Consider the following 55,410-nt stretch of genomic DNA (forward strand, 5'->3'; position numbering starts at 1 on the left):
CACCTCGTCCTCGCGCGGCGGGCAGACGGCCGCCGCCCGGGCGATTCGCCCGGCCGCACCTCGGGATCGATCCGGCCCAGCGTCAGGCCAGGTCGTACTTCGGGATGGCGTCCTGCTCGGCCGCGGCGCCCGCGACCCACTTCACCACCGCGGGGTGGCGCCAGACCGCCTCGGCGTACTCGGCCTCCGGCCCGTCCAGCGCGATGCCGTAGGTGCGGAAGCGCCCGACGACCGGGGCGAACATGACGTCGGCGATGCCGAACCCGCCGAACAGGAACTCGCCGCCCCGCGCGCCGGCGCGGAGCTCGCGCCAGATCGCGCGGACGCGGGAAACGTCGGCGAGCACGTCCTCCGCCGGCGACGCGATCGTCCGCCGGAGCCGGAGGTTCATCGGCAGGCTCGAGCGCAGCGCCTGGAAGCCCGAGTGCATCTCGGCGGACACCGCTCGCGCCACCGCCCGCGCGCCCGGCTCCGCGGGCCAGAGCCCCGCCGCGGGGAACTTCTCGGCGAGGTACTCGCAGATGGCGAGCGAGTCCCAGACGAGGAGCCCCTCGTCGCGGAGCACCGGCACGCGGCCGGCCGGCGAGATCTCGCGGATCCGCCGCGCCGTGTCGGGCCGGTCGAGCGGGACGAGCAGCTCCCGGTACGGCGCCCCCGTCAGCTCGAGCGCGAGCCAGCCCCGCATCGACCAGGACGAGTAGTTCTTGTTGCCGATGACGATCTCGAGCACGCGGTTCACCCTCGCTGGTGGGAGGCCGGGAGGATAGCAGGGCACGGGATGGTCACGGACCGCTCCCGCCGCGGCTCGCGGACCGCGAGGCGCGAAGGAGCGAGCGCGAAGGCCACGACCAGCCCGCCGGCCGGGAGCCTGAGCTCCTCGCCGGCCGCGAGGACGTGGTCCTCGAGATCGCCGGACTGCGTGACGTGGACGAGCCCCGCCTCGGCGCGCAGCACCACCCCGCGGCGGCCCGGGCGCACCCGCGTGGTCGCCTCCGCCGGAAGCTCCCGGCTCCCCGTCTCTCGAACGCTCCACCCGAACGGCCAAGCTCCGAACATGACGCCTTCCTCGCTTCCGGGGCGGATCTCCCTTCCCCGTCGAGCCTGATCTTGCTCTCCCCGACTGGCGGCGTATCTGCACGTTTGTGCACTCCGGGCGTGCACGGATGCACGGCTTTGGACAGGATGGGCTCATGTTCGCCTGGGACGACCTCCGCATCTTCCTCGCCGTGCACCGCGCGCGCAGCCACGCCGGCGCCGCGCGCGTGCTGCGCACCGCCTCCACCACCGTCGGCCGGCGCCTCTCGGCCATGGAGGCCGCCGTCGGGGCGCGCCTCTTCACGCGGACGCCGGAGGGGCTCGCGCCGAGCGCCGCCGCGCAGCGGCTCCTGCCCTACGCGGAACGCGTCGAGGCGGAGCTCCTCGAGGCGGAGCGCGCGCTCTCCGGCGCCGACTCGCGCCCGACGGGCTCGGTGCGCGTCACGACCGGCGACGGCTTCGCCTCCTTCGTCCTCGCGCCCGCGCTGCCGGCCTTCCTCGAGGCCCACCCCGGCCTCACCATCGAGATCCGGGCCGACGTCCGCGCCCTGGATCTCACCCGCGGCGAGGCGGACGTCGCGGTCCGCCTCTTCCGCCCGCGGGAGCGATCGCTCGTGGCGCGCCGCCTCGGGCTCGAGCGCTACGCCTTCTTCGCCGCGCCCGCCTACCTCGCCCGGCGCGGCACGCCGCGCCACCCGCGCGACCTCGCGCGGCACGATCTCATCCTTTATGACCAGGACTTCGACCGGATGCGCACGCAGGCCTGGGTGCGCCAGACCGCGGCCGGCGCGCGCGTCGCCGTCCGCGCCAGCACGACCACCATGATGCACGCCGCCTGCGCCGCGGGCGCTGGCATCGCGCTCCTCACGGTGAGCACGGTGCGGGACGACCCGGCGTTCGCGCCGGTGCTGCCCTCCCTCCGGCCCCCGGCGAACGAGATCTGGGCGGTGACACACCCCGAGCTGCGATCCACCGCGCGCGTGGCGACGGTGCTGCGCTGGCTCGAGGCGCTCGTCCTCGCGAGCGAGGGGCCGGCGGGGGCGGCGGAGGCGCGCGCGCTCAGCGCCGAGCCATGGCCAGACGCACGCCGAACCCGATGAGCACGAGCCCGGTGAGGCTCTCCAGGGCGCGGGTCGCCCTCGGGTGCGCGAGCGCGCCGCGCATGCGGCCGACGAACAGGGTGACGAGCGACAGCCAGATCATCCCTTCCGTGAAGTGGATGCCGGCGAGGAGGATCGACTTCGCCAGCACCGGGTCGCCCGGGCCGATGAACTGGGGCAGGAACGCGAGGTAGAAGACCGCGACCTTGGGGTTGAGGACGTTGTTGAGCATCCCCTCGACGAAGGCGCGGTGGGCGCCGACGGGCTCGAGGCCGGGCGCCGCCGCGGGGACGCCGCGCACGGCGCTCCAGATCGCCTGGAGCCCCAGGAAGACGAGGTAGGCGGCGCCGGCGAGCTTCACGAGCTCGAAGGCCCTCGCCGAGCGCACGAGGATCACGGAGAGCCCGAGCGCGGAGAGGGTCGCGTGAACGAACAGGCCGGCGCAGACGCCCAGCACCGTGAGCATGCCGGCGCGGCGCCCGCGGACGAGCGCGCTGCGGACGACGAGCAGGGTGTCGGCGCCCGGGGTGAGGGTGACGAGCGCGGCGATGCCGGTGAACGCGAGGACGCGGGCGTCGAGCATCCCTCTGCCATACACCGGCGACCTCGAGCGGGGAAACCCCGCCGCGCGCGGCGCTCGCGCCGGTTAGACTCGCCTTCTGTTTCCAGGCTTCCTACCGAGGAGCGCCCATGTCCGGCGTACCGATGACCGCAGCGATCCAGGGCCTCACCTGCCAGCTCGCCCACGGCCCTTCCGGCTCGAGCCTCACCACCGTGCCGCCCCGCGACAACGGCGGCGACGGCTCGAGCTTCTCGCCGACGGACCTCGTGGGCGCGGCGCTCGCCGCGTGCGCCCTCAGCACGATGGCGCTCGTGGCAAAGCGCGAGGGGCTCGCGTGGGGCGACGCCCGCGCCGCGGTGGAGAAGCGCATGACGCCCCCGCCGCGGCGCATCGGCGAGCTCGTGCTCGTCATCGACATGCCTCGGGAGGCGCGCCCCGAGGAGCGGGCGCGGCTCGAGGAGATCGCGCGCACCTGCCCGGTGGCGCGGAGCCTCCACCCGGACGTGAAGGTGCCGATGGAGTTCCGGTACCCGGCCGGCGACGGCCCCGTCCGCTGAAGCTGGACGAGGCCGTCCCGGGCGAGCGGGCGCGTCAGTACGCGACGACGCCGTACGGCGCGAGCAGCCCCGAGCTGGCGTCCACCTCGAAGAGGACGAAGCGCCGGGTGCCGTCCCTGGAGAAGAACGCGAACCGGCCGTGCGCGAGGAAGCCCTTGCCGCCCACGCCGACGCGCGGGAACGCGACGGTGTCCTGCCTCGCGAGGAAGTCGTCGCCGAAGACGCGGAGCTCCGTATCGCCCGCCGGCTGCGGAGGATACGTCCACGAGTCGACGGCGGGGATGGCGAGGACCTGGCCCGCGGCGAGCGAGTGGTCCACCCAGCGCACGCGCGTGGTGGCCTCCAGCGCGCCGGCGTAGGTCATGTCCGCGCCCGACGTCGAGCCGGTCGTCGTGTTCGAGTGGAAGGTGTTCCCGCAGGCGGTGAAGATCCGCAGCCCGTCCTCGGAGATCCAGAGGTCGCCGCACATGGCGTAGTCGCCGTGGTACGGCGAGTCGTAGAGGTACTTCGCGGTGCCCGCGGCGATGTCGTACTTCTCGATGTCCGCGGGGGAGAGGCCGTTGTCGGCGCCGTAGATGAACGTTCCCCCGGGGTGCAGCTTCGCCTTGGTGCCGGCACGGATGGACCAGCTCGAGCTCAGCGTCTCGGCTCCGGTCGAGACGTTCAGGCAGTGGATCTCGACCCACTGATCGACGCGCGGGAAGGCGTAGACGAAGCCGTTCCCCGCGAGCACCACGTCGAGGACGTCCGAGGTGGTGGGGATGACCTTCTCCACCGCGAGCGGCGCGGGGGAGAGCCGCACGTACGAGACGTAGCCGTTGTGGCCGACGGCGGCGTGGAGCCCGTCCGGCGAGACGCTCACCGAGGTGGGCGCGAGCGAGAGATCCACGGACTGCTCGGTCCCTGCGACCGGATCGGCGACGTAGAGGCGGTTGGGCGTGGTGCCCACCGTCACCACCCGATCGAGCGGCCGCGAGTACTCGGCGTCCACGACCGAGTGGCCCAGCAGCCAGACCTTCTTGTGCACCGTGACCTGGACGGCGTCGGCGGCCACGCTCTGGAGCGAGCCGTCGCTCACGAGGAGCGAGAAGGCGTAGACGCCCTCCGCGTCGAAGGTGACGGTCGGGGCGCACGCGGTCGGATCGGAGAGCACGGCGGCGCTGCCGGTCGGGCGCGCGGTGAGGGTCCAGGCGCAGGTGAACGTGTCGCCGTCCGGGTCTGACGAGGCCGCGGCGGAGAGGGCCAGCGTGGCGTCTTCGTTCGACTCCAGGTCCGGGCCGGCGTTCGCCACGGGGGCGTGGTTGCGCACCGTGATGGTCACGTCGTCGAAGGAGGACACCACGCCGTCGCTCACCGTCAGCCGGACCACGTAGGTACCGAAGACGTCGGGGGTGAGCGAGGTGGTGGCGGCGGCCTGGGCGGACAGGGCGGCCGCGCTGCCGATCGGCCGCGTCACGAGGGTCCACCCGAGGACGAGGGGATCGCCGTCGGGGTCGTAGCTCGCCGAGCCTGAGAGCGACAGCTCGAGGCCGCGGCTGCCCTCGCGGTCCGCGCCGGCGCTGGCGACCGGCGCCTGGTTCTCGCAGGTAATGGTCACCTCGTCGTTCACGGGCGGGTTCACGCCGTCCGAGACCTGCAGGCGCACGACGTACGCGCCCGGGACGTCCGCCGTGAACTGGGTGACGTCGGAGGTGGGGCTCTGCAGGCGCGCGCTGCTCCCCGCCGGCCGCGAGACCATCGTCCAGAGGTGCGCGATCGGGAACCCCTCGGGGTCCACGCTCGCCGAGCCGTCGAGCGTGACGACGGCGTTCTTGCCGACCGAGCGATCGAAGCCGGCCTGCGCGATCGGCGGCTGGTTCCCCGGGACGACGGGGGCGGGCTTGCTGTCGCTGCTGCTGCAGGCGACGAGCGTGCAGAGCGCGAGGGCGGCGGCGCCGCGACACGTGACGTTCATGTTCTCTCCCAGGGGATGCGCGGCTCAACGCGTCGGGCGTTCCGCGCACGGACGGTTGCTTTCGACCGCCCGTGCATCGTAGCCGAGCCGGTCCGGGCTCGGCGAGCAAACGGCTCCGCGCGCGGAGCGCACGCGATCCCACCCGGACCCACCGGCGCGCACCCTCCGGAGCTCCCGGCGCGCCGGGGACGTCAGCTCGCCCGGCGTCCGCCGGAGGCCTGCGTCCGCTCGATGACCTCGGCGGTGTCCATCGCGATCATGAGCTCCTCGTTCGTCGCGACGACGGCCGCCATGGGCCGCGTGGTCCGCGTGATCCGGCCGCACAGCGCCTTGCCATGGGACGCGTTCGCGTCGGGGTCGAGCACGAGGCCGGTGAAGCCGAGCAGCTCGACCACCTGGGCGCGCACCTGCGCGGCGTTCTCGCCGATGCCCCCCGTGAAGACGAGCGCATCGAGCCGGCCGAGCGCCACGGTCATCCCCGCCGCCGCCTTCGCGACGGAGTGGCAGAACTTGTCGATGGCGAGCGCTGCGCGGGCGTGCCCGCCCTCGGCGGCGCGCTGCAGGGTCAGCATGTCCGCGCTGAGCCCCGAGAGGCCGAGCAGGCCGGAGCTCTTGTTCAGCTCGTCCATCACGTGGTCGGCGTCGCACCCGAGCGACGTCTTCATGTGCGCGATGATCGACGGGTCGATGGAGCCGCTGCGCGTGTCCATGACCACGCCGTCGAGCGGCGTGAGCCCCATCGTCGTGTCGAGGCTCTTGCCGTTGCGGACCGCCGCGAGCGAGCAGCCGTTGCCGAGGTGCGCGGTGACGATGGCGTGGTCGTCCGGATCCAGGCCGAGCTGCGACACCGCTCGCAGCGACACGTAGTGGTGGCTCGTGCCGTGGAACCCGTAGCGCCTCACCTCGTGCTGCTCGAACCACTCGTACGGGACCGCGTAGAGGTACGCGCGCGGCGGCATCGTCTGGTGGAACGCGGTGTCGAACACCGCGACCTGCGGCACCCCCGGGAAGAGCTGCTGCGCGAGCCGGATGCCGAGCAGGTTGGGCGGGTTGTGGAGAGGTCCGAGGTGGACGCACTCCTCGATCTTGGCGACGACCTCGGGGGTGATGAACCTCGACCCCGAGAACCTCGCCCCCCCATGCACGACCCGGTGTCCGATGCCGAGCATCCGGTCGGCGAGCCCCACCTCGCGCAGGACGTCCACCACCGCGCGCAGGGCCGCCTCGTGGTCGCCGCCGGCGAGAGGCCGCGACCGCTTGCGCCCCTCGTGCTGGAGCTCGAGCATCGCCTGAGGGGTCCCCAGGTGCTGCGCCGTGCCCGAGACGTGCTCGTGGCCGTTCGACGAGTGGACGACGGCGAACCTCACCGAGGTGCTGCCGCAGTTCAGGACGAGTACGTTCACCGGCTCTCCATGGGCGTGGCGAGGCGCCACAGTCGCACCCCGGGACGCCGCTTCGCAAGCCACGTCGGCGCGCTCCGTACGGCTGGAATGACACTGCGGGCCTGCGTGCTCGGGTCGGAATCACGGCGTCGCGCAGTCTCTGCGCGACTCATGCGTCGCGGTTATCGTCGCCATAGCCAGAATGACTTTTCCTTATCGGGCGCTGGTCGCTATGTTGCGCCTGTCGCGGGTGGACCCGCGCCGAGGAGAACGGTCGCCATGAACGTCGAGGACCTGCTGATCGCGTACGAGCCCGCGATCGTGGACGAGGCTGTGCACGCGACCGAGGAGAACGAGCGCTACGGGCGCGACGGCGACGAGGCGACGCGGCGGCGCATCGAGGAGCTCTATCACCGGCTGACCGCCGCCGTGCGCGCGCGTGACGTGAGCGAGCTGCTCGCCTACGTGCGGCGGATCGCGCGCGAGCGGTCCGCGGCGGGCTTCGAGCTCTCCGACGTCCAGGCTGCGTTCGACGCGCTCGAGGAGGCGATCTGGCACGGGGCGGTCGTCGAGCTGCCCGCCTACGACCTTCCGTTCGGACACGGCCTCGTCTTCACCGCGCTCGCGCACGGCAAGGAGACGCTGCGGCACGCCTTCGACCCCGCCGCCCCGCACGTCCCGGCGCCCTTCCCCGACCTCACGCCGCTCTACAAGGGCACCGAGGCGGTCCTCGCGCCCTGCCCCGCGGAGGAGATGGTCTTCGCCGCCTGAGCCTCCCGGCTCCGACGGCGAGACGCTCGGGCGGCCTACGCGGCGGGAGCGCCGTCGAGCCGCGCCGCCACGTACACCCCCTCGTACGTACCGCCGACCCCCGACTGCGAGTGAATGGCGCCGCGGACGCGCACGCGCGCCTTCCGCCGCCGCGCGAGCGTCGCGAGGAAGCGCTCCCAGTCGGCGGAGCCCGGCAGGGACGCCGTCGCGGTGAAGTCGCCGTCGACGGGCTCGTCGAAGTCCACCTCGCTGCGCTGGATGACGAGGCGCGCCTCGATGCCGCGCTCGCGGAGGGCGAGGTGCAGCAGCGTCCAGCCCGCGAGGATGGCGAGCGCCGAGAGGCTGCCGCCGAACGCGGTGCTCCGGTGGTTCAGGTTCGGCGCGAGCGGCGCCGCGAGGCGGACGGAGGTCCGGTCGTACGCCTCGACCACGGCCCCGAGGTGGCGCGTGAGGGGGATGTGGTCGTGCAGGTAACGCGTGGTCTCGTCGAGGGTCATGAGCGAGCTCGGAAGCGCGGCGGGCCTCCAGCATAGCGCGCGCCGCGCCCGGTCGCCGCTCAGGCCGCTTTCGCGCCAGCGAGCGAGCGGATCCAGCTCGCGGTCTCGGCCACCGCCTGCTCTCGAGCGGTCGGCTCGACCCCGAAGGCCTCGCGGAAGCGCCGGTCGTCGATGACGTAGGGCACCTTCCACTGGTAGGTCATCTCGGCGGCGGCGCCGAGCACGGGGCTCACGAGGCCCGCTGCGCGCATGACCCAGTCCGGCACTGCCCGCACCCGGCCGCGCCGGCCCAGCGCCGCCCCGATCGCCTCGACGAGGCCGCGCGTGGTGCCGGTCCAGGCCAGCGGCAGGTGCCACACCCGGCCGTCCGCCGCCGGGCTCGTTCCGAGCACCGCGAGGCCCCGGGCCACGTCGGGTCCGTAGCTGTATCCGTGGGGCTGGTCGGGGTCGCCGCCCATCTCGATGGGCTTCCCCGCGAGGATCCGCTCGGCGAACCGGGCGCCGAGGAGCGCCGTCGGCACCTCCGGCCCGAAGTAGTCGGAGGCGCGCCCGGTCGTCGCCCGGACCTCGCCGCGCGCGTGCGCCTCGACGAGCTCGCGCGCCAGCATCGCCCGCAGCTCGCCCTTGTGGCTGCAGGGGTTCATGGGCGTGTCCTCGTCGAAGGGCGCTCGGTCCGGCCGACCGTACATGTACAGGCAGTCGAGCACGACGAGCCGCGCGCCGGCCCGGGCGGCGGCGTCGCGCACGCCGCGCTTCAGCGGGGGGAGCACCTCGTCCCAGCGGTGGTAGTCCGCGGGGTTGGCGCAGTCGTAGACCACCGCCGCGCCGCGGGCGGCCTCGGTCGCGGCCTCGCGATCGGCGGCGTCGGCGCGCCGCCACTCCACGCCAGGGAGCGCGCGACCGGGCTGGCCACGCCGCACCATCCGGACCCGCAGGCCGCGGGAGAGGAGCTCCATCGCGAGGCGCGTACCGATCTGGCCCGCGCCGAAGACGACGTGCAGCGGGGGCGGGGCGAGCTCCACGGGGCCGTCGGCGTGAAGGGGGGACTGCGAGGGGTTCCGGAGGAGCGTCATGGGTGGAGGTCCTTTCGAGGTCCTTTCGTCTCCGATCTGACCTCCGCGCGAACGCATGGCAACGCGCAGTCCTGCGGGCTACCTCTGCATCCATGCAAAGGCTCCGCTGGGACAACGCGCAGGTCCTGCTCGCGCTCCTGCAGGCGCGCTCCTTCTCCGGCGCCGGCGCGCGCCTCGGCGTGAACGCCTCCACCGCCTCGCGCCGGCTCGACGCGCTCGAGGCGGCCCTGGGCGCCCACCTGTTCGATCGGACGCCGGACGGCGTCCTCCCCACCGCGCTCGCAGAGGAGCTGGGGCCACACGCGGAGGCGATGGAGCGGGCCGCCACCGGGCTCGCGCTCGCCGCGCAGGGGCGCGAGGCGCTGGCGGAAGGCGAGGTGCGGCTGACCGCGCCGCCCGGCGTCGTGGAGTTCCTCGTCGCGCCCGCGCTGCCGCGGCTGCTGCGCCGTCACCCGCGCCTGCGGCTCTCCGTCGACGCGAGCGTGACGTACGCGGACCTGACCCGCCGCGAGGCCGACCTGGCGCTGCGGACGACCCGCCCGGCGTCGGGGGACCTCGTCGTGAAGAAGCTCGGCGAGACGCGGGGAGGCGTGTACGGCGCCCCCGCCTACGCGGTCGAGCTGGGCGTGCTGCGCCGGCTCGACGAGGCCCGCTGGATCACCTGGGGCGACGACCTCGGCCACCTGCCGCCCGCCCAGCTCGTCACGCAGCGGGTGCCGCCGGCGGCGATCGTGCTCAGGACCAGCCACATGGGGGCGCAGCTCGCGGCCGCGGCCGCTGGCGCCGGGGTCCTCCTGTCCGATCCGCACACGGCGAAGGTCTGCGGCCTCGTGGAGATCCCGCTCGCGCCGGCGCTCCGGCGCTCGCTGCCGCCGCTGCGCGGGGGCGCGCTCTGGCTCGTGGCGCACCGCGCCTTGCGCGACGTCCCGCGCATCGCGGCGCTGTGGGCGTTCCTCGAGGAGGAGGCGCGCGGGGCCGGGCTCGTCCCGGATCGTGCCGGCGCGGGCACGGTCGGGCCGTAGCGCGGCGCTCCGGCGCCATCCCTCCGGGCGAGCGTCCGGCGACGCGCCTTTCGCTCAGGGTCGCGCGGGCCGGGGCCGGTGCCGGTGGTTAGGGTGAGCGCCGGGGCAATGTCATGGACGTCGGATTCGTCGGGCTGGGCTCGATGGGGCAGCCCATGGCGCGCAACCTCCTGCGCGCCGGTCACCACGTGACGGTCTGGAACAGGACCCGCGCGCGCGCCGAGGCGCTCGCGGGCGACGGGGCGACCGTCGCGGGCACGCCCGCCGAGGCCGCCCGCGGCGGCGTGGTGCTCACGATGGTCTCCGACGACCGCGCGCTCGAGGCGGTGGTCTCCGGCCCGGACGGACTCCTCGCCGGGCTCCCCCGCGGCGGGCTCCACGTGTCGATGAGCACGATCGGCGTCGCCACGGCGGAGCGGCTTTTGCGCGGGCACGAGGAGGCGGGCCGGCGGCTCGTGTCGGCGCCGGTGTTCGGCCGACCCGACGCCGCCGCGGCGGCGAAGCTGTCCATCGTCGCCGCGGGCCGCGAGGCAGACATCACCCTCGCCAGGCCGCTGTTCGAGGCGATGGGCCGGCAGGTGCTCGTGGTCGGCGCGCGCCCGCCCGAGGCGAACCTCGTGAAGCTCGCGGGGAACTTCCTCATCACCGCCGCCATCGAGGGGCTGGCGGAGGCGACCGCCGTCGTCGCGAAGGGGGGCGTCGATCGGCGCAAGTTCCTGGAGGTCCTGCTCGGCACGCTCTTCGATGCGCCGGTCTACCGCGGGTACGGCAGCCTCCTCGTGGAGGAGCGGTTCTCGCCGCCGGGGTTCGCCCTGCCGCTCGGCATCAAGGACAACCGGCTGCTGCTCGAGGCCGGCGAGCGGCTCGCGGTCCCCCTCCCCCTCGCGAGCCTCGTGCGCGATCGCATGCTGGCGGCGCTCGCGCGCGGCTGGGGCGACCTCGACTGGTCGGTCTTCGCCCGGATCTCCGCGGAGGAGGCGGGGCTCTCCGACGCCCCGCGCGCGGCAAGCTCCGGCGCGACCTCGCCCTGAAGCCGCCCTGCCCTCTCCCGCGCAGGCCCGGCCTGAAGCGAAGAGGCCCCGGCCGCCTTTCGGCGACCGGGGCCTCGAGCTTCGTTCGTCGCGGGAGCGCGCTACTTCATGCTGCCGACGAGATCCCGGACCGCCTTCACCGACTTGTCCATCATCGCCTGCTCCTCCGCGTTGAGCTTCAGCTGGAGGATGCGCTCGGCGCCGCCCGCGCCGATGACGACCGGAACGCCGACGTAGAGCCCGTCGACGCCGAACTCGCCCTTGAGGAACGCGCAGGTCGGGAGGACCCGCTTCTGGTCCTTGAGGAACGACTCGGCCATCGCGATGGCGCTGGAGGCCGGCGAGTAGAAGGCGCTGCCCGTCTTGAGCAGGGCGACGACCTCACCGCCCGCGCCACGGGTCCGCTTCACCATCGCGGCCATGACCTCGGCGGCCTTGGCGGCGCCGTACTTCTGCTCGAGGAGCTCCATCACCGGGATGCCGCAGACGCTGGTGTACCGGACGAGCGGCACCATGTCGTCGCCGTGGCCGCCCAGCGTGACCGCCGTGACGTCCTTCACGGAGACGCCGAGCTCCCAGGCGATGAACGCCGCGAAGCGCGCCGAGTCGAGCACGCCGGCCTGGCCGACCACGCGGTGGTGCGGGAACCCGGTGATGCGCTGGCAGAGCGTCACCATCGCGTCGAGCGGGTTCGAGATCACGATGACGAAGGCGTCCGGGGCGTACTGCTTGATGCCCTCGGCCACCGACGTCATGATCTTCGAGTTCACGGCGATGAGGTCGTCGCGGCTCATGCCCGGCTTGCGCGGCAGGCCGGCCGTCACGATGACGACGTTCGAGCCCTTGATGTCCTCGTAGCTGTTCGTGCCCTTGAGGCTCACGTCGAAGCCGTCGACCGGCGCCGCCTCGGCGATGTCGAGCGTCTTGCCCTGGGGCAGCCCCTCGACGATGTCGAAGAGGACCACGTCGCCCAGCTCGCGCAGCGCGGCGAGCTGCGCCAGCACGCCGCCGATCTGACCGCCACCAATCAATGCAATCTTCGGTCTAGCCATTTCTATCTCCTCGAGAAGATCTGGTTCGATTCCCTGCTACTACGCCATAGCGTCAACGATTGCATTCAACGTCGGGCTGGGGCGCATCGCCGCAGCCGTCTTCTTGGGATCCGGCCGGTAGTAGCCGCCCGTGTCCACCGGCTTCCCCTGGGCCGCGATCAGCTCCGCGTCGATCTTCGCGGCGTTCTCCCCGAGCTGCTTCGCCAGCTTGGCGAAGCGCGCCTGGAGGTCCTTGTCCTTCGTCTGCTCCGCGAGCGCCTCCGCCCAGTACAGGGCGAGGTAGAAGTGGCTGCCGCGGTTGTCGATCTGCCCCACCTTGCGGGCCGGCGACTTGTTGTTGTCGAGGAACTTGCCGATCGCCTTGTCGAGCGCCTCGGCGAGGACAGCGGCCTTCTCGTTCTTCGACGTCGCCGCGACGTGCTCCAGCGAGGCGCCCAGCGCGGAGAACTCGCCGAGCGAGTCCCAGCGCAGGTAGCCCTCCTTCACGAACTGCTGCACGTGCTTCGGCGCCGAGCCGCCCGCCCCGGTCTCGAACAGGCCGCCACCGGCGAGGAGCGGGACGATCGAGAGCATCTTCGCGCTGGTGCCGATCTCGAGGATCGGGAACAGGTCCGTGAGGTAGTCGCGGAGGGCGTTGCCCGTGACCGAGATCGTGTCCTGGCCCTGGCGGATCCGCTTCACCGAGAAGCGCATCGCCTCGACGGGCTCGAGGATGCGGATCTCGAGGCCGACCGTGTCGTGGTCCTTCAGGTACTTCTCGACCTTCGCGATGACCTGCGCGTCGTGCGCGCGAGCCTTGTCGAGCCAGAACACCGCCGGCGCGCCGGTGGCCCGGGCGCGGGTGACCGCGAGCTTCACCCAGTCACGGATCGCGGCGTCCTTCGCCTGGCACATGCGGAAGATGTCGCCCTCCTCGACCGACTGCTGGAGCAGCGTCGCGCCCGTCTCGTCGTTCACGACGCGGACGGTGCCGTTGCCCTGGGCGATGAAGGTCTTGTCGTGCGAGCCGTACTCCTCGGCCTGCTGCGCCATGAGGCCGACGTTCGGCACGCTGCCCATGGTCGCCGGGTCGAACGCCCCGTTCTTCCGGCAGTCCTCCATGATCTCCCGGTACATCGTCGCGTAGCAGCGATCCGGGATGACGGCCTTCGTCTCCTTGAGCTTGCCGTCCGGGCCCCACATCTTGCCGGACTCACGGACCACGACCGGCATCGACGCGTCGACGATGATGTCGTTCGGCGCGTGGAGGTTCGTGATGCCCTTGTCGGAGTCGACCATCGCGAGCGCCGGGCGCTTCGCGTAGACGGCCTTGATGTCGGCCTCGATCTCCGCCCGCGTCTCCGCCGGCAGCGCCTGGATCTTCTTGTAGAGGTCGCCGAGGCCGAGGTTCGGGTTGACGCCCGCCTGCTTGAGCGCGGCCGCGTGCTTCTCGAACACGTCCTTGAAGAAGACGGTCACGGCGTGGCCGAACATGACGGGGTCGGAGACCTTCATCATGGTGGCCTTGAGGTGCAGCGAGAAGAGGACGTCGTTCTTCTTCGCGTCCTCGATCTGCTCCTCGTAGAACTTGCGCAGCGCGCGAATGCTCATGACGGTCGAGTCGATGATCTCGCCCGCCTTGAGCGGCGCCTTCTTCTTGAGGACGGTGGCCTTGCCGTCCGCGGAGACGAACTCGATCCGGTAGTCCATCGCCTGCTGGACGGTCATCGAGGTCTCGTGGCCGTAGAAGTCGTCGCTCGTCATGTGCGCGACGTGGGCCTTCGAGTCGGACGTCCAGGCGCCGAGCTTGTGCGGGTGCTTCTTCGAGAACGCCTTCACGGACAGCGGCGAGCGGCGATCGGAGTTGCCCTCACGGAGCACCGGGTTCACGGCGCTGCCGAGGCACTTCGCGTAGCGCGCCTGGATCGCCTTCTCGGCGTCGTCCTTGGGGTTCTCGGGGTAGTCCGGGAGCTTGTAGCCCTTCCCCTGCAGCTCCTTGATCGCCTCCTTGAGCTGGGGGATCGAGGCGCTGATGTTCGGCAGCTTGATGATGTTGGCCTCGGGCGTCCGCGCGAGCTCGCCGAGCTGGGCCAGGTAGTCGGGGATGCGCTGGCTCTCGGTCAGGTTCTCCGGGAAGTTCGCGATGATCCGGCCGGAGAGCGAGATGTCCCGCGTCTCGACGGCGACGCCGGTACCCTGGGTGAAGGCCTGGACGATGGGGAGCAGCGAGTACGTGGCCAGCGCAGGCGCTTCGTCAATATCCGTCCAGATGATCGTGGAGGTCTTCGTCGTCATGTCCTCTTCCTTGGTGCCCCTGCATCTCACGAGCGGGGAACCTTCACTGTTCGTACTCGACTGCTTCTGATCTTCGCCCGGGGCGATTCTTCGGCCCAGAGAGCTGAGGCTCCGGCACCCGCCCCTGGGCTGCTTTCACGTCTGCGCCGGACAGTTCCTGGAAGCCGTGGAAATTACACGATGTGTCAGGCGACTGTCTTCACGTCGGCCGGCGGATGTGGACTTCGCGCGTCCGCGAGCGCCAGCGCGCAGGGGATGCGCCGCCGACGCTGCCCGCCGAGGCCGTCGATCTCCCCGACGACCGCCGGATGGAGCCGATCCGAGGTGCCCGGGCGCCGCGGCGAGCGCAGCTTCTGCGCGATGGACACACCGGTGCCGGGGGCGAGGACTGCTCCTCGACCCCGCACCGGCCGCCGATCGGGAACGGGCCGCCGACCCGGAATAATCCGCCCTCTCGGGTGTGGCGTCCCGTTACGCCCGCGGCGCCCCCTGCCCCGGCGCGGCGGCGATCAGCCGCCGTCCCAGCGTGCGCGGCGCGCGTCCAGCGCCGGGACGAGCGAGCGAGCGCCGAGCTCGTCGCACCACGCCTCGAAGCGCGCCCGCGGGATGCCCTGCCAGCGCACGTCCTCGAGCGACTCTGCGAGCGGCACGTCGCGGACGAGCGTGGCGAGCCGCCGGTAGAGGATGGCCGCCTCCCGTCCCGCGTCCAGCGCGCGCACGAGCGTCGCCGCGCCGCGGATACCGGCGGGCCAGCGCCCCGGGTCGAGGGGGATGTCCTCGAGGTGGACGAACCGTGCGAGCAGCGCCGAGGCGGTCCTCGCCCCGAACCCGGCGAGCCCGGGGATCCCGTCCGCCTCGTCGCCCACGAGCGCCAGGTAGTCGGGGACGCTCTCGGGCCGGATGCCGCGACGGGCGAGGAGCGCCTCCTCGTCGATCTCGCGCTTGCGGATGCGGTCGACCTGCACGACCTGGCGTCCCCACAGGCACTGCCCCAGGTCCTTGTCGGGCGTGAGGATGCGCACCTGGACCGCCGCGTCGCGGAAGCGGGCGGCGCCGGTGGCCAGCGCGTCGTCGGCCTCGAACTCGCGCATCGACCAGACGGTCACGCCCAGCGCACGGACCGCCGCCTCGGCGGCGTCGAATTGCGCGAGCAGCTCCCGCGGCACCCCGTCGTCGGTCTTGTACCCCGGCCAGAGGTCGTTCCGGAAAGAGCGGATGGGATTGTCGAACGCGACCGCGACGTGGGTGACCGCCTCGCCCTCGTCGTGCAGGAGGGCCAGGAGCGAGCTCGCGAGCCCGACGGTGGCCTTCGCGTCCCAGCCCGCCGGCGCGACGTGGCCGGGCCGCTTCGAGTAGTGCGCCCGGAAGAGCTCGAAGGTGCCGTCGACGAGGTGTACCCGCATCGCGGCCGAATATAGGAGCCCACCGGGAGACGCGCGGCCCGACGCCCGCAAGCCTGTCGGGGCGTGCCGCCGCAAAAAACCGTTCACCTGTGAGCGCAAGCTGCTGCTCGAGCGCGCGGCGGCGTGTGAGCGCGCGGCGCGGTGACAGAGGGGGGCGGCGGTCCGGCTACCTCAGGAGCCCGCGCCACCAGCGCCACGCGCAGACGTTCGCCTCGTGGCTCATCGCCATCGCGGTGCCGTCCGCCCCGACGAACGCCCAGGCGCAGCCTTCGAGCGGCAGCTGGATCTTCCCGCACGACGTGCCGGACGGCGTCAGGATCTCGATCTCGGCGGTGGAGGGACACGCGAGCTGGGGCCCGACCACCGCGTTCGCGCGCCCTCCCCGCACCACGTACACCCGCGTCCCCGGCCGATCCGCGAGCCACTGCGGGGCAGGAGACGCCGCCGCGTTCCCCGGCGCGAAGACGTGCGTCCAGACCCCGCTCACGCGCAGCGCCACCGTCCCGTCCGCGAGCGAAGCGGTGTCGTCGCCGACGCTCGTCGCTCCGAGCGGCGGCGTGAGCGGGAACCAGCCCGTGAGCGGGGCGGCGTCCCGCCCGAACCAGCGCGCGCCGTCGAGAGCGACGACGAGCGCCTCGCCGGTGCGGGCGACGCCGAGCTGATAGGGAGCGCGATCGAGCTCCGCCGCTCCGGCGCGCGACCCGTCCTCGCGCACGTACTCGAGCCGCAGGATGGGGCTCCCGTCCGGGTGGCGGTCGTTCGTGATCATGCCCTCCGTGGTCGTGAGGAGCGCGCTCCCGCCTCCCGGGACCGGGTGGAGCTGGCGCACGCGGCCGAGCGGCCCGTCCCCGCCGAGGAGGGCTCCGCGCGCGTCACGACGCTCGAAGAGGCCCGGCAGGTAATCGCCGCCGTGGTTCAGGTGATAGCCGTGCGGCTGCGGCGCGATGGGGAAGCCCTCTGCGAGCAGCGACACCTGGAAGGCGACGGTGTCGTCTCCCGCGCCGGTCGCGGCGTCGAGGAACCGGTACGCGCTCTGCTTGTAGCCGGTGCCGACGCCGATCCAGTCCCCCGTCCCGTCGGTGATCGGCTCGCGGCAGAAGTAGAAGCCGTCGAGCGGCAGGCTGTGCTCGACGGCCTCGCCCAGCGCGGCGGGCACGAGGCCCGCGCACGCGTCGGCGGCCGGCGCCGGCGGAGGGGGCGACTCCGGAGACGACGGCGGCGTCGCGGCGGGAGGCGGCGACGGCTGCGACGCCGGCGGCTCCGGCGTTGCGCTCGGGCCGGGCGCGGTCGGATCCGGGGACGGAGTCGGCTCAGGCGTGGGCTCGCGTGTCGAGGGACCGCCGCCGCACGCGGCGAGGAGGAGAACGACTGCCCAAAGCCCGACGCTCGCCGTGCCCCTCGCCATGCCTGCGCCCCCTCGCCCGAGCCTCCTGCAGCCCCGCGAAGCGAGGCGCCCCAGAGTGAATGTGCGCTCCCGGCGAATCCCGCGCCAGGGGCGCCCGCGGCGGGGCGCGGCGAGGACGGGAGTCGGGTCCGGGAAGTTGGGATCGGTCCTCTACTTCGACTTCCACAGGCCCAGGGCGGCGCCGGTCGGATCGACGATCAGGCTGAACCAGCCGGCGCCGGGCACCTCGGTGACGTCCTTCAGGATGGTGGCGCCGAGCGACTGAGCCTTCTTCGTCGCCGCGGCGACGTCGTCCACGAGGACGTAGGCGAGCCAGGACGAGGGCGCCCCGGGCATCGGGTGCTTCATGAGCCCGCCGCCCGTCCCCTCACCCACGTTGATCATCGTGTACGACCCACCGTGTCCCATCGGGACGTCTTCCAGCTTCCAGTCGAACAGCCTGCCGTAGAACGCCTTCGCCTTCTCGGGATCGGTCGTGTTCAGCTCGACGTGTACGAACGGGTTTCCCATCGCGGTGTCCTCCTCTCCGGCGCCTTGTATGTGCGGTGGCGCGATCACGCCGACGCTTCGCGGGGCCTGCCTCGTGAAGCCGGGCCCATCGCGCGCGGCGACGGTGCGCGAGCGGCGATGCCGGCGCCGGGAGGACCGCGCGCCGTCGGAGCGTCCGGTCCACGAGCGGCGCGGCGCCCACGCCCCCGCTCAGCGCGTCGAGGGAGACGCCGCTCCGCGCGCGAGCGCGTTGATGTCGCGGGTCTCGAGCACCGGGCTCTTCGCCCCGCCCTTCGCGACGGCGAGCATCGCCCGCCCGAGCCGCTCCGTGGTCGTCACGAGGTCCGGGAAGAGCGCGTTCATCACCGGGAAGAGCGGCGACAGCAGCGGGTAGAGCGCACGGTAGAGCCTCGTCCGCGAGGTGATGCCGTGCAGCGCCTGGATGAAGCCCGGCCGGAACATGTACGCCGACGCGAACGGGAGCCGCAGCAGCGCGTTCTCGGTCTCCCCCTTCACCCGCGCCCACATCGACCGCCCGCGCTCGGTGCTGTCCGTCCCCGCCCCCGAAACGTAGACGAACGTCATGCGGGGATTGCACGCCACGAGCGTCCGCGCGACCGCGAGGGTGAGCTCCTTGGTGACGCGCCGGTAGTCGCGCTCCGACATCCCCGCCGACGACACGCCGAGACAGAAGAAGCAGGCGTCGCAGGCGGCGAGCTCGCCCTCGAGACCGGAGAGATCCGAAGGATCCGCCCGGACGACCTCGCGGAGCTTCGCGTCACGCCGACCGGTCGGGCTGCGCCCGATCGCGAGGACGCGCTCGACGTCGGGATCGCGCAGGCACTCCCGGAGCGCACCCTGCCCTACCATCCCGGTCGCCCCGAAGAGAACGATCTTCACGTTGCCCCCTCGTCGCCGGGCCGTCCGCCGACCCGTTCCGGTGGGATGGTACACCCGCGAAGAGATGGCCGACGGCGCGTGGCGCGTGAGGAGTTGCGCGCCCCCGTCACGAGCGCAGCAGAGGGCGGGCAGGACCCACGGTACGTGGAATCCGGTGGGGTCACCTCGCTTGCGGGCTCCGCACGCTCCGTGCAAGCATTCCGCCGCTCGAGCACCTCCGGAGGAGACCTCCCATGCCCAGCTCCCTGGCCCGCGCGCCGCGCCTCCCTGCTCTCCTGCCGATCGCGATTGCGATCCTCGCGGCGACCGCGGCGTGCCACTCGTCCGGCGATGGCGCCTCGCTTCCGCCCTCCACGGAGTTCGCGGCGCGATGTGCCGCGCCGCGAGCCGGAATCGACCCCTCCACCGGCGCGCCGTACGCCGACCGGCAGGGGACGCTCGCCGACGAGAAGGCCTGGCTCCGCTCCTGGATCGACGAGCTCTACCTCTGGTACCGCGAGGTCCCGGACGCGGATCCCGCGCACTACGCGACGGCCGTGAGCTACTTCGACGTGCTGAAGACGCCCGCGTTGACCGAGTCGGGGCGCCCGAAGGACCGGTTCCACTTCACCTATCCGACCGACGCCTGGGTGGCGCTCTCCCAGTCCGGCGTGGAGGCGGGTTACGGCGTGCAGTGGGTGGTCCTGGCGCCCGCCCCGCCGCGCCGGATCGTGGCCGCGTACGTGGAGCCGGGCTCGCCCGCCGCGCTGGCCGGCATCGCGCGCGGCGCCGAGGTCCTCGATGTGGACGGCGTGGATCTCGTCAACGGCAGCGACGTCGCCACGCTGAACGCCGGCCTGTTCCCGGCGGCGGCGGGCGAGACCCACAGCCTGACGTTCGCCGACGCGCTCGGCACGCGCACGGTGTGGATCACCTCGGCGAACGTCGAGAGCGCGCCCGTCCCCACCACCCTCACGATCCCGACCAGCGGCGGCACCGTCGGGTACGTCCTCTTCAACGACCACTTCGCGACCGCCGAGTCGCAGCTCGTCGCGGCGATCGAGCAGCTCCGGGGCGCGGGGGTGGCCGATCTCGTGCTCGACCTCCGGTACAACGGCGGCGGCTATCTCGCCATCGCGAGCGAGCTCGCCTACATGATCGCGGGTCCCACCGCGACGTCCGGAAAGGCGTTCGAGCGCCTCGTGTTCAACGACAAGATCGCCACGCGGGATCCGGCCACGGGGCTGCCGTTCCCCCCCATGCCGTTCCTCGACGCGACGCAGGGCTTCTCGAGCGCGCCTGGCGCCGCCCTGCCCTTCCTCGGGCTCGACCGCGTCTTCGTCCTCACCGGCTCGGGGACGTGCTCGGCGAGCGAGTCCATCATCAACGGCCTCCGCGGCATCGGCGTGAGCGTGATCCAGATCGGCGCCACGACCTGCGGCAAGCCGTACAGCTTCTCGCCGCAGGACAACTGCGGCACGACCTACTTCGCCATCCAGGTCCAGGGCGTGAACGACCAGGGCTTCGGGAGCTACGGCGACGGCTTCGTGCCGGGCGGGAGCGGCGGCGCAGGCGTGCCCGGCTGCGCGGTGTCGGACGACTTCGACCACGCGCTCGGCGACGCCCGCGAGGGTCGCCTCGCGGCGGCGCTCGCGTACCGCGCGACCGGGAGCTGCCCGCTGACGGCGGCTGCGACGACGGCCGCGGCGCGGGCGCTCGTGTCGCAGGAAGCGCTCGCGGGCGAGGGCGAGGTGGTCAAGTCGCCCTGGCGCCAGAACCGGATCGTGACGAGGTGAGCGCGATGCGCGCCCTGACGACTCTCCTCGTGCTCGCGCCCGCGCTCCTCGCGGCCGGCTGCCGGACGGTGCGCTCCGAGCCCCACGAGGTGCCGGCCGTGATCGTCGAGCCGACCCCCGCGAGCCGCGCCGCGCTCGCCGCGGCCGTGAGCGCCGCCCTCCACGGTGCGCCGGTCACGCTCGCGGACGACGCGCTCACGCGGTCGAGCGCCCTCAGCGTCGAGCGAGCGCCGTTGCGCGATCCCTGCGGCCTGCCGGTCTCCGGACGCGAGCTCGGGATGCCCGAACGGTTTCGCCTCGTGATGCGCGGCGACGCGTGCCTGCTCGTGCACGAGGGCACCGGGCAGGCGGTGACGCTCGACTCGACGCGGTGCGTGCCGAGCGGGGACTGACGTTCGCTTCCCGCGCTCCCGCCGTTACGTCTCGAGCGGCGCGAGCGTGGCTCCCTCGCGCAGCCGGGCTCGCTCCGAGGGCGCGCCGCCGAGCGCGCGGGAGGCGTGACGATGCCGAGACGGATGTTCCCGCGCGCGAACGGCGCGCGCTCCGAGCGGCCCGCCGAGGGCGACCCCGAGCTCGGGTCCGGGCGCTCGGGCTCGCCGGTGCGGGTCACGATCTCGACGCACATCGACGCTGCAGCCGAGCAGGTGCTCGCGCTGTACGCGGACCCCGCCCGCTGGCCGACGATCTTCCCGGCGACCATCGTGGCGGCGCGCGTGGTGCGCGCCGAGGGCGGGGAGCTAGTCGTGGAGGTTCAGCACCGGCGCGAGGGCAAGGTGCCGAACCGGCTCCGCCAGGTCTCCCCCACCTGCCTCGCGCTCGAGGAGTCCAAGCGCCGCTACGACGCGACCTTCGTGAGCGAGTTCATCCCCGAGCCAGGCGGGATGCGCTACACGCTCCACGGAGCGGTGCGGATGAAGGGCGCCTACCGCCTCCTCTCCCCGTTCCTGCGGCCCGTCATGCGCGCGCCGATGCGCCGCTACGCGGTCGAGCCGCTCCGCGCCGCGGCCGAGCAGGAGGCGAGCGCCGCTCGCAGGAGCTGACGTTCGTCGGATCGCCCGGAGCCGCTCGATGGTCCGAGCGCGGCGCGGCGCACCCGACCCGGGCGCCGCGCAACCGCGCTCACGATCGCGGCAGCCGGAGCGTGAAGCGGGTCCCCTGCGCGTCGGACTCCGCGGTGAGCGCGCCGCGGTGCGCCTCGGCGATCGACCGCGCGATGTACAGGCCGAGCCCGAGGCCGGAGCGGTGCTCGCGGTCGGGCTGGTGGAACGGCTCGAACAGGCGCGGGAGCGTCTCGGGCGCGATCGGCGGACCGCGGTTCGCGTTCGCCACCACCAGGACGGCGTCGCCGCCGTCCGAGCGGAGCGTCACGCGCGCCGGGGGCGCGCCGTGCTCGATCGCGTTCGCCACGAGGTTGTGGACGAGCTGCTCGAGCCGGTCGCGATCCCAGAAGCCCGTGCACGCCGGACCGAGCGCGAGCTCGAGCGTCGCCGGCGTGTCGGAGACCGCGGCGTCGGTGGCGACCTCCTCGCACACCTCGCGGAGGTCGAACGAGCTCGGGTGGAGCGCCATCGTCCCCGACCGGCTCCGCGCGAAGTCGAGGAGCTGCGAGATGAGGCGTGTCATCCGGCTCACGCTCCGCACGGTCCGAGCGGCGATCCGCTGGACGTCGGGCTGCAGCGCCGCGGACGAGCGGAGGAGGAGATCGGCGCCGGTCCGGATGACGCCGAGGGGGCCGCGCAGGTCGTGGCCCAGCGCGGCGAGGAAGAGGTCGCGGTCCTGCTCGGCGCGCTGGAGCGCCTCGAGCGCGCGCTCGACGTTCACCTGGTCCGTGACCTTCAGCGTGAACGCGACCCCTCCGACGACCTTGCCGTCGTCCGCGATCACCGGCGTGAAGCCCCAGCGGTAATGAACGGTCTCCTCGCCCTCCCGGTGCGTGTAGTCCTGCCACTCGACCGGTCGGCCCGAGCGAAGGCGCTCCAGCTGCTCCCGCTCGGCAGCCACGCTCTCGGGCGTACCCCACACCTCGCTGGCCGTCTTCCCGACGACCTCCGAGGGCGAGCGGCGAGTCTGACGGCACCACTCCGCGTTCACCGCGCGGTGTCGCCCGTCCCGGTCGAGGATGGCGATCCCCACGGGGGCGTTTTGCAGGAGGGCGCGGACGAGCGGTGTGTCGAGGTCCAGGGAGGCCACCGCATGAGTCCTAAGGCCCGGCGGCCCCGCATGCATCGCCCCCGGGCGCTCTCGTGCCCGAGCGGGCAGCGAGGAGGCGGGAGCGAACCGTGGGTGGCCGGCAGCCTCCACGCAGATCCCGCGCGGGGCCCTCCTCGCGAGTGGGGCGGCGCGCGCGCACGGTCCGTCGCATGACTCCTGGTCGGTCTCTCTCTCTGGAGGTTCCTCGTGATGACGAAGCGTGTCGTTCCGCTCCTCGCAGCGCTCACCGCCGCCGCGCCCGCGGCGGCCGCGAACTCGGTGACGCTCGGGTTCGTGAACTCCGTGACCGGGCCTGAGGCACCCATCGGCGAGGCGCTCACGAACGGCGCCGACCTCGCGATCTCCGACCTCAAGGCGAAGGGCATCGACGTGAAGGCCATCCGCCAGGACGACACGGGGAAGCCTCAGGTCGCGATGAGCGCGACCGAGCAGCTCGTGTCCGGCGACGAGGTGCCCGCCATCGTCGGCCCGTACTCGTCGGCGCCCGCGAACGCGATGGCGAAGCTCGCGCAGCAGTACAAGGTTCCGCTCCTCATCCCGGTGGCGTCCAAGGAGGACATCACGCGGCAGGGGTACGACTGGGTGTTCCGGCTCTGCGCCCCCGCGCACGAGTACGCGGAGACGCTCCTCGACGCGGTCCTCGCGGCCGGGAAGCCCAAGACGATCGCCTTCATCTACGAGTCGACCGACTTCGGCACGTCCGTGAGCACGCTCGGCAAGGACCTGGCGCAGAAGAAGGGGCTCAAGGTCGTGGCGGACGAGGCCTACCAGAAGGGCGCGCCCGACTACCGCTCCACGCTCACGAAGATCAGGGCGCAGAACCCGGACCTCGTCTTCATGGTCTCGTACGTGGCCGACGCCATCCTGCTCATGCGCCAGTCGCGCGAGGTGGGCCTGAAGCCCCAGGCGTTCCTCGGCGGCGGCGCCGGGTTCGACACCGCGCAGTTCGAGAGCGAGAAGGACATCTCGACGAACGTGTTCTCCGTGACGCAGTGGACGCCGGACACCGGCTGGCCGGGGGCCGCCGACTTCGCGAAGCGCTACGAGGCGCGGTTCAAGAAGCGGCCGACCTACCACGCGGCGACCGCGTACGCAGCGATGACCATCATGGCGGAGACCGTCGCGAAGGTCGGACCCGACCGGAAGAAGATCCGCGACGCCCTCGCGACGGGCACCTGGTCGAGCATCATGGGCGACGTGAAGTTCCAGACGTACGAGGGCTTCACGAACCAGAACCAGCACAAGATGCCGGTCATCCAGTACCAGGGCGGCAAGGCCGTCACGGTCTACCCGCCGCAGATCGCGAAGGCGAAGCCGGTCTACCCGTTCCCGGGCTGGAAGTGAGGCGGCGCCCCGGCGCGTGAGCTCCGTCGTTCGCGGCGCCGTCGCCTCGCGCGCACGGCGCCGCGGACCGGAGGCTCCACCTTTCGCCGCCCGGGCGTGATCCTCTCGATGCGGCTCATCGAGAGGCGCCGGCGGCCCGTGTCGATCTTCAGGCCTCGCGTTCGTCGCGAGGGTGAACCTCGGTGAGCCGCGGAGGACCCCTTGAACGTTCCCGGTCCGGACACGCGCTGGCGATCCTGGACGCCGCAGTTGCTCAGCGTCCTCAGGATCGTCACCGCCTTTCTCTTCATTCAGGTGGGGACGGCCAAGCTGTTCGCGTTCCCGGGCGCCATCATGCCGGAGGGGGGAACGGCGCCGGTCGCGTCGCTGGCGGGCATCGCCGGCGTGCTGGAGACGTTCGGCGGCCTCCTGCTGCTCGTCGGGCTCTACACCCGGCCCGTCGCGTTCCTGCTCTCCGGTGAGATGGCGGTCGCGTACTTCTACGCGCACGCCCCGCAGGGCTTCTGGCCGGTGCTCAACCAGGGCGCGCCCGCAGCCCTGTATGCGTTCCTGTTCCTGTACCTCTCCGCGGCCGGCGGCGGACCCTGGAGCCTCGACGCGTTTCGCCGCCGCGAAGGGAAGGCCTAGCGAGATCATCGCGCCGCCCGCAGGGCTCGACGAGAGAGCGCCCGCTGCGGGCGCCCGCTCTCTCCGCCGCAGCCGCGGGCGCAGCGCCGCGAGCACGCCGCTCGAAAACTCTTGACCCCACCCCGGTTCGCCAGTAGAAACGCGCCTCGTTTCGACCTTCCCAACTGACGCGGGGTGGAGCAGCCAGGTAGCTCGTCGGGCTCATAACCCGAAGGTCGCAGGTTCAAATCCTGCCCCCGCAACCAACCGAACGCCGGTCCAGCTCACTGGGCCGGCGTTCTCGTTTTGGGACGCGCGGCGGCGCTCGCGCAGGCGCTCCCGGGACCCGGCGACGGACTCGCGCGTGCTCGCCGTCTGCGGCACCGGCGCGCTGCTCGTCGCGGCGATCGGGCTGAACCTCGTGCTCGCGGGGATCGGCGTCGAGGACCGGCGCCGGTCGGGGCGATGCTGCCCGCACTGGTGATCGCTCCGTTACTGCAGGTCGTGCTCGCCGGCGGGTGACGGTCGGTCCAACACGGGCAAGATCATCATCGCGTCCGATGCCCTGTACACGGCGACGAAGTACGGCCCTCCCCTCCGCATGCCGGGGATCGTCTACGACACGCTTGGTTACGTCCGTACCGCGAAGCGACTCAGGGAGCTGGCCAACCGCGAGAAGGCGACGATCTGGTTCGGCCACGGGAAGGCCCAGTTTGCGACGCTGATGAAGTCGCACCAGGGCTTCTACGACTGAACACGCGCCAGCTGTCGCCGTCGCGGTGCAGTCGGGGAACACCGAGCGAGCTGACAGTTCCCGATGTGCGCGCGTACGCACCCGCCGCGACGCCGATTCGCATCGCGAGGGGAATGGCCGAGCGCACTCCGCGTTGCAAGCTGGGCAGGCGTCGCGCCGAGCCGAAGAGACGCGACCTTCAACCCCCATCCTCGAGGAGTCCACACGTGACCAAGACGATCTCGGCGGCTGCGCTTCTGACGATGATCTCGCTCGGATCCCCCGCTCTCGCCCAGGAGCCGGCCAAGGCGGAGGCGCCGGCCGCCGCGCCTGCGCAGGCGGAACCCGGCGCCGTCCAGCCCGACGCCGCTCAGCCCGGCGAAGCCGCGCGCGCCGACGCCGCGCCGGACGTGAAGCCTGCGGAGGCAGCCCCGGTCGCGCCCGCGAAGGAGGCGAAGCCGGCGAAGACGACGAACCAGTCGAAGAAGAAGGCCCCGAAGAAGGCCCAGGCCAAGCCGGCCGAGGCGGTCCCGTCGGCGAAGTAGTCGCGGACACGCATCGTGGCGGGGCGGTGCAGCGGCTGCCGATTGCAGCACCGCGACCATCCAGGCGCCGGCCCAGTTCGCTGGGCCGGCGTTCTTCTTTTGGGCGACGTCGTACTCGATTCAGTCGCGAGACTCGAGCTCGTCGGCGCGCGAGAGCTCTCCGCGGTCGCGCGCACATCGGGCGCGTCGCGACACGATTGGATGTCAGCGCGCCGTGTCCGCCGGCGACGGACGTGTTGCCCTGAAACGCCGCGCTCGTCGCTCCAGCTCGCGCTTGCCGAGCGGGTGACGGACGGTCGCTCCCGCCGCCGTATCACCCGACTCGCGCGAGCGACGCGGCGGGCAGCCGGGGTAAGCGTGTGGCACTTGAAATCGTCCTCGGACCGGCGTGGCGCGCGGGCTCACTCGGGAAGGACATCGAGCTGACCACATACCAAGGTCGCGTTACGTTCCGTTCGATCGGTGCTGACAGCGATGCGCTTCTCCAGACACTTGACGAGCTCTACGGCACGAACTTGAGCCTGTCTTCCTCCGGAGCGGGCACCGACGGGCGCTCATCGCTCTCGCGCGAAGGTCGCGCCGATTCGCAGGCGCCGATATCAAGGGAAACCCCATCTCCCCCGCAGGTGTGGCGCGCGCGCTGCGACTGCCGCTGCCGGGTCATTTCGGCGCCGCAGCCGCTGGCCACCTTGCGTGCCCTCACCCGGAGGGCGGCTCGAAAGCGAGGTCAGCCCGCCGGTTCGGGCAGCGCCGCGTCGGCTCGCAACCGCCAGCGTCCAGCCGTGCCGCGTTTCCGGACCACGAGATGGCGTTCGGTAGGCGTTGGCCGGGGACTCCGCCTGCCTGGACGATGACCTGTTCGGCCCGCGTGACTTCCCGCGACGAATGCCGCGTCTGGCATTTTTGAAATTGAAGACGGTCGCGGCTGCGCATTGGCCGCCCCTATGGCGCGCGCGAACTTCGCCGCTCCCCGACGCCAGCGTGACCGCGGGCGGGGCCGCTCCAGGAGCTTCACACAGCGAAGAACTCTGCTGAGCGAGGCCTTACTCGTCCTCGATGGCTTCGGGGTTTTGCTCCGAGCTCCGGGGTTGGCCCGGAGGCGCGGGAGGGCACCGGGTTTCCGGGGCGCGCCCTGCGGTGGTGGCGTATCATCGCGTCACGTGGTGTGAACGCGCGGCTCCGCTCGCCCGAGGGCCGCGCCCGTTTACGAAGGGGACACGGCATGAACGGGATGAGGGTCGCTCGCGCTCTCCGCGCTCGCACGCACGGGCCAGAATCCAGGATGAGCCGCGCCCTGTCACTGTCGATCCTGCTCGCGCTCGTGCTCGGCTGCGCGGAGCCCCCTCGCAGCGAGGCGACGGTCCCGGCGGTGTGCGCTCCGCAGGCGAGCCTGAGCTGCGTCGACGACCACCTTTACGACGTCGATTCCTGCGGGAAGGTGGATGCCGCGCCGGCGTCGACGTGCATCTGCCCCTGCGCTCAAGGCGGGACCGGGTGCCCGCGATGGATCGAGCCGGCACTCCTCACGCCCTGGGCGTCGTGCAACGTCGCCACGTCGTGCCTGCACGTGGAGGACGTGCACTGCGGCGAGCTCTCCGGCGAGTGGGTGCACGGGTATCGTATGGTGAACGTCTGCGACTTCCCGATCCGGTGTTACGCGTACCAGCGGACCGACACGACGATGAGGATGCTCGACGGCGGGCTCCTGGAAGAGGTCTGGAGGCAGTACTCCGGTCCGCCGTGGGTGCCGGAGCTCGATCCCGGGCAGCAGGAGTTCGGGCTGCGGTTCAGCTTCGCCACCGAGGAAGCGTGCCGAACTGTGTGGGACGCTCCGACGGTGACGGAGCTCAGCTACCACGTGTGCGTGCGGGCCGACGATCCGGTCGCGACGTGCCTGCCGGACCTCAGCGATCCCCTCGTCGACCTCTCGCCGGTCTGCCCGTAGGCCCAAACGCGAACGGCGCAGCGACGTGGCCCCCGGGTCAAGCCTGGTTGGCTTCGATATGGCGTCCGAGGCGGCGCTCGACCGACCTCCTGCCGGCACCGTCATGGCTGTGGCGTTGCGCCGCGCCTAGATCCCGCGGCTAGGAGGGCGGCCATGGAGCAGCAGCATGCGGCATCCACGCGGGCCACACCGGACCCGCAGGCGGTGGAGGCGTTCGGGAGCCGACTCGTCGCCATGCTCGACGACGCCGGGACGGCGCTCATGACCTCGATCGGCCACCGCACGGGGCTCTTCGACGCGATGGCGCGCCTGCCGCCCGCGACGAGCGAGGAGCTCGCGCGCGAGGCGCGGCTGGACGAGCGGTACGTTCGCGAGTGGCTCGGCGCGATGACGACGGCGAGGATGGTCGAGTACGAGCCGCGAGGCGGACGGTACCGCCTGCCCGCCGCGCACGCGGCGCTCCTCACGCGCGCCGCCACGCCCAACAACGTCGCGGTCTACGCCCAGTACGTGGCGCTGCTCGGGTCCGTCGAGGACAGGATCGTCGAATGCTTCCGCAGAGGGAGCGGCGTCCCGTACTCCGCGTTCGACCGCTTCCACGAGGTGATGGCGGAGGACAGCGGGCAGAGCGTCGTGGGCGCGATCGAAGCGATCGTCGCCCTCGTGCCCGGGCTCGAGGAGGACCTGCGGAGCGGGATCTCCGTCCTCGACGTGGGCTGCGGCTCAGGGCGGGCGCTCGTCGCGCTCGCGCGGGCGTACCCGCGGAGCCGGTTCACGGGGCACGACTTCTCAGAGGAGGCGATCCGCGCTGCGCGCGCAGCCGCCGCCGAGCAGGGGCTCACCAACGTCGCGTTCGAGGTGCGGGACGCCGCCGGGGCGGTCGGCGACGAGCGGTACGAGCTCGTCACCGCGTTCGACGCGATCCACGACCAGGCCGATCCCGCCGGCGCACTGCGCGCGATCCAGCGGCGTCTCGCGCCGGACGGGATCTTCCTGATGCAGGACATCCGCGCGTCGAGCGCCCTCGAGCGGAACGTCGATCACCCGCTCGCGCCGTTCCTCTATGCCGTGTCGGTCATGCACTGCATGACCGTCTCGCTCGCGCAGGGCGGGGCCGGGCTCGGGACGATGTGGGGCGAGGAGCGCGCCCGGGCGATGCTTGCGGATGCCGGCTTCGGCGAGGTGTCGGTCCACACGCTGCCGCACGACATCCAGAACTGTTTCTTCGTGGTGCACGCGGCTGGGTGACGGACGCGCCCAAGGGTTCAGTCGTCAAAAGTGGGAAGTGGAAGGTCTTGACCCTCGGTCGACTCGCATCGAGCAGTGTAGGGGGCCTAACCAGCCGACCGCCTGAACCCGACCCGCGCGAACGTCTTCCAACTCGTCGAACACCGGGCGGTCCTTCGCTCTCCGACCTCCTCGTATACGGGTGGGCTCGTAAGTAGCCCGCGCGCCACGACGAGGCGCTTCACGAGGGCCCGCCGGTGCCTAGCGGATGAGCCGGCGAGGTCTCGCTACCAGCACGGACAGGCGTACAAGGCACGGTGCCGCAACCCCAGATGATCGATACCCCGCTGCGACGGAGCCGCGCGTAATTCGTAGGGCCAAACGCGGAGGTGACCGATGAGGCGCGTGATCTGGGCGATGGGGGCTGCGCTCCTGCTCGTTGCTTGCGGACAGGAGGTGGCGCAGGAACAGGGCGTGGGGCTGGATCAGCAATCAGAAGCGCTGACGGTCGAGCCGGCCGGTATCGCAACGAATCCGCATTGCGCGAAGGTGGGTCACATCTACTGGTGCTACGACCCGGACTACAGCACCGCCTCAACGGTCGGGTGCACGGACATGTGTGCATCGATCGGACAGCGCCTGATGCGCAATGACTCGAAGTGGTTCAACGCGCAAAACTCGTTGGCTGAATGCAACGCGATTGCGACCGCTCTCGGGCTCACGACGGACGTCGCCAATTCCTACAGCAGCTATGCGTACGCATGCGCCGAGTACCTCCCTACGCTGGGCGCCCGGATGCTGCAGTGCTCTTCGGATTCGACCTGCCCGGACAGCGTGAAGACCGCTCACGACGGCGGCCAGGGGCTGGTCTGTCCTTGCCATTGACGGGTCTCGTCACGACGGAACACCGTGTGTTGCACTCGCGGCGCAACCTCGTGCTGCGGGTGCAGCCGCTGCCGGCCCAAACGGCCCGCCTCGCGTTCGACGCCGAGCACCTGTGATTGCGCGCCACCTGAGCCCACGACAGGCCCTGCTCGGGCAGCCGCTGGACGTGGATGCGCGCCAGACGCAAGTGGCGGTTGCGTCATCATCGGCCTCAAGAACAAGCTCCGCACGCGTGGCGTGCAGGCGGCTCCAGACGACGGCCGCCGATTCGACGGCCCCTCGGCGAGGAGGGAGGGCGCGTGCGTCGAGTCACGCGCCCTGGGTCGCCGTCCACGCGGAGGCGGCGCCGAACGCGAAGAACAGGCCGGCGGCTCCGATTCGGATCCACCTCATGGGCGCGCGCTCCGCGAGCCGCTCTCCGAGGAACACGGCGAGACCGTCCGACGCGAGCATCCCGAGCGTCGTGCCCGTGGTGACGAGCAGGACTGACCCGAACCGCGCGGCCAGGGCGACGGTCGCGAGCTGCGTCTTGTCCCCCATCTCCGCGAGGAAGAACAGGAACGTCGTCGTGAGAAACGGGCCGAAGCGATCCGGCCGCGCGTTCTCCTCGAGCGTGTCCGGCTTCAAGGTCCAGAGCCCGAACGCGATGAACGTCGCTGCGAGGATCCCCGCCATGACCCGCGGCGGGACGTGCGCCGACGCCCACGTCCCCACGGTCGACGCGAGCGCGTGGTTGAGGAGGGTCGCCGCGAGGATCCCGCCCATCACGACCCACGGCCGGCGGTACTTGGTCGCGAGCGAAAACGCGAGGAGCTGAGTCTTGTCGCCCATCTCGCTGATGGCGACCAGGAAGAAGGAGCTGACGATCGCTTCCAAGTACGACTCCCGGCGGGCGTGCCCGCGTAAAGTGGCTGGCCGGGGTCGGATGCGGCGGACGAACGACCTCGGCCAGGGTGTGGTTACCCCGTCCGAAGGTCTCGTTCGTCTCGCGCGTGGCGAGGTGGGGGACCGGCCCGAAGGCGGTGTGTCGATCACCCCTCCGCCGCTCGTGCGGCGGGAACTACTCCCCTTGCGACCGCGGAACGTAACAGCGGTCGGGGCGTGACGGCAACCGCTTCGTTCCGACGCTCCCGGATGAAGTCGCGTCGCTCATCAGGCCTGGTGCGGAACGCCCGATCATCCAACCAGCGGCTGGGTCGCGTTCCGCGCGTGGCTCCGGAGCGCTGCGGCGGTCCAGAGCGCGCCGGCGAAGTCGATCACGCCGACCAGGATGAGGATCGGCTTGGCGAGCCCGGCGAGTACGAACGCGACCAGGAAGACGAGCACCGCCATGCGCGCGTGAACGGTGAGCCGCGCATGGGGGAGGAACTCCTCGCGCCCGAGCCGGACATTGAAGTAGGCGATGACGAGCACCAGCACCCCGACGACGCGGATCCAGACCTCCTCGGTTGGCGGCAGGCCGAAGATCCCGAGCAGGACGTTCGGAATGAGGACGAGCCCAATTCCGAAGCCCGCGAGATACCAGCCGAAGACGATGAGTGAACGAGCGACTCCGGACATGTACGCCTCCCATGGACGAACACGACACGCTAGCAGGAGAGCGCACGATGTGCCGCATCGGGGCGGATCGAGCAGGACTCCGGGCGCCAGCACCGACTCGACCGCGAGCCTGGAAGATGGTCCGCAGTGGGTCTGGAAGTTTCCTGGCTGGTGACCTCGCCGCCGCGAAGGCGACGTGTGAAGCCTGGCTCAAGGCCGTCGAAGGCCACACGCGAGCCGAAGGTCACAAATGCCTCGCGAACGTCGAGGTCGGGCTCGCAGCGCGCGCGGCCGGTGACGCGAAGGCGGATGGCCGGGGCGGCGCGGACCAGGAGCTCGCGGGCTTCCGTCGCGCCGTGAAGCACCTCGACGCGGCCATCGAGCTCGCGCCCGGCGACCTGAGCATCCATCAAGGGAGGCTCCACCTGCTCCGGATGGCGGGGCTGATGGCAGAGATGACGACCGCGCTGGAGGACAGCATCCGGCGTCATCCGGGATCGGATTGGCTCGGCGTGGAAAGCCTATCCGCGCGAGTACTACCAGAGCGTGGCGACCGCAAGCGCGCGTGCGAGCTCCAGCGGAAGGCGTCGTGTCCGTCGCAGACGGCGTGCGTGGTGTTGCCGGCGAGTCGCTGACGCGGAGGCGCCCGCAAAGATGTCGTGTCTCACGACGTCGCCCATTATGAGGAGGCGTTCATCCGGCCGCTCCACGGGCAACGCGGCCTGTCGCGAACGAAGGGCGGGACGATGAAGAGTCATTCACAGGCAGCAGGCGAGGCGGCCTCGAGACTCATCAGCGAAAGGATCGCCGAGCTGGGTGACTGGAGAGGCGATACGCTTGCGAGGATGCGTGCCCTCATCAGGGAGGCCGACCCTGAGGTCGTGGAAGAGTGGAAGTGGATGGGGACCCCGGTGTGGTCCCATGACGGGGGCATCTGCACGGGAGAGTCGTACAAGTCGACGGTGAAGCTGACCTTCTTCAAGGGCGCTTCGTTGAAAGATCCTGCCAAGCTCTTCAACTCGAGCCTCGACGGGAACGCAAGGCGCGCCATCGACATTCACGAGGGTGAGGAGGTCGACGCGAATGCGTTCAAGGCGCTCATCCGCGCGGCCGTCGCTCTCAATGGTTCTGGCGGAAAGAAGTCCCCCCGACGCAAGTGAGCATCTCGGGGAGTCCCACCCTGAACAGGTCCGGTGTCGGGCCCGGCAGAAGAAGCTCGCGGAGCTCCTCCAGCCAGCGAGTCCAGCTCGCGCACGACAACGGTTGGCGGCGTCGCCGGCGACGGGTTATCAAGTGCGACCCGCGCCACGAATCCCTCAGAGAAGGTCACCTCGCGCCCCCGCACCCCCTCTCGATCGGCACGGTCACGTCGCTGGCCGGGCAGCCGCTCTCGCGCCTCGGAACGTGCTCGCCCCTGCTGGCCGGGCGTCCGGCGGACGCGGGTCGGAAGAGACGAGGTCGCCGCGGCGGGCGCGCCGGAGAGCCGCATGCCCCATCTTCCGACGCTCTACGCCATCGACTTCGGCACGAGCAACTCGCTCCTCGCCGCCGCGAACGGGGATCGGGTGTTCGACCCGGTGCCGCTCGATCCCGACGCGTCCGATCCGACGATCCTGCGGAGCATCCTCTGCTTCCCCGACGCCGGCGGGGTGTTCGTAGGCGGCGAGGCGCTTCGCCAGTTCGTCGAGCACGGCGGCGAAGCCCGCCTGCTGCGCTCCATCAAGCACCACCTCGGCTCGCGATCCTTCCGCGGGACGATCCTCCGCGGGCGCCTCGTCTCCGCGGAGGAGCTGGTCGCCGCCCTGCTGCGCCACATGCGCGTGCGGGCCGACGCGCACTTCGGGACGGAGGTGCGGCGGGCGCTCCTGGGGCGCCCGGTCCACTTCGACGGAGAGGACGACGCCTTCGCCGAGGCCCGGCTCCGCAAGGCGGCGGAGCTCGCCGGCTTCGAGGAGGTCCACTTCCTGCCCGAGCCGGTCGCCGCGGCGCGCGCGTTCGGCGCCGCCGCGCAGCGCGAGGAGCTGGCGCTGATCGGCGACTTCGGCGGCGGCACCTCGGACTTCACCGTGCTCCGCATCGGGCCCCGCGCGCTCGAGCGAGGCGACGTGCTCGCCGTGGGCGGCGTGGCGGTCGCGGGCGACGCGCTCGACGCTTCGCTGATGCGGGCACAGGTCGGCCGGCACTTCGGCGCGGAGGTGCAGTACCGGGCGCCGTTCGGGAACAACGTCCTGCGGATGCCTCGGGGGATCGTGCAGCACCTCTGCTCCCCCGCGCACCTGTCGATCCTCCAGCGGCGCGACATCGCCAGCTTCCTCGCCGACGTGCGGCGGTGGTCGCTCTCCGAGGACGATCGCCGCTCCATGGATCAGCTCGCGATCCTCGTGGAGGACACGCAGGGCTTCCATCTGTTCGAGGCGATCGAGCGCGCGAAGCGCACGCTCTCCTCGGCGACGAAGTCCGAGATCGTGTTCTCCTACCCTGGCATCGAGGTGCGGGAGCGGGTCACGCGCGCGGGCTTCGAGGAGGCGAGCGGCCGGGAGGTGGACGCGATCCTGGGCAGCCTGGACGAGACGGTGCGCGCGGCCGGGGTGGAGCCCGCGGACATCGGCGTCGTCTGCTGCACCGGCGGCACCGCGAAGGTCCCCCGGATCGCCGCCGAGATCCGCCGCCGGCTGCCCGCGGCGCGCATGGAGCAGTTCAAGGGCTTCCACTCCGTGGTGGAGGGTCTCGCGCAGGAGGCGCGTGAGGTGGCGCGGCGCGGCCGCGACGCCTGAGCACGCTTCTCCATCCGCTACAGAGGTGACCGGAGACCGCCAGGGTAGCGCCACCGCCATTTCGCCGCGTACCGCAGGCTCCGCGCATCGCCGGCACGCTCGTCCGGTCCTCCGCCGGGGGCAGACCTCTCAAGGGATCGGTCATGACCCCCGACGGACCGCATAGGACCGCGGTGCCCTCCGAGCTCTGCGACCTCCGCCCCTCCGAGCGCTCGGCCGCCGCAGCGAGCCGCGAGTACGTCCGGGAGTGATCGCGTGCTCGCCGAGTTCCGCGCCATCGCAGAGCTCTTGCCGGACGCGCTCCTGCTCGTCTCGCGCGCGGGGGTGGTGCTCGGGGCCAACGAGGCCGCGGGCGAGCGGCTCGGCGCACCCGTCGCGGCGCTCGAGGGGCGAGCGCTCGTGGAGCTCGCCGGCGATCCCTCGCTCGCCGAGCTCGTGGCAAGCTGGCTGCGATCGACCGGACCGCTCCCCGGCGCGTTCACGCTCGCGGGGCGCGCCGAGCGGGTGCGCTGCGAGGGAGCGCGGCTGCCCGGGCCGGAGGCGCTCCTCCTCCTCCGCCTCGTCGCCCCGGAGCAGCCCGGCAACTTCGCCCTTCCGTCGGAGAAGCTCGCCGCGCTGAACCGCGAGGCGCTCCACCGCCACACCGCCGAGGCGCAGCGCGAGCGGCTCATCGACGAGCTGAACCGCGCGGTCCGGCTCTCCGAGACGTTCGTCGCCGTGCTCGGCCATGATCTCCGCAACCCGCTCGGCGCGGTCGTCGCCGGCGCGACGCTCGCGCTCAGGCGCAGCGAGGACGCGAAGGTGCGCGGCCACCTCGAGCGCGTGCTCCGCAGCGCCCGGCGCATGGCGCGCATGGTCGAGCAGCTCCTCGACGTCTCCCGCGTCCGGCTCGGCCGCGGGATCCCGCTCACGCGGGCCGAGATCGACCTCTGCGAGCTCGTCCGGCAGGCGGCGGCCGAGACCGAGCCCTCCCACCGGCAGCACCGCTTCGACCTGCGGCTCCCCCCGCGGTGCGAGGGAGACTGGGATCGCGATAGGCTCGCCCAGGTCCTCTCGAACCTGCTCGCCAACGCGTGCGAGCACTCGGAGGCGGAAGCCGTCGTGACGGTCGAGCTTCGCGCCAGCTCGACGAGCGCCTCGGTGGCGGTCCACAACCCCGGGCCGGCGATCCCGCCCGAGCTCCTCCCCTCCGTCTTCGACGCCTTCGCGAGCGGCGCGGAGGGCCGTGGCCTCGGCCTCGGGCTCCACATCGCGTGCGAGATCGCGCAGGCGCACGGCGGCGACATCGCGGTCGAGTCGGCGCCCGACCGCGGCACCACCTTCACGGTCACCCTGCCCCGCCGCTCCGCCGGGGCCACGGCGCGCACGATGACGCCGCTGCCCCAGCTCCTCGACGACGCGGCCGGCCCGGGCCGCGCCGGCGGGGCCCGCTGATCACCACGCCGAGCGCCGCAGCGCGGCGGGCGCCGCGAGGAACGCGGCGAGCGCGACCATCGTCGCGCCGGTGGGGAGCTCCCAGATCCAGGAGAGGACGTACCCTCCCGCCGCCGCCACCACGCCGAGCGCCGCCGCGAGCGGGAAGGCGACGCGGAAGCGCGCCCCGAGGAGCAGCGCCCCCGCCGCGGGCAGCGTGAGGAACGCGAAGACCGGCAGCGCCCCGAGCGCCCTCGCCGTGACCGGGATGGCGAGGCCGATGGTGAGGAACAGCACCGAGTCCCACAGCTGCACGCGCATCCCCACCGCCTGCGCCGTCTCCGCGTCGAACGACGTGAACGCGAGCTCCTTCGCGAAGAGCTGGTGGACCACGGTGCAGAGCACCGCCACCCCGGCGATGACCGCGAGGTCGCTCGCCGGCACCGCCACCGCGTTGCCGAAGACCATCCCGCCGAGATCGTGCGCGGCGTGCACGAGGCGGCTCGCGCCGAGGACCACGAGCGCCGACGACACCACCCAGGCCGTGCCGACGGTCGCCTCGGCGGGGAGCCGGCGCGACCGGAGCGCGCCGAGCACGAGCGCGCCCACCACCGAGAACGTGATCGCGACGAGCAGCTGCTCGGAGGCGTGCTCGGTCTCGATGTGGAACCGCTCCTCGGCGAGGAGCGTCGCGACGAGGCCCAGCGTCGAGAGCTGCGTGAGGGCCGCCGAGACGAACACCGTGCGCCGGAGGACGACGTACACCCCGAGCGCGCCGAGGAGCGCGCCCGCGACGACGGACGCGGCGAGCGGGACCTGCCAGATCTCGCGCGCGGCGAGGAACTCCTGGAGCGCGCTCACGGGAGCACCTCCTCGCCGTTCGAGGAGAGCGGGTACACGAGCCGCCGCCCCGCCTCCTCGCGCACCGCCACCGCGCGGCCGTAGAGCGCGCCGAGCGCGTCCGGGCGGAGCATCTCGTCGAGGCTGCCCACCCGGAACAGCCTCCGGTCCTTGTCCACGAACGCGAGCGCGCGGGCGTAGTTGGCCACCGCCTCGAGGCGGTGCGAGACCATCACGATCGTGAGCGCGCCGTTGCGCTGCAGCTCCCGCAGCAGGTCCATGAGGCCCAGCTCGGCGGCGGGATCCATGCCGCTCGTGGGCTCGTCGAGCGCGAGGAGCTCGGGATCGGCGACCAGCGCCCGCGCGATGAGCGTGCGCTGGCGCTGTCCGCCCGAGAGCTCGCCGAAGCGCTTCTCCGCGAGGTGCTCCACGCCCACGCGGGAGAGCGCGCGCCGGGCCTCTTCCCGGTCGGCGCGGCGGGGCCGCCGCCAGGGCCCGAGGACCGGCACGCGGCCCATCAGCGTCACCTCCCCCGCGGTGAAGGGCCAGATGGTGTCCACGTGCTCGCGCTGCGGCACGTAGCCGACGCGCAGCCCCTCCCGCCGCACCACGCGGCCCGCCACCGGAGCGTGGGCGCCGAGCAGGGTCCGGAGGAGCGTCGTCTTCCCGCCGCCGTTCGGGCCGACCACCGCCAGGAACTCGCCCGGTCCGACGGCGAGGTCGAGCCCCTGGAGGAGCGGCCGGCGGCCGTACCCGATGGCCGCGCCCTCGAGGCGCACGAGCGCGCCGCTCATCGCGCCGCCCCGGCCACGCGCGTGACGAGCATGTCCACGTACTTCTCGTAGCCGTCGAGCCCGGGCTCGCCCCCGACGTCGCCGGGGATCTGCACCACCTTGGCGCCGGAGTACTTCGCCACGACGTCCGCCGACCGCCGGTCGTAGTAGTTCTCGAGCACGATCGCCTTCACCCCCTCGCGCTTCGCCAGGCCGACGAGGTCGGCGAGGTGCGCGGGCGGCGGCGGGACGCCGGGGCGGGGCTCGAGCTCGCCCACCGACTGCAGCCCCGTCCACTCGAGGAAGTAGGGCAGCGTCCGGTGCTGGGTGATGATCTTCCGCCCCTTCACGGGCGCGAGCGCCGCCTGCCAGCGCGGGATCGCCGCCTCGATCCTGCCGCGGAACGCGGCGAGGTTCTTCTGGTAGCGATCGGCACCGCCGGGATCCAGCGCCGCGAGCCGCCCGGCGATCGCCTCCGCGACCTTCAGCGCGCGGCGCGGGTCGGTGAGGAAGTGCGGGTTGCCGCCGGGGTGGAGGTCGCCGCGGCTGCGGTCGACGACGCCGGTCGGCACGTCGAGCACCTGGATCACGCTCGCGGCGGTGAGCCGCCGCGGGCCGCCGGGCTGGATCTGGGCGTTCCGGGACTGGTTCACGAGCGGCGGCAGCCAGCCGATCTCGAGGTCGAGGCCGACGTCCACGAGGAGGTCGGCGTTCCTGAGCTTCACCGCGAGGATCGGGTTCGCGTCCACGAAGTGCGGGTCCTGCACGCCGCGGGAGAGGCTCTCCACGCGGGCGCGATCGCCGCCGACCTCGCGCGCGAGCGCGGCGAGCCCCTCGGTGGTGGTGACGACCTTGGGCTCGGCGGCGGCGAGCGCGGGCAGGAGCAGGGCGAGCGATGCGAGCAGCGAGGTGCGCATGGTGATCTCCTAGAACGGGTGCGCGCCGTGCGCGCCGATGCCGAACTCGAGCTGGACGAGCGTCTCGAGGCCGTCCTGTCCGCCCGGCCGCCGGTCGTACGCGACCTGCAGCCGGAGCCGCTGGAACTCCGAGGGGAGCCACGCCGCGAGCGCGGCCACGCGCTGCTCGGTCCCGGGCTCCGCCTCCCCTGCCGACGGCGCCCACTCGTAGCGCGCGCCGTAGCCGAAGTAGCTCCCCTGCCGCCAGAACGCCTGCGCCCAGCCGCCGGTGTCCGTGCCGCGCGGCGCGTCCGGGACGCCGCGAAAGCGGCGCGCGTACAGCTCGCCGGAGAGCGCGAGGTAGGACCGGCTCTCGAGCGGGCGGAAGCGCAGGTACAGATCCACACCGCCGAGGTCGCGGAACGCTCCGCCGCCCGGCTCGTCCCGGCGCGCCGCGGAGAGCCCGAGGCCGAGCGTCGCCGTCGCCGCGAGCGGGAAGAACTGCTCGAGGCGCGCGATGCCGGTGAGCGCCTCGGCCTCCCCCGCCCCGGGCGCCGTGCTCTGGGCCGCGAGGTGGAGCGTCGCGAACCAGGGCAGGGGCGCGAGCCAGCTCGCGTCCACGCCCGGGCCCGAGAGCACCTCGTCGGCGAGGAGCCGCGAGCGCGCGAGGGGCGCGTCCACGAACTCCCAGACGTGCGGGTGCTGCTGGTTCTGGCGGCCGAAGGGGCTGAAGAGCTTCCCCGCGCGGAGCTGCAGGCCGGCGGGGAGCGAGAGCGTCGTCAGGTACGCCTCCTCCACGTCGGCGCCGTCCGGCGTGAACGAGACGAACGCGTCGGCGCGCGCGTAGGGATCCACGACGGCCTGGAGCCCGAGCTCGAGCTCCTGGAACTGGAAGCCCGGCTTGTCCGCCGGGCCGAAGGGCCCCGAGCGCGGGGAGAGCTTCCCGATGTCGTAGGTCCCGAAGGTCGCGGCGCCGCTGCCGATGGCGCTCACGTCGGGCAGGAGCAGCACGCGCGCGTAGCGGGCCGCGTCGGAGGGCGCGGCGCCCGCCGTACCCGGGGCGGCCGCCCCGCCCTGGCCCGGGGTCTCCCCGCCGCCGGCCGCCGGCTGCCCGCTCGAAGCGGGCGCACCGCCCAGCTCGCGCGTGATGTCCTCCTCGAGCTTCTTCTTCTCCGCCTCGGACTGCTCGGCGGGTGCTCCGGGAGGCCCCTGCGGCGCGCGCGCCGGCGGACTCGCCTCACCGCTCGCCGCGCCGGTCGAAGCTGCCGGCGTCTCCTGCGCGCCGCCTTGCTGCGGCAGCGCGAGGACTGCGGCGAGCACGCTCGCCGCGATCGTCGTTCTCATGTCGTCCTGCTCCCGGGCGCGCGAGGCGCCCCTGGCCCGTCGTCACGGCTGCGCGACGCACCCCTGGTGAATGGGGCGGCCGCGGTTCGCGAAAGGCAACCGGCTACGCGGGGACGGGAGGGGACTGACCGGGGACTGCGCCGAGCGGAGCGCCGGCCAGAGGCGGGAGCCCGGGCGGGAGGATCACCTCGCCCGTGACCAGCGGCGAGGGCCTGAGCTCGGGGGTGGCGCGGGTCGCGACGTCGCCGATGCGCGAGACGCACACCGCGCACGGGTGCCCGCCGCTCCCGGGGTCCTCGAGGTGGACGTGCGGCGCGATCGCCGTGAGCGCCAGGTAGGCCGCGAGGGCCGCGGCGATGAGCGCGCGCATCGGCGGGAGAGGATGTTCGGGCGACCGGGGTGCTGTCAAGCCAATCGCCCGGACGCCCGGACGGGCCGCGGGCAGTGTCGTCACGGACCGAGCGCGCCGGCCGCCCGCAACGACGCGAGCTCCTCCTCGGAGAAGCCGGCCTCGCGCAGCACCGCCTCGCCGTGCTCGCCCATCCGCGGCGCCGGCCTCCGGGGCGCCTCCTCACCGCGGAGCCGCACCGGCGTCGCGACGCCGCGGATCGCCCTGCCCTCCCACGGCGTCGCCACCTCGACGAACGCGCCGCGCGCGGCGAGGTGCGGATCGGAGCAGGGCTCGTCGCCCTCCAGCACCGGCGCGACGCACACGTCGTGCGCCGCCGCGAAGGCCGCCCACTCGTCGCGCGTCCGCGCCGCGAAGATCGCCTCCAGCTCGGCGCGCGGGCCCGCGCCGCCGCCCTCGAGCTGGCGCGGCGCGAGCTCCGGCCGCCCGACCGCCTCGCAGAACGCCGCGAAGAACTTCGGCTCGAGCGCGCCGAGCGCCACGAAGCGCCCGTCCTTCGTGCGGTACACGCCGTACGTGGCCGCGCCGCCGGAGAGCAGCTCCCGCCCCCGGACGGTCGGCGCGCCGCGCGCCCAGGCCAGGGCGAGCGGGAGCGTCATGAGGGCGAGCGCGCCCTCCGCCATCGAAACGTCCACGTGAGCGCCCTCCCCGGTCGCCGCGCGCCGGACGAGCGCCGCGAGGATGCCCGCCACCGCGGGCCAGGCCCCGCCGGCGAGATCGGCGATCTGCACACCCGGCAGGACGGGCCGCTCCGGCTCGCCGTTCAGCCCGAGCACGCCCGCGAGGGCGCAGTAGTCCACGTCGTGCCCGGCCCGCCCGGCGTACGGGCCGTCCTGGCCGTAGCCGGTGATCGAGCACAGCACGAGGCGCGGGCTCGCGGCGCGGAGCGCGGCGTAGCCGAGGCCCATGCGGTCGAGGACGCCGGGGCGGTAGGACTCGACCACCACGTCGGCGGGGGCCGCGAGCCGCAGGAACGCGGCCACGCCCTCGGGGCGGCGCAGGTCGAGGGCGAGCGAACGCTTGTTGCGGTTGAGCGCGTGGAACGCGCCGGAGGCCTCGCCGGCGAGCGGCGGGAGCGAGCGGAGGGCGTCGCCGTCCGGCGGGGCCTCGATCTTCACCACGTCGGCGCCGAGATCCGCGAGGACGAGCGTCGCGAACGGCCCCGGGAGCAGCCGGGACAGATCGAGAACGCGGAGTCCCTCGAGCGGCGGCACCGCTACAGGATCTGCTGGAGCTTCATCGCGAGGCCCATGTCGCCCTGGATCTTGAGCTTGCCGGACATGAAGGCCATCTGCGCGTTGAGCTTGCCGTTCACGATGTTCAGGAAGTCGGCGTCGGTGGCGGCCACCGTGCACTTCGCGTTCGGTGCGTGCCCCTCGGCGACCCGGCCGCCCGGCGCCGTGCAGTCCACCGTCCAGACGCCACCGCCCGGGCCCGAGATGTTGAACTGGTACACGGCGCTGATCTTCTGCACCACGTCCGGCTTCGCCTGGAAGCGACCCGGGATGTGGCGCTCGAACACGTCCTTCACGCTCGTCACTTGCTCGGCCATCGGGCGGGGCCTCCTCGGCGCGCACCGATTCGGAAATCGGCGCGGCGTCGATGATACGTATTGGCCCGCGGAAGGGCTGTCAAGCGAGGGCTGCAGCGCTACGGGCGAGGGCGGGCGCGGAGCACGTCGGCCACGGCGGAGGTGAGCGCGTCGGGATCGACGGGCTTGATGAGCACCGCGTCGACCTCCCGCCCGCGCGCTCTCGCGATGTCGTCGCGCTCCGCCCAGCCCGTGACGATCACCACCGGGACCGTGGGGGCGATGGACTTCGCGGCCTTCGCCATCTCGAGCCCGCCCATCCCGGGCATGCCGACGTCGGTGACGACGACGTCGATCGAGTGCTCGGAGAGCGTCTTCAGCCCTTCCTGACCGCTCGCGGCCGGAAGCACCACGTAGCCCGACGCCTCGAGGACCTCGGCCATCAGCTCCCGGTTGTCGTCGTCGTCCTCGACGAGGAGGACTCGAAGGCCGCTCTGGTCCACCTGGCCCCCCATGGGTTGGCTCGGCCCCCGCTGACCTGGTGCCGGCGACAGTAGAGCAATGCTCCCCCCGGGCGCGAGCGCCCGTGGGGGGGAGCCCCGGCTACTCCAAGTAGAACGAGTCGAGGAGGTCCTTGTAGTTCTGCGTGACGACCTTGCGCTTGACCTTGAGCGTGGGCGTCAGCTCCCCCGACTCCTGCGTGAAGTCCCGCGGCACGATCGCGAACTTCTTGATGGTGGAGTAGCTCGCCTGCTTGGCGTTGAGCGCGTCGATCGCCTTCTGGATCTGGGCGCGCACGCGCGGGTCCTCGTGGAGCGCGGCGCCCGCCGGGACGCCGGCGTCGGTCGCCCACTTGCGGGCGTTCTCCTCGTTGAGCGCGACGAGCGCCGAGAGGAACTTCCGCTTGTCGCCGTGCACCATCACCTGCGAGACGAGCGGCTCCGTCTTGAGCTCGTTCTCGAGGTTCTGCGGCGCGACGTTCTTCCCGCCCGCCGTGACGATGATGTCCTTCTTGCGGTCGGTGATCCGGAGGTGGCCCGCCTCGTCGAGGTAGCCGATGTCCCCCGTGTACAGCCAGCCATCCCGCAGCACCTCCGCGGTCGCCGCCGGGGCGTTGTAGTACCCCTTCATCACGCCGGCGCCCTTCACGAGGATCTCGCCGTCGTCCGCGATCCGCACCTCGGTCCCGGGCACCGGCGGCCCGACCGTGCCGATCCGGTTCTCGCCCGGGCGGTTCACGAACGTGCCGGCGGACGACTCGGTGAGGCCGTAGCCCTCGAGGATGGTGAAGCCGAGCACGCCGAAGAAGTGGGCGATCTTCGGGGAGAGCGGCGCGCCGCCGGACACGAAGAGGCGCATGCGCCCGCCGAACTTCTCGTTGAGCGCGTGCGTGAGCTTCGGGAACACCAGCTTCTTGCCCACGAGGAAGCCGAAGGACGAGTAGCTCTTCCCCTGCTCGGCCGCGGTCGCGTACTGCTCGAAGCTCTCCATGGCGAGCTGGAAGAGCTTGCCCTTGAGGCCCGGCGTCGCGAGGCCCTTCGAGATGACCGTGTTGTAGGCCTTCTCGAAGATGCGCGGCACGGAGGGCATCACCGTCGGCCGCACCTCCGAGGCGTTGTCGAGGATCTTCTCGAGCGACTCCACGAACGCGCAGGTCGCGCCCGTGGCGAACCAGACGGCCTCGATGACCTTCGCGAACGAGTGCGCCATCGGCAGGAACATGAGGACGAGGTCGTCCGGGCCGATGAGCCGGATCTGCTCGATCGCATACCCCTCGTAGACCCAGTTGCCGTGGGTGAGGACGACGCCCTTCGGGTTGCCGGTCGTGCCGGAGGTGTAGATGAAGCTCGCCGGCGCGTCCGGGCCGACCACCGCGAGGCGGGCGGCGTGCGCGTCGGGGTTCGCGCGCCGCCACTCCGCGCCCGAGCGCTCCAGGTCCGCGAGCGTGCGCTCGAACGGATCCGCCGCGATCCCGGTCGCGCGGATGATGCCCTCGAGGGCGGGCAGCTTGCCCCGCACGTCGCGGATCTTCGCGACCTGCACGTCGGTGTCGCAGAAGACGAAGCGCGCCCCGGAGTCGGCCAGGATGTACTGGCACTCGGCGGCCTTGTTCGACTGGTAGATCGTGACCGTGATCCCCGCGGCGCCGAGGATGCCCAGATCGGCGAGGATCCACTCGATGTTGGTCTCGCCGATGATCGCCACCCGGTCTCCGGGGTGGAGCCCGATGGCGGCGAGGCCGTCGGCGACGTCGCGTGCCCGGCGGGCGAGGTCCGCCCAGGAGACCTCCTGCCAGCGCCCCTCGCGCTTCATCTTCACGGCGGTGCGATCGGCGCGCGCCTTCGCCTGCGCCTCGAACAGCGCGACCAGGTTGCGCGCGGCGGGCGACCCCGTCTTCAGCTCGGCCTCGGCGATCATCGCGTTCTCCTCACTCGGCGAGCTTGCGGCGGGCGATCCCCTGCCAGCGCCGCTCCTCGGCTTCGTCATAGCGTCCGGGCGCGTCCGCGGCAGCCTTCTCGAGCTGCTCGCGCGCCTCGCGCTTCCGCCCCTGCTTGCGGTAGGTGTCCGCGAGGTAGACGCGCGCGCGGACGTTGTCCGGGTTGCGCCCGAGCGCGTCCTTGAGCGCCCGCTCGGACTTTCGCGCGTCGTACTTGGGCCAGGGCAGCTCGTACCAGAAGCGGCCCCAGGCGGTCTGGATGGCGCCTCCCCCGAACCCGGGGTCGATCTTCTCGGCGTGCGAGAGCCGGTCCTTGAACTTCCCCTCCAGGCCCTCGCGCAGCGCGCGCAGGATGCCGAGCCCCAGCGCGTACTGCCCCATGCCCGCGGCCGCGTAGTTCCATCCCTCGACGCGCGCCGGGTTCGCCCGGATCGCCCGCTCGCCGTAGTCCCAGGCGCGCTTGCCGAGCCGCGTCTGCTCGTCCTTCGGCAGCGAGGGATCGTCCGCGAGCCAGACCTCGAGGCGCGCCCGCCGCCAGAGCACCTCGTAGTCCTCGGGCCCGAGGCGCTCCGCCTCGTCGAGCGCGGCGCCCACGGCCGCGAGCTCGGCGGGATCCGCGCGGCGGACGTACGCGGCGTCGGCGCGCGCGACGAGCGACGCGAGCGTCTGACTCGACGCAGCGGCCGCCGGTCCTGCCGGGGCGGCCGAGGAGAGCGCGGTCGCGAGAACGAGCGCGAGGGCGGGGACCATGAACGAGTTGTTGCACACCCGCGCCCGGCCGCGCAGGCTCCGGACGGAGGTCTTCACGATCCGTCACCCGGCGGGTGCGGATGACCCGGTCAGCCGGCGCAGATCAGCTGGAGCTGCACGCGATCGCCCTGCTGGAGCCGGCACGCGTTCTGGAACGTGACGGTCGCGGGGCGCCCCGAGAGGGGGGGCGTGTAGACCGCGCCGGCAGTGGCCGCCTCGGCCGTACCGTCGAGCGCGACCGTGCAAGGGATGGTCTCGAGCCCCGCGCGATCCACTCCGACCGCGAGCATGCGCCAGTCCGCGGGGGTCCCCTGGAGCGGCACCGACTGGGCGACGAGCAGGCCGGCGATGTCCTCGAGGATGCTCTTGAAGCTCGCGTCGCAGATGGAGCCGGTCCGGGTCCGCACGCTCCCGAGCGCGCTCGCGAGCTCCGTGAAGCGGAGCCCGCCGTCGAGCGCGGTCCCGCACACGTCGTTCGCGCAGGTGGCGCACGACGGCTCACCGCTCGCCGGGTCCACGCCGACGATGGATGCGACCACGACCTCCCGGCGCTCTCCGTCGATCGGGTCGCGGAGGAAGGTCACGACGTCGCCGATCGAGTCGAGGCTCGAGGCCTTGAAGCCCGGGTTGTGGCAGTCGACGTCGTCGACGGCGAAGGGCGCGGCCGTGTCGGAGCAGTCGTCCTCGTCGGAGACGAAGACGACCGCGAGCCGCGCCCCGCTCCGCAGGAACCCGGCGTTCGTGCCGTCCGCGATGCGATCGGAGAGCGCCAGGCGCGCCGCGCGGAACGGCTGCTCCTTGAACGTGCCGTAGGTGCCGACCCGCACGTTCGCCTTGAAGTCGTCGACGAGCGAGGGCGAGGAGGCGGTGAGGATGCGCGTCCCCTCGAAGCCCGTGCCGGACTTCCAGAGGATGTCGCCCGGCACCGCCACCCCGGGGGAGCTCTGCTGGATGGCGATGAGCGCGCCGTCCGGGAACGGCTTCCCCGTGGCCGGGCCGCTCGTGTACGCCTGGCCGCTGGTGGCGGTGGCGCCGTAGTCCTCGACCGACGTGGAGGTGATCCCGATCTGGAACTCGTTCGCCACGGGCGCGGCGACGAGCGCGGTGATGAACGCGTTCAGGTTGTCGCGCAGGTTCGCCTGCTCCTCGTCCATCGAGATCGAGTCGTCGATGACGAAGAGGATGTCCGTCTTCACCGCCGCCGGAACGACCTGCGTCGACTCGCAGCGGGTGACCGCCTGCGAGGGCACCTGCTCGCAGGCGGCGAGCGCGAGCGCGCCCACCGCGAGGAGCGAGCCGGCGCGGGCCGCCCGGCTCACGGCTGGCACTCCAGCGCCGTCGAGCCAGGCGCGCAGCACACGCAGGTGCCGCGGCCGGTCCCGGGCGGCGTGTAGCAGCCCCAGTCCTCGACCCGACCGCCGAGCGCCTGTTGGCATTCGGTGCGGGTCGTGCAGCCGCTCCGCGGGTTCAGGGCGATGTAGTCGGCGGAGTAGGTCTCGCCCGGATCGGCCTCGCAGTTGTTCGTCGCATGGTTGATGTAGATGAACGTCGAGACCGCGACCGCGTCGCCGGCGTCCTTGGTGGCGGTGAACCACCAGTCGCACCGCACCGCGGCGCCGGTCGCGTCCTTGCAGAGGTTCTGGTCCTGCGCCGCGGCGAACGCCGTGCCGGCAGGCGCGGGCCCGTTGCAGGTCTTCCTCGGCTGGCCGTTCGCCTTGGCGATCCGGAGCAGCGCGATCTGGCCCTCGGCGGGCTCGGTATTCAGCTCCAGGCCTGCGGGCGGCTTCAGGATGTCGGCGACCGACTCGAGGAGCGTGCCGAAGTCCGGGTCGCACACCGAGCCCGTGATGACGTCCGCGCCCTTGCCGCGCAGCGCGTGGGCGGCGTCGAGGAGCCGGTTGCCGGGAGCCTGGGCGCCGCAGTTCGCAGAGCCGCAGGCGCAGTCGGTCTGGCAGCAGAGCCCCGCGGTGCACGAGTCCCCCGAGCAGGAGGTCTGCGCCGCCGGCAGGATGAACGCCGCGCCGAGCGGGCGGCCGAGGCTCGCGAAGTAGTCCACGATCTCGCCGACCCCGAACTCCTTCTTCTTGGTCGGGTCCGTCGACTCGTAGTCGCGCACGCAGGCGTCGGCGCCGGTCGGATCCGCGCGCATGACGATGCCCGCGCTGGCGTCGTTGGGGGAAGAGCAGTCGTCCTCGTCGCCGACGAACACGAGCACGAGCTTCGAGTCCTTGCGCGGCCACTCCGCCGGCGCCGTCGCGTTCGTCCCGTCCCACGCCGGGGCGCCCGACATCGTGTACGCGTCCTTCTGCTGTCCCCCGAGCGCCTTCTGCAGCGCGAGCCGCGCCGCCTGGAGCGCTTGCTCCTGGCCGGAGCCGCAGGTGCCGACGATCACGTTTCCGCCGACGCTCGTGCCGCCGACGAACCAGTCGATGAGCTGCTGCCGCGTGAAGCCCTGGCGGTTCTTCGCTCCCGCGCCGTAGAGCTCCTTGTCGAAGTGCAGGACGCGCGGGTTGCCGTGCCAGCCCACGAAGTCGCCCTGCGGGTAGCGGGCGCCCTCCACCGCGACTCCGACCGGGCTCTGCTGGCTCGTGCAGAAGGAGAAGTCGTAGGTGTGCGTGAGCTGCCCGCAGCCCGCGGCGCCGTTGGCGCCGAGCTGGTCGGCGAGCACGCTCGTCTCGCGGGTGCACTTCACCACCTGCCCGTCGTCCCCGAGCAACGGGGTGCCCGACGAGTTCACGCAGGTCCCCGCCTGGCACGTGTACGCGAAGGAGCTCCCGTACTCCGGGTTCCAGAACACCGACGTCGTGGTGACCGCGATGTGGAAGTCGATCGGCAAGCGCCCGGCCGCCGCGCGCTCCGCGTTGAACTGATCGATCCTGGAGACGAACCGGGTGAAGTTCTGGGCGAGCTTCGCCTGCTCGGCTGCCATCGACCCGGAGTCGTCCACGACGAACAGGATGTCCGCCGACGAGAGATCCGAGAGCGTGACGCGCTCGTTGCCGGGCTGCACCAGGCAGTGGCCGACGGGGTTGAAGTTGTAGTCCTGACACCCGGCCGCCGCGAGCATTGCCAGCGGGGCGAGCGCGCGGACCGCGGACGATCGCGCCATCTTGGAAGCCTCCGATCCGGCGGGATGATAGCCCTCTGCCGCCAGCCGGCAAACTAAGGAAGCGAGCAACCTCGCGCCTACACCGGCGACCGGGTGGGCGCGCCGCGCCTCCTCTGCGAGGCGAGGCCCCGGCGGTGCCGGGGCGCTTCCCGGCGCGCGCTACTCCCACTCGATCGTGGCGGGCGGCTTCGAGGAGATGTCGTACACGACGCGGTTGATGCCGCGGACCTCGTTGATGATGCGCGAGGACATGCGCCCGAGGAGGTCGTAGGGCAGGCGAGCCCAGTCGCCGGTCATGCCGTCCGTCGACTCGATGGCGCGGATGGCGCAGGTGGCCTCGTAGGTGCGCTCGTCGCCCATGACGCCGACGCTGCGCACCGGGAGGAGCACCGCGAACCCCTGCCAGAGCTTCTCGTAGAGGCCGGCCGCGCGGATCTCCTCCTGGACGATGGTGTCCGCCCTGCGGAGCACGGCGAGCCGCTCCTCGGTGACCTCGCCGAGCACGCGGATGGCGAGCCCCGGGCCGGGGAACGGCTGGCGCTGGACGATGTGCGGCGGCAGCCCGAGCTCGATCCCGAGCCGGCGCACCTCGTCCTTGAAGAGCTCGCGCAGGGGCTCGACGAGCCCGAGCTTCATCACCTCGGGGAGGCCGCCGACGTTGTGGTGGCTCTTGATGGTGGCGGACGGTCCCTTGAAGGAGACCGACTCGATGACGTCGGGGTAGAGCGTGCCCTGGACGAGGAACTGGGCGCGCTCGCCGCCGGCGGCGAGGCCCTCCACCTGCTCCTCGAACACCGCGATGAACTCGCGGCCGATGATCTTGCGCTTTTGCTCGGGGTCGGTGACGCCGGCGAGCTTCGCGAGGAAGCGCTCGGAGGCGTCCACGGTCACGAGCGGCAGGTGGAACATCCGCCCGAAGACCTCCTCGACCTGGGCGCGCTCGCCGGCGCGGAGCACGCCGTTGTCCACGAAGATGCAGCGGAGCCGGTCGCCGATGGCGCGGTGGACGAGGAGCGCCGCGACGGCGGAGTCCACGCCGCCCGAGAGCGCGCAGAGGACGTGGCCGTCCTTCACCTGGGCGCGGATCTGCTCGACCGCGATCTCCACGTAGGCCCGCATCGACCAGCTGCCGGAGCAGCCGCACACGCGGTAGGCGAAGTTGCGGAGGATGTCCTTGCCGAGCGGCGTGTGGACCACCTCGGGGTGGAACTGCACGCCGAAGAAGCGCCGGCGGCGGTCCTCGACGGCGGCGAACGGCGCCGAGGACGTCGCGGCGATGGGCTCGAACCCGGGCGGCAGCGCCTCGACGCGGTCGCCGTGGCTCATCCAGACGTCGAGCTTGCGCGGCAGCCCCTCGAACAGCTCCGCGCCCTCGCGCGTCTCGATGGTCGCCGGGCCGAACTCGCGGTGCGCGGCCTTGTCCACGCGCCCGCCCAGCTCATGGGCGAGGAGCTGGAGGCCGTAGCAGATCCCGAGGACGGGGACGCCCAGCTCGAAGGCGAGCCGGTCGGCGCGCGGGCTGCCCTCGGCGAGCACCGACATCGGCCCGCCGGAGAGGACCACGCCCCGGGGCGCGAACGCGCGCATCGCCTCGGGCTTCATCGTGCACGGGTGGATCTCGCAGTAGACGCCGAGCTCGCGCAGCCTGCGCGCGATGAGCTGCGTGTACTGCGACCCGAAGTCGAGGATGAGGATCTTCTCTGCGTGGATGTCCAACGCGGGCCTCCGGCTCCGACGTCAAAGACCGCTCGCCTCGCCGCCTGTCGGGTGCGAGCGGCAAAAGCCGCGCTGCGCCGGCTCGTGGTCCGACAGGCTCACCACGAGCGGAGGGAATCAGTCCGCCCGGTAGTTCGGCGCTTCCTTCTCGATGATGACGTCGTGCACGTGGCTCTCGCGCAGGCCGGAGGTGGAGATCCGCACGAAGCGCGGCTTCACCCGCAGCTCCGCGATCGCCTTGCAGCCGAGGTAGCCCATGCCGCTGCGCAGGCCGCCCACGAGCTGGAAGAGCGTCATCTCGACGGTGCCCTTGTACGGCACCCGCCCCTCGATGCCCTCGGGCACGAGCTTGTCGGCGTCCGAGACCTCGGCCTGGAAGTAGCGGTCCTTGGAGCCCTGCTTCATCGCGCCGAGCGAGCCCATGCCCCGGTACGACTTGTAGCTGCGGCCCTGGTAGAGGATCACGTCGCCGGGCGCCTCCTCGGTGCCCGCGAGCAGGGACCCGATCATCACGCTCGACGCGCCGGCCGCGATGGCCTTCACGAGGTCGCCCGAGAACTTCACGCCGCCGTCGGAGATGACCGGCACGCCGTACTTCTCGGCGGCGCGGGTGCAGTCGTCCACCGCGGTGATCTGGGGGACGCCGACGCCGGAGACCACGCGCGTCGTGCAGATGGAGCCGGGGCCCACGCCGACCTTCACCGCGTCCACCCCCGCCTTGCAGAGCGCCTCGGCGGCCTCGGCGGTCGCCACGTTGCCGGCGACGAGCTCGACGTTCTTGAAGTTCGTCTTGGTCGCCCGCACCGCCTCGAGGACGTCCCGGTGCGCGCCGTGGGCGGTGTCGATGGCGATGACGTCCACGCCCGCCTTGAGGAGGGCCTGGATCCGCTGCTCGCGATCGGCCCCCACCCCCACCGCCGCGCCGCAGAGGAGCCGGCCGAGCTTGTCCTTGGCGGCGTTCGGGTGCTTCTGGATCTTCTCGATGTCCTTGATGGTGACGAGGCCGCGCAGCTCGAACGCCTCGTTCACGACGAGGAGCTTCTCGATCCGGTGCCGGTGGAGGAGCTCCTTCGCCTCCTCGATCGTCACGCCCTCGCGGGCGGTGACGAGGTCCTTCGTCATCACCTGCTCGACGCGCTGCTCGAGGTTCTTCTCGAAGCGGAGGTCGCGGTTCGTGAGGATGCCGACCAGCCGGCCCTTCTGGACGACGGGGATGCCGCTGATCCCGTTCTCGCGCATGAGCGCGACGGCGCGGTGGATGGGCGCCTCGGGCTCGATCGTGATCGGGTCCCCGACCACCGCCGACTCGTACTTCTTGACCTTGTGGACCTCGGCCGCCTGCTGCTCGACGGTGAGGTTCTTGTGGACGAAGCCGAGCCCGCCCGAGGAGGCCATCGCGATGGCCATCCGCGCCTCGGTCACCGTGTCCATGGCGGCCGAGACGATCGGGATGTTGAGCTGGAGGTTGCGGGTGAAGCGCGTCGACGTCTCGACCGACTTCGGGAGGACGTCGGATTCCGCGGGGAGCAGCAGGACGTCGTCGAACGTCAGCGCGAGGCGGAGGTCGTCGCGGTTGAGCATGGGGACGTATAATCGAGCGCGCTCGGACCGGTCAAGACGCCCGGTTCCCCTACGGATCCGGCGGGAGCGGGCCGGGCGCGGGTCACCCCGGCGCGAGGGGCCGGCGCTCGACGCCCGCGCGCCTCGCCCCCAGCGCCTCGGGAGGTGCGCGGGGGCCCACACACGCCGCGCGGACGCTGCGCCGCAGGGTGAACACCCGCTTGCCCGCCCGTCCGCCGGAAGACGATAATCGCCGCGGTGGAGGGGCCACACGACAAGCGCGGCGGGGGCCGCACGCCGGTGGGCCTCGCCGTCCGGCTCTCCTACGGCACCATCGACGAGCTCGTGGAGCGCTTCGCGGTGAACATCTCCCGCGGCGGCGTGTTCATCCGCACGCGCGCGCCCAGGCCGGTCGGCACCCGGCTCGCCCTGGAGCTCCGGCTCTCCGGCGGCGAGGCGGCGATCCGGGGCGAGGGCGTCGTGCGCTGGATCCAGGCCGAGGATCCGGCGGCTCATCCGCGCCGCGCGCCGGGCATGGGCGTGCAGTTCACGAGGCTCGACGACGCCTCGCGGGCGCTCGTCGAGCGGATGGTGGAGCTGAAGGAGCGCCGCGGCGTCGCCCCCGGCGTGATCGCCCCCGCGCCCATCGCCGCCCGGCCGGACGGGACCCCCGCCCCCACGCGCGCGCCCGATGCGGCGCTCCCGACGGCGCTCCCCACGCCGCCCCCACCGTCCGCGCCGCCGGTGCTCACGCCCCTCCCCGCCGCGCCCTCGCCCGCCCAGGCGGACCTCGCCGCGAGCCACCGGGTGGAGCAGCTCCAGGCCGGACCGGCGCGCATCGACCTCGGCCTCCCGGACGCGCCGCGGCCGGTCACCCGCCCCTCGCGCGCGATCATCGGGATCGACCTCGGGACGTCCAACTCGTGCGCGGCGGTCGTGAAGGACGGGCGGCCGTACGTGATCCCCTCGCGCGAGGGGCACGCCACCGTGCCTTCGATCGTCGGGCTCAACGCGCGCCAGCGCGTCGTCGTCGGTCACCTGGCGAGGTCGCAGCTCCTCACGAACCCCAAGACGACCGTCTCGGGCGCGAAGCGCCTCATCGGGCGGGCCTGGGACACGCCGCTCGTGCAGGAGATCCGCGAGAAGTACCCCTACGAGATCGTGCCCGGCGACGAGGGCCTCGCGGCGGTGCGGCTCGGGCCCGAGACCGTCTCGCTCGAGCAGATCTCCGCGCTCGTGCTGGGAGAGGTCCGCGACGTCGCGCAGAACCACCTCCGCGAGGAGGTGAACCGCGCGGTCGTCACCGTGCCCGCGTACTACAACGAGCGGCAGCGCGCTGCGGTCCGCCACGCGGCGGCGCTCGCGGGGATCCAGGTCGAGCGCATCCTGAACGAGCCGACCGCGGCCGCGCTCGCGTACGCCTACGGCCGTCACCTGAACCAGCGCGTCCTCGTCTACGACCTCGGCGGCGGGACGTTCGACGCCTCCGTGCTCGAGCTGTCCGACAACGTCTACGAGGTCGTCTCGACCGGCGGCGACACCTTCCTCGGAGGGGTGGACTTCGACGACCGGATCGTCGAGCGGCTCCTCGCGATCTGGGAGGAGCGGACGGGTGCGCCCTTCCCGGACGACCGCGTCGCGCTCTCCCGCCTCGTCGACGCCGCCGAGCGCGCCAAGTGCGCGCTCTCCGAGCGCGCCGAGTTCCCGGTGAGCCTGCCCTTCCTCGCCCTGCGCGACGGCGCGCCCGTCGCGCTCGAGGCGGTGCTCACCCGCGACGAGATCGTCGCGCTGGTCGAGCCGCTCGTCGACCGCACCCTCGACGTGTGCCGGGAGGTGCTCCTCGCGAAGGGGCTCGGGACGAAGGACATCGACGAGGTGCTGCTCGTCGGCGGGCAGTCGCGGATGCCGCTCGTGCACCGGAAGGTGGCGGCGTTCTTCGGCCGCCCGCCCTCGCACGCGGTCCACCCCGACGAGGCCGTCGCCCTCGGCGCGGCGCTCCTCGCCCACTCGCTCGGCAGCGCCGAGGGGGTGGTCCTCATCGACGTGCTGCCGATGTCGATCGGCATCGGCCTGCCCGGCGGCCGCGTGAAGACCATCATCGAGCGGAACACGCCCCTCCCCGCCCGCAAGCAGTACGGGCTCACGACGACGCGCGACGGGCAGACCGAGTTCGAGCTCGCCGTCTTCCAGGGCGAGAGCCGCGCGGCGTCGGAGTGCGAGTACCTGGGGACCCTCCGGCTCGAGGGGCTCCCGCCCGGCCCGCGCGGCATGGTCAAGATCGCGGTCAGCTTCGAGCTCGGGCCGGAGTGCCTGCTCACCGTCACCGCGCGCGAGCTCAACACCGGCCGCGAGGTGCAGGCGGTGATGTCGGCGGGCGAGGGGGCGGAGGCGGCGCGGCGCAAGCTCGAGCAGGGCGGCGGGGCGGACGCGGCGCGGGCGCAGACCGGGAACTTCCCGGCGCCCGGGAGCCTGGCCGCGGGCGCTGCGGATCCCGCCGTCGCGGCGGCGAGCGCCGGCGGCGCGCTCGGCGGCCTCTTCCGGAGGATCTTCGGCCGGCGCCCGGAAGCGCGCTAGAGCCTCGCGTCCGGTCGGTTCCGCTACTCCCGCTCCGCCTCGGACGCCAGGGCGGGCGGGGCGGAGCGACGTCCTTGCGCCCATCGGAAGACGAGGGCGAGGAGCACGACGAGGACGCCGAGCAGGATGTAGTTCGAGAATCTCCCGGCGACGCGGGTCGCGGCGTGCAGGTCGGAGCCGAACCAGAAGCCGACGCAGACCCACAGCGGCGCGGAGACGAGCGCCGCGACGCCGTCGAAGAGCAGGAACTCCCAGTACGGCATGCGGGCGTGGCCGACGGTGAAGAAGGTCGGCGCGCGCAGGCCGGGCAGGAAGCGCGCGAACATCACGACCACGTTGCCGCGCGTCCGCACCTTCCGCTCCACGAGCTGGAGCTTCTCCGGCGTGATGAGCCGGCGGAGCGGGCGGAAGTCGGCGATGCGCGCCCCGAACCGCCGCCCCGCGAAGAAGATCACCGAGTCGCCGGCGAGGATGCCGCCGAGCCCCATCACGATCATCGTGAGGAGGCCCTCGTCGTGGAGCATCCCGGAGAAGGTCGCGTGGCTCAGATCGGACGCGAGCCAGGCGAGGACGCCGGCGGTCACGAGGACCACGTCCTCGGGCATCGGCAGGCCGAACCCGCAGAGGACCAGCATGACGAAGACGACGCCGTAGCCGACGTGGAGGGAGTGGCCTCCCAGGATGGCGACCAGGCGTTCGAGCATGCGGCCTTCCGTTCTCCCCGAATTACCCCGAAACCGCCCGAGCGTCACGCGCTAGCCGCGCGGCGCGCGCCTCGATATCGCGGGACCCCCGACGAGAACGATGCGCGCGCCCCGGCGCTTCCCGCCCGCTCGCCCGGAGGGCGGGCAGGGAGGCAGCCCGCGCGTCCCTAGCTCATACGACGGGCGGCGAGCTCCCGGAGGGCGTCGCGGTTCTCCGCGACCTTCTCGGCGAGATCGCCGCCGATGGCCAGCGCGAGCTTCAGGCAGGCCTGCGGCTTCTGGGGCTGGAGCCGCACGAAGTCGCGCTGCGTGATCTCCACCACCTCGCAGGCGGTCCCGGCGACCGCGGACACGAGCCGGACGCTCCGGCCGAGCAGCGCGAGCTCCCCGAGGTGCTCGCCCGCGCCGAGCACGGCGAGCTCCTTCTCGCCCTCGGGCGTGCGCTGCGTGACGCGGACGGTGCCGGACTTCACGATGAAGAGCGACTCGCCGACCATGTTCTCGACGAAGAGCGGCGTGCCCGCCGGGATCGCCTTCTCGAGCGCGATGCCGGCGAAGATCCTGAGGCCCGTCTCGGTGAAGTCCTTGAAGAGCGCCGCGCGCCGGAGCGCCTCGAACGCCGTCATCCCCCACCCCCCTCGCCGCGGTAGCGCGCGGCGTACCCCGCGTACCGCTCCGCAGAGGTCCGGAGGAAGGCGCGCTCCTCCGGCGTGAGCTCGCGGCGCGGCCGCGCCGGCGAGCCCAGCACGAGCGTGCCCGGCGGCACGATGGTCCCGGGCGAGACGAGCGCCCCCGCGCCGACCATCGCGTCGGGGCCCACCACCGCGCCGTCCATGACGATCGCGCCGATGCCGACGAGGCAGCGCTCGCGGATGGTGCACCCGTGCAGCACCGCGCGGTGACCCACGGTCACGTCGTCGCCGATGACGGTCGGGTGCGTCCCCGAGGTGACGTGGACGACGGTGAGGTCCTGCAGGTTGGTGCGCGCGCCGATGCGCACGTGGTTCACGTCGCCGCGGACCACCGTGCCGAACCAGATCGACGAGCCCTCGCCGATCTCCACGTCCCCGACCACGACCGCGTTCTCCGCCACGAACACGGATCCGTGCAGGCGGGGCGCCCGCCCGGCGTACGGCGCGATGATCGGCATCAGCCGTCGATGCTAGCCCGCGCACCTACACGCCGCAAGATGACCGCCGCCACCGCCGCGCCTGCCGCGACGCCGAGCGCGTCGGCCGCGAGGTCGAGGAGATCGGGCGAGCG

At 72.6% G+C, this 55,410-nt stretch carries 54 protein-coding genes and 1 tRNA gene (1 of these 55 running past the window's edge); 21 read left to right on the forward strand and 34 right to left on the reverse strand.

The window, feature by feature from the left end; translation table 11 throughout:
- Nucleotides 1–82: 82 nt before the first annotated feature.
- Nucleotides 83–730: a glutathione S-transferase gene (locus tag MNZ39_RS02110; RefSeq protein ID WP_242333755.1), complete on the reverse strand. Its 648-nt coding sequence runs from the start codon at nt 728–730 to the stop codon at nt 83–85.
- A 5-nt stretch (nt 731–735) separates the two neighbouring features.
- Nucleotides 736–1,056 carry a DUF2917 domain-containing protein gene (locus MNZ39_RS02115; RefSeq protein ID WP_242333758.1) on the reverse strand — a complete coding sequence of 107 codons (321 nt, stop codon included), beginning with the start codon at nt 1,054–1,056 and terminating at the stop codon, nt 736–738.
- 107 nt (nt 1,057–1,163) lie between these two features.
- On the opposite strand from MNZ39_RS02115, the gene MNZ39_RS02120 reads away from it, so the two are divergent.
- Nucleotides 1,164–2,135: a LysR substrate-binding domain-containing protein gene (locus tag MNZ39_RS02120; RefSeq protein ID WP_242333761.1), complete on the forward strand. Its 972-nt coding sequence runs from the start codon at nt 1,164–1,166 to the stop codon at nt 2,133–2,135.
- Here MNZ39_RS02120 and MNZ39_RS02125 read toward each other — a convergent pair.
- The gene (locus MNZ39_RS02125; RefSeq protein ID WP_242333764.1) at nt 2,095–2,718 is read right to left on the reverse strand and encodes a LysE family translocator; all 624 of its coding nucleotides are present in this window, start codon (nt 2,716–2,718) and stop codon (nt 2,095–2,097) included. The genes MNZ39_RS02120 and MNZ39_RS02125 overlap by 41 nt on opposite strands.
- A 107-nt stretch (nt 2,719–2,825) precedes the next feature.
- On the opposite strand from MNZ39_RS02125, the gene MNZ39_RS02130 reads away from it, so the two are divergent.
- The gene (locus MNZ39_RS02130) at nt 2,826–3,254 is read left to right on the forward strand and encodes an OsmC family protein (protein WP_242333767.1); all 429 of its coding nucleotides are present in this window, start codon (nt 2,826–2,828) and stop codon (nt 3,252–3,254) included.
- Nucleotides 3,255–3,288: 34 nt separating this feature from the next.
- Here MNZ39_RS02130 and MNZ39_RS02135 read toward each other — a convergent pair whose 3' ends face one another.
- Entirely contained in the window at nt 3,289–5,208 is a 1,920-nt protein-coding gene (locus MNZ39_RS02135) for a PKD domain-containing protein (protein WP_242333769.1), read from the reverse strand.
- Nucleotides 5,209–5,399: 191 nt separating this feature from the next.
- A complete protein-coding gene (locus MNZ39_RS02140; protein ID WP_242333772.1) occupies nt 5,400–6,611 on the reverse strand; it encodes an acetate/propionate family kinase in 1,212 nt (403 codons plus the stop codon).
- Between the two features lie 258 nt (nt 6,612–6,869).
- On the opposite strand from MNZ39_RS02140, the gene MNZ39_RS02145 reads away from it, so the two are divergent.
- On the forward strand, nt 6,870–7,361 hold the full coding sequence (locus tag MNZ39_RS02145; protein ID WP_242333775.1) for an RsbRD N-terminal domain-containing protein: 492 nt from the start codon (nt 6,870–6,872) through the stop codon (nt 7,359–7,361).
- Nucleotides 7,362–7,396: 35 nt separating this feature from the next.
- Here the strand turns inward: MNZ39_RS02145 and MNZ39_RS02150 are convergent, their stop codons facing one another.
- A complete protein-coding gene (locus MNZ39_RS02150) occupies nt 7,397–7,858 on the reverse strand; it encodes a YiiD C-terminal domain-containing protein (protein WP_242333778.1) in 462 nt (153 codons plus the stop codon).
- A 59-nt stretch (nt 7,859–7,917) separates the two neighbouring features.
- A complete protein-coding gene (locus MNZ39_RS02155; protein ID WP_242333781.1) occupies nt 7,918–8,931 on the reverse strand; it encodes an NAD-dependent epimerase/dehydratase family protein in 1,014 nt (337 codons plus the stop codon).
- Between the two features lie 92 nt (nt 8,932–9,023).
- Here MNZ39_RS02155 and MNZ39_RS02160 point away from each other — a divergent pair, with 92 nt between their 5' ends.
- Nucleotides 9,024–9,953 carry a LysR family transcriptional regulator gene (locus MNZ39_RS02160; protein ID WP_242333784.1) on the forward strand — a complete coding sequence of 310 codons (930 nt, stop codon included), beginning with the start codon at nt 9,024–9,026 and terminating at the stop codon, nt 9,951–9,953.
- Between the two features lie 113 nt (nt 9,954–10,066).
- Nucleotides 10,067–10,984 carry an NAD(P)-dependent oxidoreductase gene (locus tag MNZ39_RS02165; protein WP_242333787.1) on the forward strand — a complete coding sequence of 306 codons (918 nt, stop codon included), beginning with the start codon at nt 10,067–10,069 and terminating at the stop codon, nt 10,982–10,984.
- Between the two features lie 101 nt (nt 10,985–11,085).
- On the opposite strand, the gene mdh is transcribed toward MNZ39_RS02165, so the two are convergent.
- From mdh to MNZ39_RS02195, 6 genes are all read right to left on the reverse strand, one after another.
- On the reverse strand, nt 11,086–12,036 hold the full coding sequence (gene mdh / locus MNZ39_RS02170; protein ID WP_242333790.1) for a malate dehydrogenase: 951 nt from the start codon (nt 12,034–12,036) through the stop codon (nt 11,086–11,088).
- Between the two features lie 39 nt (nt 12,037–12,075).
- Nucleotides 12,076–14,310, reverse strand: a complete 2,235-nt coding sequence (locus MNZ39_RS02175; RefSeq protein WP_242333793.1) for an NADP-dependent isocitrate dehydrogenase — start codon at nt 14,308–14,310, stop codon at nt 12,076–12,078.
- 509 nt (nt 14,311–14,819) lie between these two features.
- Complete coding sequence (locus tag MNZ39_RS02180; RefSeq protein WP_242333796.1) at nt 14,820–15,713, reverse strand: 5'-3' exonuclease H3TH domain-containing protein; 894 nt, start codon at nt 15,711–15,713, stop codon at nt 14,820–14,822.
- Between the two features lie 166 nt (nt 15,714–15,879).
- The gene (locus MNZ39_RS02185) at nt 15,880–16,869 is read right to left on the reverse strand and encodes a hypothetical protein (RefSeq protein WP_242333799.1); all 990 of its coding nucleotides are present in this window, start codon (nt 16,867–16,869) and stop codon (nt 15,880–15,882) included.
- Between the two features lie 399 nt (nt 16,870–17,268).
- Nucleotides 17,269–17,628 carry a VOC family protein gene (locus MNZ39_RS02190; RefSeq protein WP_242333802.1) on the reverse strand — a complete coding sequence of 120 codons (360 nt, stop codon included), beginning with the start codon at nt 17,626–17,628 and terminating at the stop codon, nt 17,269–17,271.
- A gap of 189 nt (nt 17,629–17,817) precedes the next feature.
- Entirely contained in the window at nt 17,818–18,507 is a 690-nt protein-coding gene (locus MNZ39_RS02195) for an NAD-dependent epimerase/dehydratase family protein (protein WP_242333805.1), read from the reverse strand.
- Between the two features lie 233 nt (nt 18,508–18,740).
- Between MNZ39_RS02195 and MNZ39_RS02200 the strand changes: the two genes are divergently transcribed.
- From MNZ39_RS02200 to MNZ39_RS02210, 3 genes are all read left to right on the forward strand, one after another.
- On the forward strand, nt 18,741–20,282 hold the full coding sequence (locus MNZ39_RS02200) for a S41 family peptidase (protein ID WP_242333808.1): 1,542 nt from the start codon (nt 18,741–18,743) through the stop codon (nt 20,280–20,282).
- A gap of 5 nt (nt 20,283–20,287) precedes the next feature.
- On the forward strand, nt 20,288–20,674 hold the full coding sequence (locus MNZ39_RS02205) for a hypothetical protein (protein ID WP_242333811.1): 387 nt from the start codon (nt 20,288–20,290) through the stop codon (nt 20,672–20,674).
- Nucleotides 20,675–20,785: 111 nt separating this feature from the next.
- Nucleotides 20,786–21,322, forward strand: a complete 537-nt coding sequence (locus MNZ39_RS02210; RefSeq protein WP_242333814.1) for an SRPBCC family protein — start codon at nt 20,786–20,788, stop codon at nt 21,320–21,322.
- A gap of 79 nt (nt 21,323–21,401) precedes the next feature.
- Here the strand turns inward: MNZ39_RS02210 and MNZ39_RS02215 are convergent, their stop codons facing one another.
- Nucleotides 21,402–22,472 carry a PAS domain-containing sensor histidine kinase gene (locus MNZ39_RS02215; protein WP_242333817.1) on the reverse strand — a complete coding sequence of 357 codons (1,071 nt, stop codon included), beginning with the start codon at nt 22,470–22,472 and terminating at the stop codon, nt 21,402–21,404.
- A 210-nt stretch (nt 22,473–22,682) separates the two neighbouring features.
- On the opposite strand from MNZ39_RS02215, the gene MNZ39_RS02220 reads away from it, so the two are divergent.
- From MNZ39_RS02220 to MNZ39_RS02255, 8 genes are all read left to right on the forward strand, one after another.
- Nucleotides 22,683–23,837 (forward strand): ABC transporter substrate-binding protein, encoded by a 1,155-nt coding sequence (locus MNZ39_RS02220; protein WP_242333820.1) that lies wholly within the window; start codon nt 22,683–22,685, stop codon nt 23,835–23,837.
- Nucleotides 23,838–24,038: 201 nt separating this feature from the next.
- A complete protein-coding gene (locus tag MNZ39_RS02225) occupies nt 24,039–24,464 on the forward strand; it encodes a DoxX family protein (RefSeq protein ID WP_242333823.1) in 426 nt (141 codons plus the stop codon).
- Between the two features lie 168 nt (nt 24,465–24,632).
- Nucleotides 24,633–24,709: transfer RNA gene (locus tag MNZ39_RS02230), tRNA-Met, on the forward strand.
- Nucleotides 24,710–25,044: 335 nt separating this feature from the next.
- A complete protein-coding gene (locus MNZ39_RS02235; RefSeq protein WP_242333826.1) occupies nt 25,045–25,197 on the forward strand; it encodes a hypothetical protein in 153 nt (50 codons plus the stop codon).
- 206 nt (nt 25,198–25,403) lie between these two features.
- Nucleotides 25,404–25,721: a hypothetical protein gene (locus tag MNZ39_RS02240; RefSeq protein WP_242333829.1), complete on the forward strand. Its 318-nt coding sequence runs from the start codon at nt 25,404–25,406 to the stop codon at nt 25,719–25,721.
- A 1,282-nt stretch (nt 25,722–27,003) separates the two neighbouring features.
- Nucleotides 27,004–27,666: a hypothetical protein gene (locus MNZ39_RS02245; RefSeq protein ID WP_242333832.1), complete on the forward strand. Its 663-nt coding sequence runs from the start codon at nt 27,004–27,006 to the stop codon at nt 27,664–27,666.
- A 153-nt stretch (nt 27,667–27,819) separates the two neighbouring features.
- Nucleotides 27,820–28,914 (forward strand): class I SAM-dependent methyltransferase, encoded by a 1,095-nt coding sequence (locus tag MNZ39_RS02250; RefSeq protein ID WP_242333834.1) that lies wholly within the window; start codon nt 27,820–27,822, stop codon nt 28,912–28,914.
- A 375-nt stretch (nt 28,915–29,289) separates the two neighbouring features.
- Nucleotides 29,290–29,778 carry a hypothetical protein gene (locus MNZ39_RS02255; protein ID WP_242333836.1) on the forward strand — a complete coding sequence of 163 codons (489 nt, stop codon included), beginning with the start codon at nt 29,290–29,292 and terminating at the stop codon, nt 29,776–29,778.
- Nucleotides 29,779–30,087: 309 nt separating this feature from the next.
- On the opposite strand, the gene MNZ39_RS02260 is transcribed toward MNZ39_RS02255, so the two are convergent.
- Both MNZ39_RS02260 and MNZ39_RS02265 read right to left on the reverse strand, forming a co-directional pair.
- A complete protein-coding gene (locus MNZ39_RS02260; RefSeq protein ID WP_242333839.1) occupies nt 30,088–30,654 on the reverse strand; it encodes a TMEM165/GDT1 family protein in 567 nt (188 codons plus the stop codon).
- A gap of 300 nt (nt 30,655–30,954) precedes the next feature.
- A complete protein-coding gene (locus MNZ39_RS02265) occupies nt 30,955–31,338 on the reverse strand; it encodes a hypothetical protein (RefSeq protein WP_242333842.1) in 384 nt (127 codons plus the stop codon).
- Nucleotides 31,339–31,349: 11 nt separating this feature from the next.
- Between MNZ39_RS02265 and MNZ39_RS02270 the strand changes: the two genes are divergently transcribed.
- The 4 genes from MNZ39_RS02270 (at nt 31,350) to MNZ39_RS02285 (ending at nt 35,525) form a co-directional block, all read left to right on the forward strand.
- Nucleotides 31,350–31,952, forward strand: a complete 603-nt coding sequence (locus MNZ39_RS02270) for a hypothetical protein (RefSeq protein ID WP_242333845.1) — start codon at nt 31,350–31,352, stop codon at nt 31,950–31,952.
- Between the two features lie 111 nt (nt 31,953–32,063).
- Complete coding sequence (locus MNZ39_RS02275; RefSeq protein ID WP_242333917.1) at nt 32,064–32,477, forward strand: DUF1801 domain-containing protein; 414 nt, start codon at nt 32,064–32,066, stop codon at nt 32,475–32,477.
- A gap of 327 nt (nt 32,478–32,804) precedes the next feature.
- Nucleotides 32,805–34,091 carry an Hsp70 family protein gene (locus MNZ39_RS02280; protein WP_242333848.1) on the forward strand — a complete coding sequence of 429 codons (1,287 nt, stop codon included), beginning with the start codon at nt 32,805–32,807 and terminating at the stop codon, nt 34,089–34,091.
- A gap of 255 nt (nt 34,092–34,346) precedes the next feature.
- Entirely contained in the window at nt 34,347–35,525 is a 1,179-nt protein-coding gene (locus MNZ39_RS02285) for a sensor histidine kinase KdpD (protein WP_242333850.1), read from the forward strand.
- Here the strand turns inward: MNZ39_RS02285 and MNZ39_RS02290 are convergent, their stop codons facing one another.
- The 14 genes from MNZ39_RS02290 to guaB all read right to left on the reverse strand — a co-directional run bounded on the left by MNZ39_RS02290 (nt 35,526) and on the right by guaB (nt 50,890).
- Nucleotides 35,526–36,365 carry a metal ABC transporter permease gene (locus MNZ39_RS02290; protein ID WP_242333853.1) on the reverse strand — a complete coding sequence of 280 codons (840 nt, stop codon included), beginning with the start codon at nt 36,363–36,365 and terminating at the stop codon, nt 35,526–35,528.
- Nucleotides 36,362–37,138: a metal ABC transporter ATP-binding protein gene (locus MNZ39_RS02295; RefSeq protein WP_242333856.1), complete on the reverse strand. Its 777-nt coding sequence runs from the start codon at nt 37,136–37,138 to the stop codon at nt 36,362–36,364. The genes MNZ39_RS02290 and MNZ39_RS02295 overlap by 4 nt, the downstream gene beginning before the upstream one ends.
- On the reverse strand, nt 37,135–38,034 hold the full coding sequence (locus MNZ39_RS02300) for a metal ABC transporter substrate-binding protein (protein WP_242333859.1): 900 nt from the start codon (nt 38,032–38,034) through the stop codon (nt 37,135–37,137). Before MNZ39_RS02300 ends, MNZ39_RS02295 begins: the two co-directional genes overlap by 4 nt.
- Nucleotides 38,035–38,043: 9 nt before the next feature.
- Complete coding sequence (locus MNZ39_RS02305) at nt 38,044–39,357, reverse strand: hypothetical protein (RefSeq protein WP_242333861.1); 1,314 nt, start codon at nt 39,355–39,357, stop codon at nt 38,044–38,046.
- 103 nt (nt 39,358–39,460) lie between these two features.
- Nucleotides 39,461–39,727 carry a hypothetical protein gene (locus tag MNZ39_RS02310; RefSeq protein WP_242333864.1) on the reverse strand — a complete coding sequence of 89 codons (267 nt, stop codon included), beginning with the start codon at nt 39,725–39,727 and terminating at the stop codon, nt 39,461–39,463.
- 80 nt (nt 39,728–39,807) lie between these two features.
- Complete coding sequence (locus MNZ39_RS02315; RefSeq protein ID WP_242333867.1) at nt 39,808–40,980, reverse strand: CaiB/BaiF CoA-transferase family protein; 1,173 nt, start codon at nt 40,978–40,980, stop codon at nt 39,808–39,810.
- 2 nt (nt 40,981–40,982) lie between these two features.
- Nucleotides 40,983–41,318, reverse strand: a complete 336-nt coding sequence (locus MNZ39_RS02320) for an SCP2 sterol-binding domain-containing protein (RefSeq protein WP_242333870.1) — start codon at nt 41,316–41,318, stop codon at nt 40,983–40,985.
- Between the two features lie 98 nt (nt 41,319–41,416).
- Complete coding sequence (locus MNZ39_RS02325) at nt 41,417–41,812, reverse strand: response regulator (RefSeq protein WP_242333872.1); 396 nt, start codon at nt 41,810–41,812, stop codon at nt 41,417–41,419.
- An 88-nt stretch (nt 41,813–41,900) separates the two neighbouring features.
- Nucleotides 41,901–43,715, reverse strand: coding sequence for a long-chain fatty acid--CoA ligase (locus tag MNZ39_RS02330; RefSeq protein WP_242333875.1), 1,815 nt, complete (start codon nt 43,713–43,715; stop codon nt 41,901–41,903).
- 10 nt (nt 43,716–43,725) lie between these two features.
- The gene (locus tag MNZ39_RS02335) at nt 43,726–44,541 is read right to left on the reverse strand and encodes a tetratricopeptide repeat protein (RefSeq protein ID WP_242333878.1); all 816 of its coding nucleotides are present in this window, start codon (nt 44,539–44,541) and stop codon (nt 43,726–43,728) included.
- 32 nt (nt 44,542–44,573) lie between these two features.
- Nucleotides 44,574–45,803 (reverse strand): hypothetical protein, encoded by a 1,230-nt coding sequence (locus tag MNZ39_RS02340; RefSeq protein ID WP_242333881.1) that lies wholly within the window; start codon nt 45,801–45,803, stop codon nt 44,574–44,576.
- Nucleotides 45,800–47,593 carry a hypothetical protein gene (locus tag MNZ39_RS02345; RefSeq protein ID WP_242333884.1) on the reverse strand — a complete coding sequence of 598 codons (1,794 nt, stop codon included), beginning with the start codon at nt 47,591–47,593 and terminating at the stop codon, nt 45,800–45,802. The genes MNZ39_RS02340 and MNZ39_RS02345 overlap by 4 nt, the downstream gene beginning before the upstream one ends.
- Before the next feature lie 159 nt (nt 47,594–47,752).
- On the reverse strand, nt 47,753–49,309 hold the full coding sequence (gene guaA / locus MNZ39_RS02350; protein WP_242333887.1) for a glutamine-hydrolyzing GMP synthase: 1,557 nt from the start codon (nt 49,307–49,309) through the stop codon (nt 47,753–47,755).
- Between the two features lie 117 nt (nt 49,310–49,426).
- The gene (guaB, locus tag MNZ39_RS02355; protein ID WP_242333890.1) at nt 49,427–50,890 is read right to left on the reverse strand and encodes an IMP dehydrogenase; all 1,464 of its coding nucleotides are present in this window, start codon (nt 50,888–50,890) and stop codon (nt 49,427–49,429) included.
- A gap of 237 nt (nt 50,891–51,127) precedes the next feature.
- On the opposite strand from guaB, the gene MNZ39_RS02360 reads away from it, so the two are divergent.
- Entirely contained in the window at nt 51,128–53,443 is a 2,316-nt protein-coding gene (locus tag MNZ39_RS02360) for a TIGR02266 family protein (RefSeq protein ID WP_242333894.1), read from the forward strand.
- Nucleotides 53,444–53,466: 23 nt separating this feature from the next.
- Here the strand turns inward: MNZ39_RS02360 and MNZ39_RS02365 are convergent, their stop codons facing one another.
- The 4 genes from MNZ39_RS02365 to MNZ39_RS02380 all read right to left on the reverse strand — a co-directional run.
- Nucleotides 53,467–54,147 carry a DedA family protein gene (locus MNZ39_RS02365; RefSeq protein WP_242333897.1) on the reverse strand — a complete coding sequence of 227 codons (681 nt, stop codon included), beginning with the start codon at nt 54,145–54,147 and terminating at the stop codon, nt 53,467–53,469.
- A 167-nt stretch (nt 54,148–54,314) separates the two neighbouring features.
- Nucleotides 54,315–54,773 carry a cyclic nucleotide-binding domain-containing protein gene (locus MNZ39_RS02370; protein WP_242333899.1) on the reverse strand — a complete coding sequence of 153 codons (459 nt, stop codon included), beginning with the start codon at nt 54,771–54,773 and terminating at the stop codon, nt 54,315–54,317.
- Nucleotides 54,770–55,297: a gamma carbonic anhydrase family protein gene (locus tag MNZ39_RS02375; RefSeq protein WP_242333902.1), complete on the reverse strand. Its 528-nt coding sequence runs from the start codon at nt 55,295–55,297 to the stop codon at nt 54,770–54,772. The genes MNZ39_RS02370 and MNZ39_RS02375 overlap by 4 nt, the downstream gene beginning before the upstream one ends.
- On the reverse strand, nt 55,297–55,410 hold the end of the coding sequence (locus MNZ39_RS02380) for a VanZ family protein (RefSeq protein WP_242333905.1). Its footprint extends 285 nt past the window's final position; only the last 114 of its 399 coding nucleotides appear in the window; its start codon lies beyond the right edge, outside the window — the gene reads right to left on this strand; it ends in the stop codon at nt 55,297–55,299. Before MNZ39_RS02380 ends, MNZ39_RS02375 begins: the two co-directional genes overlap by 1 nt.

The organism is Anaeromyxobacter sp. SG66, from assembly GCF_022690805.1.
Taxonomy (GTDB): domain Bacteria; phylum Myxococcota; class Myxococcia; order Myxococcales; family Anaeromyxobacteraceae; genus Anaeromyxobacter; species Anaeromyxobacter soli.

What these genes read in the sequence shown, in the direction of transcription:
- MNZ39_RS02115 (WP_242333758.1), bottom strand. Translation starts at nt 1,056, where the DNA reads ATGTTCGGAGCTTGGCCGTTCGGGTGGAGCGTTCGAGAGACGGGGAGC.
- MNZ39_RS02130 (WP_242333767.1), top strand. Translation starts at nt 2,826, where the DNA reads ATGTCCGGCGTACCGATGACCGCAGCGATCCAGGGCCTCACCTGCCAG.
- MNZ39_RS02330 (WP_242333875.1), bottom strand. Translation starts at nt 43,715, where the DNA reads ATGATCGCCGAGGCCGAGCTGAAGACGGGGTCGCCCGCCGCGCGCAAC.
- MNZ39_RS02160 (WP_242333784.1), top strand. Translation starts at nt 9,024, where the DNA reads ATGCAAAGGCTCCGCTGGGACAACGCGCAGGTCCTGCTCGCGCTCCTG.
- MNZ39_RS02305 (WP_242333861.1), bottom strand. Translation starts at nt 39,357, where the DNA reads ATGAGAACGACGATCGCGGCGAGCGTGCTCGCCGCAGTCCTCGCGCTG.
- MNZ39_RS02200 (WP_242333808.1), top strand. Translation starts at nt 18,741, where the DNA reads ATGCCCAGCTCCCTGGCCCGCGCGCCGCGCCTCCCTGCTCTCCTGCCG.
- MNZ39_RS02325 (WP_242333872.1), bottom strand. Translation starts at nt 41,812, where the DNA reads ATGGGGGGCCAGGTGGACCAGAGCGGCCTTCGAGTCCTCCTCGTCGAG.
- MNZ39_RS02120 (WP_242333761.1), top strand. Translation starts at nt 1,164, where the DNA reads ATGCACGGCTTTGGACAGGATGGGCTCATGTTCGCCTGGGACGACCTC.
- MNZ39_RS02135 (WP_242333769.1), bottom strand. Translation starts at nt 5,208, where the DNA reads ATGAACGTCACGTGTCGCGGCGCCGCCGCCCTCGCGCTCTGCACGCTC.
- MNZ39_RS02125 (WP_242333764.1), bottom strand. Translation starts at nt 2,718, where the DNA reads ATGCTCGACGCCCGCGTCCTCGCGTTCACCGGCATCGCCGCGCTCGTC.
- MNZ39_RS02145 (WP_242333775.1), top strand. Translation starts at nt 6,870, where the DNA reads ATGAACGTCGAGGACCTGCTGATCGCGTACGAGCCCGCGATCGTGGAC.
- MNZ39_RS02375 (WP_242333902.1), bottom strand. Translation starts at nt 55,297, where the DNA reads ATGCCGATCATCGCGCCGTACGCCGGGCGGGCGCCCCGCCTGCACGGA.
- MNZ39_RS02365 (WP_242333897.1), bottom strand. Translation starts at nt 54,147, where the DNA reads ATGCTCGAACGCCTGGTCGCCATCCTGGGAGGCCACTCCCTCCACGTC.
- MNZ39_RS02345 (WP_242333884.1), bottom strand. Translation starts at nt 47,593, where the DNA reads ATGGCGCGATCGTCCGCGGTCCGCGCGCTCGCCCCGCTGGCAATGCTC.
- MNZ39_RS02280 (WP_242333848.1), top strand. Translation starts at nt 32,805, where the DNA reads ATGCCCCATCTTCCGACGCTCTACGCCATCGACTTCGGCACGAGCAAC.
- mdh (WP_242333790.1), bottom strand. Translation starts at nt 12,036, where the DNA reads ATGGCTAGACCGAAGATTGCATTGATTGGTGGCGGTCAGATCGGCGGC.
- MNZ39_RS02180 (WP_242333796.1), bottom strand. Translation starts at nt 15,713, where the DNA reads ATGCGGGTACACCTCGTCGACGGCACCTTCGAGCTCTTCCGGGCGCAC.
- MNZ39_RS02235 (WP_242333826.1), top strand. Translation starts at nt 25,045, where the DNA reads ATGCCGGGGATCGTCTACGACACGCTTGGTTACGTCCGTACCGCGAAG.
- MNZ39_RS02310 (WP_242333864.1), bottom strand. Translation starts at nt 39,727, where the DNA reads ATGCGCGCGCTCATCGCCGCGGCCCTCGCGGCCTACCTGGCGCTCACG.
- MNZ39_RS02265 (WP_242333842.1), bottom strand. Translation starts at nt 31,338, where the DNA reads ATGTCCGGAGTCGCTCGTTCACTCATCGTCTTCGGCTGGTATCTCGCG.
- MNZ39_RS02255 (WP_242333836.1), top strand. Translation starts at nt 29,290, where the DNA reads ATGAGGCGCGTGATCTGGGCGATGGGGGCTGCGCTCCTGCTCGTTGCT.
- MNZ39_RS02245 (WP_242333832.1), top strand. Translation starts at nt 27,004, where the DNA reads ATGAGCCGCGCCCTGTCACTGTCGATCCTGCTCGCGCTCGTGCTCGGC.
- MNZ39_RS02300 (WP_242333859.1), bottom strand. Translation starts at nt 38,034, where the DNA reads ATGCGCACCTCGCTGCTCGCATCGCTCGCCCTGCTCCTGCCCGCGCTC.
- MNZ39_RS02210 (WP_242333814.1), top strand. Translation starts at nt 20,786, where the DNA reads ATGCCGAGACGGATGTTCCCGCGCGCGAACGGCGCGCGCTCCGAGCGG.
- MNZ39_RS02295 (WP_242333856.1), bottom strand. Translation starts at nt 37,138, where the DNA reads ATGAGCGGCGCGCTCGTGCGCCTCGAGGGCGCGGCCATCGGGTACGGC.
- MNZ39_RS02220 (WP_242333820.1), top strand. Translation starts at nt 22,683, where the DNA reads ATGACGAAGCGTGTCGTTCCGCTCCTCGCAGCGCTCACCGCCGCCGCG.
- MNZ39_RS02165 (WP_242333787.1), top strand. Translation starts at nt 10,067, where the DNA reads ATGGACGTCGGATTCGTCGGGCTGGGCTCGATGGGGCAGCCCATGGCG.
- MNZ39_RS02370 (WP_242333899.1), bottom strand. Translation starts at nt 54,773, where the DNA reads ATGACGGCGTTCGAGGCGCTCCGGCGCGCGGCGCTCTTCAAGGACTTC.
- MNZ39_RS02150 (WP_242333778.1), bottom strand. Translation starts at nt 7,858, where the DNA reads ATGACCCTCGACGAGACCACGCGTTACCTGCACGACCACATCCCCCTC.
- MNZ39_RS02250 (WP_242333834.1), top strand. Translation starts at nt 27,820, where the DNA reads ATGGAGCAGCAGCATGCGGCATCCACGCGGGCCACACCGGACCCGCAG.
- MNZ39_RS02270 (WP_242333845.1), top strand. Translation starts at nt 31,350, where the DNA reads ATGGACGAACACGACACGCTAGCAGGAGAGCGCACGATGTGCCGCATC.
- guaB (WP_242333890.1), bottom strand. Translation starts at nt 50,890, where the DNA reads ATGCTCAACCGCGACGACCTCCGCCTCGCGCTGACGTTCGACGACGTC.
- MNZ39_RS02320 (WP_242333870.1), bottom strand. Translation starts at nt 41,318, where the DNA reads ATGGCCGAGCAAGTGACGAGCGTGAAGGACGTGTTCGAGCGCCACATC.
- MNZ39_RS02275 (WP_242333917.1), top strand. Translation starts at nt 32,064, where the DNA reads ATGAAGAGTCATTCACAGGCAGCAGGCGAGGCGGCCTCGAGACTCATC.
- MNZ39_RS02155 (WP_242333781.1), bottom strand. Translation starts at nt 8,931, where the DNA reads ATGACGCTCCTCCGGAACCCCTCGCAGTCCCCCCTTCACGCCGACGGC.
- MNZ39_RS02205 (WP_242333811.1), top strand. Translation starts at nt 20,288, where the DNA reads ATGCGCGCCCTGACGACTCTCCTCGTGCTCGCGCCCGCGCTCCTCGCG.
- MNZ39_RS02175 (WP_242333793.1), bottom strand. Translation starts at nt 14,310, where the DNA reads ATGACGACGAAGACCTCCACGATCATCTGGACGGATATTGACGAAGCG.
- MNZ39_RS02190 (WP_242333802.1), bottom strand. Translation starts at nt 17,628, where the DNA reads ATGGGAAACCCGTTCGTACACGTCGAGCTGAACACGACCGATCCCGAG.